The 45018-nt window shown below is 74.7% G+C and carries 44 protein-coding genes, 1 tRNA gene and 1 pseudogene; 25 read left to right on the top strand and 21 right to left on the bottom strand.

Annotated features, from left to right (window positions below; translation table 11 throughout):
* Positions 1–312: 312 nt before the first annotated feature.
* Both IE219_RS31030 and IE219_RS31035 read left to right on the top strand, forming a co-directional pair.
* Complete coding sequence (locus IE219_RS31030) at positions 313–747, top strand: hypothetical protein (RefSeq protein ID WP_189983611.1); 435 nt, start codon at positions 313–315, stop codon at positions 745–747.
* A 350-nt stretch (positions 748–1097) separates the two neighbouring features.
* Positions 1098–1583 carry a zinc-binding dehydrogenase gene (locus IE219_RS31035; protein ID WP_189983613.1) on the top strand — a complete coding sequence of 162 codons (486 nt, stop codon included), beginning with the start codon at positions 1098–1100 and terminating at the stop codon, positions 1581–1583.
* A gap of 36 nt (positions 1584–1619) precedes the next feature.
* Here the strand turns inward: IE219_RS31035 and IE219_RS31040 are convergent, their stop codons facing one another.
* The 5 genes from IE219_RS31040 to IE219_RS31060 form a co-directional block, all read right to left on the bottom strand.
* Entirely contained in the window at positions 1620–2378 is a 759-nt protein-coding gene (locus IE219_RS31040) for a hypothetical protein (protein ID WP_189983615.1), read from the bottom strand.
* Between the two features lie 45 nt (positions 2379–2423).
* A complete protein-coding gene (locus IE219_RS31045; RefSeq protein WP_189983617.1) occupies positions 2424–3068 on the bottom strand; it encodes a response regulator transcription factor in 645 nt (214 codons plus the stop codon).
* Positions 3059–4165 carry a sensor histidine kinase gene (locus IE219_RS31050; RefSeq protein ID WP_229850262.1) on the bottom strand — a complete coding sequence of 369 codons (1107 nt, stop codon included), beginning with the start codon at positions 4163–4165 and terminating at the stop codon, positions 3059–3061. The genes IE219_RS31045 and IE219_RS31050 overlap by 10 nt, the downstream gene beginning before the upstream one ends.
* Positions 4166–4503: 338 nt before the next feature.
* Positions 4504–5184, bottom strand: coding sequence for a DedA family protein (locus IE219_RS31055; protein WP_189983619.1), 681 nt, complete (start codon positions 5182–5184; stop codon positions 4504–4506).
* Positions 5185–5347: 163 nt separating this feature from the next.
* Complete coding sequence (locus IE219_RS31060; RefSeq protein ID WP_189983621.1) at positions 5348–7576, bottom strand: WD40 repeat domain-containing serine/threonine protein kinase; 2229 nt, start codon at positions 7574–7576, stop codon at positions 5348–5350.
* 510 nt (positions 7577–8086) lie between these two features.
* Between IE219_RS31060 and IE219_RS31065 the strand changes: the two genes are divergently transcribed.
* On the top strand, positions 8087–8692 hold the full coding sequence (locus tag IE219_RS31065; RefSeq protein ID WP_189983623.1) for a dihydrofolate reductase family protein: 606 nt from the start codon (positions 8087–8089) through the stop codon (positions 8690–8692).
* Here IE219_RS31065 and IE219_RS31070 read toward each other — a convergent pair.
* A complete protein-coding gene (locus IE219_RS31070) occupies positions 8679–9533 on the bottom strand; it encodes a DUF6461 domain-containing protein (RefSeq protein ID WP_189983625.1) in 855 nt (284 codons plus the stop codon). The genes IE219_RS31065 and IE219_RS31070 overlap by 14 nt on opposite strands.
* Positions 9534–10088: 555 nt before the next feature.
* Here IE219_RS31070 and IE219_RS31075 point away from each other — a divergent pair.
* From IE219_RS31075 to IE219_RS32145, 4 genes are all read left to right on the top strand, one after another.
* Positions 10089–10574, top strand: coding sequence for a hypothetical protein (locus IE219_RS31075; RefSeq protein ID WP_189983627.1), 486 nt, complete (start codon positions 10089–10091; stop codon positions 10572–10574).
* Positions 10575–10752: 178 nt separating this feature from the next.
* The gene (locus IE219_RS31080) at positions 10753–11292 is read left to right on the top strand and encodes a hypothetical protein (RefSeq protein WP_189983629.1); all 540 of its coding nucleotides are present in this window, start codon (positions 10753–10755) and stop codon (positions 11290–11292) included.
* A 71-nt stretch (positions 11293–11363) separates the two neighbouring features.
* Positions 11364–12179, top strand: a complete 816-nt coding sequence (locus IE219_RS31085; RefSeq protein WP_229850248.1) for a phosphotransferase — start codon at positions 11364–11366, stop codon at positions 12177–12179.
* A gap of 40 nt (positions 12180–12219) precedes the next feature.
* Positions 12220–13596 (top strand): hypothetical protein, encoded by a 1377-nt coding sequence (locus IE219_RS32145; RefSeq protein ID WP_229850251.1) that lies wholly within the window; start codon positions 12220–12222, stop codon positions 13594–13596.
* Between the two features lie 112 nt (positions 13597–13708).
* Here the strand turns inward: IE219_RS32145 and IE219_RS31095 are convergent, their stop codons facing one another.
* Positions 13709–14236, bottom strand: a complete 528-nt coding sequence (locus tag IE219_RS31095) for a GNAT family N-acetyltransferase (protein ID WP_189983631.1) — start codon at positions 14234–14236, stop codon at positions 13709–13711.
* Positions 14237–14420: 184 nt separating this feature from the next.
* On the opposite strand from IE219_RS31095, the gene IE219_RS31100 reads away from it, so the two are divergent.
* The 4 genes from IE219_RS31100 (at position 14421) to IE219_RS31115 (ending at position 17478) form a co-directional block, all read left to right on the top strand.
* Positions 14421–14906: a DUF3592 domain-containing protein gene (locus tag IE219_RS31100; protein WP_229850253.1), complete on the top strand. Its 486-nt coding sequence runs from the start codon at positions 14421–14423 to the stop codon at positions 14904–14906.
* Between the two features lie 295 nt (positions 14907–15201).
* Positions 15202–16134 (top strand): DUF11 domain-containing protein, encoded by a 933-nt coding sequence (locus IE219_RS31105; RefSeq protein WP_229850256.1) that lies wholly within the window; start codon positions 15202–15204, stop codon positions 16132–16134.
* 271 nt (positions 16135–16405) lie between these two features.
* On the top strand, positions 16406–16993 hold the full coding sequence (locus IE219_RS31110) for a zinc metalloprotease (protein WP_189983633.1): 588 nt from the start codon (positions 16406–16408) through the stop codon (positions 16991–16993).
* On the top strand, positions 16990–17478 hold the full coding sequence (locus tag IE219_RS31115; protein ID WP_189983635.1) for a hypothetical protein: 489 nt from the start codon (positions 16990–16992) through the stop codon (positions 17476–17478). The genes IE219_RS31110 and IE219_RS31115 overlap by 4 nt, the downstream gene beginning before the upstream one ends.
* Positions 17479–17530: 52 nt before the next feature.
* Here IE219_RS31115 and IE219_RS31120 read toward each other — a convergent pair whose 3' ends face one another.
* Complete coding sequence (locus IE219_RS31120; protein ID WP_189983637.1) at positions 17531–17872, bottom strand: hypothetical protein; 342 nt, start codon at positions 17870–17872, stop codon at positions 17531–17533.
* Positions 17873–18217: 345 nt separating this feature from the next.
* On the opposite strand from IE219_RS31120, the gene IE219_RS31125 reads away from it, so the two are divergent.
* A complete protein-coding gene (locus IE219_RS31125; RefSeq protein WP_189983639.1) occupies positions 18218–18592 on the top strand; it encodes a cupin domain-containing protein in 375 nt (124 codons plus the stop codon).
* Between the two features lie 279 nt (positions 18593–18871).
* On the opposite strand, the pseudogene IE219_RS31130 reads toward IE219_RS31125, so the two are convergent.
* The 3 genes and pseudogenes from IE219_RS31130 to IE219_RS31140 all read right to left on the bottom strand — a co-directional run.
* Positions 18872–19153 (bottom strand): annotated as a pseudogene (locus tag IE219_RS31130) (hypothetical protein); the annotation flags it as partial.
* A gap of 201 nt (positions 19154–19354) precedes the next feature.
* Positions 19355–20443, bottom strand: coding sequence for an NUDIX hydrolase (locus tag IE219_RS31135; RefSeq protein ID WP_189983641.1), 1089 nt, complete (start codon positions 20441–20443; stop codon positions 19355–19357).
* Between the two features lie 291 nt (positions 20444–20734).
* Positions 20735–21361 carry a hypothetical protein gene (locus tag IE219_RS31140; RefSeq protein WP_189983643.1) on the bottom strand — a complete coding sequence of 209 codons (627 nt, stop codon included), beginning with the start codon at positions 21359–21361 and terminating at the stop codon, positions 20735–20737.
* Positions 21362–21609: 248 nt separating this feature from the next.
* Between IE219_RS31140 and IE219_RS31145 the strand changes: the two genes are divergently transcribed.
* The 4 genes from IE219_RS31145 (at position 21610) to IE219_RS31160 (ending at position 24321) form a co-directional block, all read left to right on the top strand.
* Positions 21610–21849, top strand: a complete 240-nt coding sequence (locus IE219_RS31145; RefSeq protein WP_189983644.1) for a hypothetical protein — start codon at positions 21610–21612, stop codon at positions 21847–21849.
* An 83-nt stretch (positions 21850–21932) separates the two neighbouring features.
* A complete protein-coding gene (locus IE219_RS31150) occupies positions 21933–22685 on the top strand; it encodes a phosphotransferase family protein (protein WP_189983646.1) in 753 nt (250 codons plus the stop codon).
* A gap of 176 nt (positions 22686–22861) precedes the next feature.
* Complete coding sequence (locus IE219_RS31155; RefSeq protein WP_189983648.1) at positions 22862–23323, top strand: pyridoxamine 5'-phosphate oxidase family protein; 462 nt, start codon at positions 22862–22864, stop codon at positions 23321–23323.
* Positions 23324–23595: 272 nt separating this feature from the next.
* Positions 23596–24321, top strand: a complete 726-nt coding sequence (locus IE219_RS31160; RefSeq protein ID WP_229850258.1) for a LuxR C-terminal-related transcriptional regulator — start codon at positions 23596–23598, stop codon at positions 24319–24321.
* Between the two features lie 32 nt (positions 24322–24353).
* On the opposite strand, the gene IE219_RS31165 is transcribed toward IE219_RS31160, so the two are convergent.
* Positions 24354–24944 carry an RICIN domain-containing protein gene (locus IE219_RS31165; protein ID WP_189983650.1) on the bottom strand — a complete coding sequence of 197 codons (591 nt, stop codon included), beginning with the start codon at positions 24942–24944 and terminating at the stop codon, positions 24354–24356.
* A gap of 166 nt (positions 24945–25110) precedes the next feature.
* A complete protein-coding gene (locus tag IE219_RS31170; RefSeq protein WP_189983652.1) occupies positions 25111–26310 on the bottom strand; it encodes a helix-turn-helix transcriptional regulator in 1200 nt (399 codons plus the stop codon).
* Positions 26311–26518: 208 nt separating this feature from the next.
* Between IE219_RS31170 and IE219_RS31175 the strand changes: the two genes are divergently transcribed.
* The gene (locus tag IE219_RS31175; RefSeq protein ID WP_189983655.1) at positions 26519–27124 is read left to right on the top strand and encodes a TetR/AcrR family transcriptional regulator; all 606 of its coding nucleotides are present in this window, start codon (positions 26519–26521) and stop codon (positions 27122–27124) included.
* A 110-nt stretch (positions 27125–27234) separates the two neighbouring features.
* On the opposite strand, the gene IE219_RS31180 is transcribed toward IE219_RS31175, so the two are convergent.
* Positions 27235–28851 carry a molybdopterin-dependent oxidoreductase gene (locus IE219_RS31180; RefSeq protein ID WP_189983694.1) on the bottom strand — a complete coding sequence of 539 codons (1617 nt, stop codon included), beginning with the start codon at positions 28849–28851 and terminating at the stop codon, positions 27235–27237.
* A 364-nt stretch (positions 28852–29215) separates the two neighbouring features.
* Between IE219_RS31180 and sigK the strand changes: the two genes are divergently transcribed.
* From sigK to IE219_RS32630, 3 genes are all read left to right on the top strand, one after another.
* Entirely contained in the window at positions 29216–29803 is a 588-nt protein-coding gene (gene sigK / locus IE219_RS31185) for an ECF RNA polymerase sigma factor SigK (protein ID WP_373298923.1), read from the top strand.
* The gene (locus tag IE219_RS31190; protein ID WP_189983659.1) at positions 29800–30552 is read left to right on the top strand and encodes an anti-sigma factor; all 753 of its coding nucleotides are present in this window, start codon (positions 29800–29802) and stop codon (positions 30550–30552) included. Before sigK ends, IE219_RS31190 begins: the two co-directional genes overlap by 4 nt.
* A gap of 154 nt (positions 30553–30706) precedes the next feature.
* Complete coding sequence (locus IE219_RS32630) at positions 30707–30910, top strand: hypothetical protein (RefSeq protein ID WP_189983661.1); 204 nt, start codon at positions 30707–30709, stop codon at positions 30908–30910.
* Positions 30911–31206: 296 nt separating this feature from the next.
* On the opposite strand, the gene IE219_RS31200 is transcribed toward IE219_RS32630, so the two are convergent.
* Complete coding sequence (locus IE219_RS31200; RefSeq protein WP_189983662.1) at positions 31207–31860, bottom strand: fasciclin domain-containing protein; 654 nt, start codon at positions 31858–31860, stop codon at positions 31207–31209.
* A 373-nt stretch (positions 31861–32233) separates the two neighbouring features.
* Here IE219_RS31200 and glsA point away from each other — a divergent pair, with 373 nt between their 5' ends.
* Complete coding sequence (glsA, locus tag IE219_RS31205) at positions 32234–33514, top strand: glutaminase A (RefSeq protein ID WP_189983665.1); 1281 nt, start codon at positions 32234–32236, stop codon at positions 33512–33514.
* Positions 33515–33560: 46 nt separating this feature from the next.
* On the opposite strand, the gene IE219_RS31210 is transcribed toward glsA, so the two are convergent.
* The 3 genes from IE219_RS31210 to IE219_RS31220 form a co-directional block, all read right to left on the bottom strand.
* Positions 33561–33634: transfer RNA gene (locus IE219_RS31210), tRNA-Trp, on the bottom strand.
* 49 nt (positions 33635–33683) lie between these two features.
* Positions 33684–36233, bottom strand: coding sequence for a class IV lanthionine synthetase LanL (gene lanL / locus IE219_RS31215; protein ID WP_189983667.1), 2550 nt, complete (start codon positions 36231–36233; stop codon positions 33684–33686).
* A gap of 2 nt (positions 36234–36235) precedes the next feature.
* Complete coding sequence (locus IE219_RS31220; protein WP_189983668.1) at positions 36236–36427, bottom strand: SflA family class IV lanthipeptide; 192 nt, start codon at positions 36425–36427, stop codon at positions 36236–36238.
* Positions 36428–37039: 612 nt separating this feature from the next.
* Here IE219_RS31220 and IE219_RS31225 point away from each other — a divergent pair.
* Positions 37040–38122 (top strand): Stk1 family PASTA domain-containing Ser/Thr kinase, encoded by a 1083-nt coding sequence (locus IE219_RS31225; protein ID WP_189983670.1) that lies wholly within the window; start codon positions 37040–37042, stop codon positions 38120–38122.
* 21 nt (positions 38123–38143) lie between these two features.
* On the opposite strand, the gene IE219_RS31230 is transcribed toward IE219_RS31225, so the two are convergent.
* Positions 38144–41632 carry an NACHT domain-containing protein gene (locus tag IE219_RS31230; RefSeq protein WP_189983672.1) on the bottom strand — a complete coding sequence of 1163 codons (3489 nt, stop codon included), beginning with the start codon at positions 41630–41632 and terminating at the stop codon, positions 38144–38146.
* 11 nt (positions 41633–41643) lie between these two features.
* Positions 41644–42015 carry a hypothetical protein gene (locus IE219_RS31235; protein ID WP_189983675.1) on the bottom strand — a complete coding sequence of 124 codons (372 nt, stop codon included), beginning with the start codon at positions 42013–42015 and terminating at the stop codon, positions 41644–41646.
* Between the two features lie 195 nt (positions 42016–42210).
* On the opposite strand from IE219_RS31235, the gene IE219_RS31240 reads away from it, so the two are divergent.
* Positions 42211–42828, top strand: coding sequence for a maleylpyruvate isomerase family mycothiol-dependent enzyme (locus IE219_RS31240; protein WP_189983676.1), 618 nt, complete (start codon positions 42211–42213; stop codon positions 42826–42828).
* A gap of 5 nt (positions 42829–42833) precedes the next feature.
* Here IE219_RS31240 and IE219_RS31245 read toward each other — a convergent pair whose 3' ends face one another.
* The gene (locus tag IE219_RS31245) at positions 42834–43445 is read right to left on the bottom strand and encodes a TetR/AcrR family transcriptional regulator (protein ID WP_189983678.1); all 612 of its coding nucleotides are present in this window, start codon (positions 43443–43445) and stop codon (positions 42834–42836) included.
* Between the two features lie 108 nt (positions 43446–43553).
* Here IE219_RS31245 and IE219_RS31250 point away from each other — a divergent pair, with 108 nt between their 5' ends.
* Positions 43554–44744 carry a cytochrome P450 gene (locus tag IE219_RS31250; protein WP_189983680.1) on the top strand — a complete coding sequence of 397 codons (1191 nt, stop codon included), beginning with the start codon at positions 43554–43556 and terminating at the stop codon, positions 44742–44744.
* Between the two features lie 5 nt (positions 44745–44749).
* Positions 44750–44965, top strand: a complete 216-nt coding sequence (locus tag IE219_RS31255) for a ferredoxin (protein WP_189983696.1) — start codon at positions 44750–44752, stop codon at positions 44963–44965.
* Positions 44966–45018: the final 53 nt, after the last annotated feature.

A 45018-nucleotide genomic window follows, 5' to 3' on the forward strand; every position in this document is an offset into this window, starting at 1 on the left:
CGATTCCCCCATGTGGTGTACGAAGTCGTTCGAACGCGAGCGAGCCTATGAGGGTGATCGCGCTGTCGCTGTGCATCCCGCGCACACCTGCTTGACGATCCGCGCGAGGGGCGGGCCGGGGCGCTGGGCGGCAGCTTCTTGTGTGACCACTGGGGTGGAATTCAGGTCATTCGATGGCCGGAACCAGTAGAAAAACACCTTTCCTTCGAAATTCCGTGCTGTTCACCCCAGCGCGCTGCCATGATCCATCCGTAAGCCATGTGACATTTCACATTGCTCTTGGATGAGAGCAATGGAAGAAGGAGGGACCCCATGAAGAGTCTTGCCACTGTCGCGGTCGCCGCTGCGACCCTGGCCACCCTGGCCACCGGCCAGGAAGCCGTCGCCGCGCCGGCCGGTCCGGTCGGCGCCGTCGTCACCTGCGGTACCCCCGGTGCGCCTGGGATCCTGCTGACCAGAGCCTGTGTCGAGGTGACCGGCAACCAGGTCCGCTTCTACGGGGTCGCGGCCACGACCACCTCCGGGTGGCAGCCCCAGCAGGTCGGCTTCACGGTCTCCGGCGCGGTCGTCGGCGGCGCCCCGATCGCACCCATCAACCCGACCGTGCTCGTCCAGGCGGGCGCGACCTCGGTCGGCAGCATCGTCACCACCGCGCCGTGCGGTTCGACGGTCACCGGTGGCTTCTCCGTGAACCAGTGGGGCTGGCCCCCGTCGGCCGCGACCGTCTCGGCCGTGGTGTCCTGCTGACCGGAGGCTCCGCCCGGCTCCCGGGCCCGCGCCGAGAGCGACTCGCGCCGCCCCGGTGACCCACGCGCTCTGAGCCCCTGCGACAGCACCCCGCCCCGGGAACGGCGCCGGAACCTCCGGGCACGGACCGCCCCGGGGGTCGCGGACTCAGAGTGCGTGCGGCGACGGCGGCGTCGCAGCCGTCACCTCGGCCAGCGCCTCGCCGAGGGCCGGGCCCGTCTCGGCGGGCCCGGCTCGGCGGGTGCGAAGGCGAGGGTGTCGGCCGCCCCCTGGCCGTCCACTCCTGCGGTGCCGTCCGGTCGTACCCGCCGAAGAGGCTGTTCTCCAGGTCGGAGAGCAGCCTCTTCGACGTGCTGGCGGGTGCGGGCGGAGGCGATATCGCCGAGACGGGCGCCGCCGGCATCGTGGACGCGGTCGGTGAGGGCGTCGATGCCCTGACGGTGGGTGACCGGGTCGCCGGGCTGTCGCCGGACGGCGCCGCCGCCGAGTACGCGGTCACCTACACGACGGCCCTCGTACGGACCCCGGAGGGCATCGACGCGGCCTTCGACCTCGTCATCGGCGGCGAGTTCGACGTTTTCTCCGCCCTCGTGAAGGAGGGCGGAGCACTCGTGACGCTCCTCGACCCCGAGGTGCCCGCGCGCGGCGGGATCCTCGTCACGGGCACGGAACAGGGGTACGAGGGCGCGCTCCAGCAGGTCCTGGGCGGCGTCGCCTCCGGCGCCGTCGTCGTGCCGATCGAGGACGTCCTGCCGATCGGCCGCATCGCCGAGGCCCGGGACCGCTCCGCGGCCGGCCGCGTGCGCGGCAAGCCGGTGCTGTCCATCGGCGCCTGACGCGGATCCTCCCCGGCTCCTGGTCGGGGCCGCTGCTCAGGGGCGGGAGCAGGAGCGCACCGCGTCGTCCCAGGCGCCGGGGCTGCGGTGGTGGTTCCTGTGGCCCGCGGCGAGGGCGTGGCGGAGTTCGGGGAGGTGCCGGGTGTGCGGGGGGAGGTCCAGTCGGTCGAGGAGGGCCCGTGCGGGGGTCGGGTCGAGGTCGCCGTAGAGGTCGTGGAAGCTCGCCAGGAGGCCGCGGAAGACGGGTTCGTGCAGGTCGGGGAGGCGTACGGCGGTGCGGTACGCCGGTTCCTTCACCGTCCAGTCCACCGGTCCCGAGCATTCCAGGACCCGGCGGGCCCGGCGGATCAGGGCCTCCGAGGGTTCGGCCGCCGTCCGGTCGATGTCGTTGCCGAGGACCTCGGCGAAGGCCGTCGCGGAGGTGGCGCGGTCCTCGAACCAGTCCACCCACAGCGAGTAGGTGACGGTCTCGGCGTCCCGGTCCGCCTCCAGCCGCCGCCGGTAGCCGTCCCACAGCGCGCCGGCCGGCAGGGGGTCCTCCGGGTCCTCGTACGCGAACCGGATCTCGCAGGTGACCCAGTACGTGTCGAGGAGGTCCAGCAGTCCGAAGGCCAGCCGCACCCGGTCGGCCGCGTCCATGTCCTCGGCGAACACGTCGCCGGCCCAGGAGTGCGCCACCTGGCCGGCTGTGAACAGCACGTCCGGTTCCCCGTCGCGCACCCACCCGCCGGCCGTACGGCTGACTCCCTGGTCGGCCAGCCAGCGCCGCGCCGCCTCCTCGTGCCGTGTCTCCATCGGGGAAGTATGACAAGCCTCGCGGGGTCCGTCCGGCGGGGAGGGCTACGACTCCAGGTAGCGGAGCACCGCGAGGATCCGCCGGTTGTAGCCGGTGGTGCGGGGCAGTTCCAGTTTGTCGAAGACGGTGTTGAGGTTCTTCTCCACCGAGCTCAGCGAGAGGTGCAGCTTCTGCGCGATGGCCGCGTTCGTGTGGCCCTGCGCGAGTGCCTCCAGGACCGTGCGTTCCCGGGGCGTGAGGCGCGCCAGCGGGTCGCCGTGGGTGGTCCGGACGACCAGGTGCCGTACGACCTCCGGGTCGATCGCCGCGCCGCCGGCGCCGATCCGCTCCAGGGCGTCCAGGAACTCCTCGACCTGCGCCACCCGGTCCTTCAGGAGGTAGCCGACCCGCTCGGCTCCGGCCGCCAGGAGCTGGGCCGCGTAGGCGCGTTCGATGTGCTGCGACAGGACCAGGACGCCGACTTCGGGCCATCGCTCCCGGATCTCGACGGCCGCCCGCAGTCCCTCGTCCGTGTGGGTGGGGGGCATCCGGATGTCGGCGACGACGACGTCCGGCCGCCGTTCCCCGACCTCCTTGAGGAGGGTCGCCGCGTCGCCGAGCGCGGCCAGGACCTCGTGGCCCTCCTCGGCGAGGAGCCTGACCAGGCCCTCCCGCAGCAGGGTCGAGTCCTCGGCCAGGATTACGCGCATGGGAGCTCCGCGGTGATGGTGGTCGGTCCCCCGTGGGGGCTGTGGACGCGCAGGACGCCGTCGAGGGCGGCCACCCGGCTGCGCAGCCCGGTCAGGCCGCCGCCGGTCGCGTCCGCGCCGCCCGTGCCGTCGTCCTCGACCCGGACGGTGAGCCGTGCCCCGTCGAGGACGACCGTCACCGCGATCGCCGAGGCCGAGGAGTGCTTGGCCGCGTTCGTCACGGACTCCGACACCACGAAGTAGGCGGCCGTCTCGACCGGCCGGGGCAGCGGGGCGCCGACCTCGAAGCGGGTCCGGAGCGGGATGCCGCACCGTTCGGCGACCCCGCCGAGGGCTTCTTGGAGGCCGAGGCCGTCGAGCGCCGACGGGTACACCCGCCAGGCCACCTCGCGGAGTTCGGTCAGTACGGCCCGGGACTCCTCGTGCGCCTGGAGCAGCAGCGCGTCGGTCCGTTCGGGGTCGCGGCCCCGGCGCGCCCGGCCGATCAGCATGGCCAGCGCCACCAGCCGCTGCTGGACCCCGTCGTGCAGATCGCGCTCGATGCGCCGCCGTTCGGCGTCCACGGCCTCGACGACCGCGGCCCGGCTGGCGGCGAGTTCGTCGATGCGGCGCTGGAGCAGCTCCCGCTCGGAGGGGCCGAAGCAGGCGCGGGCGGTACGGGCGTCGAGGGCGGCCAGCGAGTACAGGCCCTGGACGTCGAGGAAGAGCAGGACGCCGCCGAGGAGGACCTGGGTCGGCAGCTCGTCCCAGGGGAGGGTGCCCCGGACGGCGCCGGCGAGCAGGAGGCCGGCCAGGACGGCGCCGAAGGCCAGCAGCCCGAGCACCACGGAGCAGAGCAGCCCCGTGGAGCAGCGGACCGCGAGGTAGCGCAGGAGCCTTGGGTCCGAGGTCCGGTACCGCGCGGGGAAGAGGTCCCCGAAGAAGGCGGAGCGGCGGGCCCGTTCGAGGGCGGCCAGGCGGCGGGCGCCGGTCATCAGGACCTCCCGGGCGCCGGGCCGGGTGCGCGGCGGGAGCAGGAACGGGCCGAGGGCCGTCCCGGCGACGAGGAAGTACAGGGTGCCGGCCAGCGCGGTCGCGCAGCCGAGGAGGACGCCCAGGGCGCGGCGCGGGCGGGGTGGGGGCTGGGGCCGGGACGTCGTACGGGGAGCGCCTGTCTGGTCCCCGGGGCCGTTCTCGCCTGGGTCGTACCCGCCGGGCTCGTTCCCGCCGGGCCCAGCGGGGCTGTTCTCACCGGGGCCGTACCCGTCGGAGCCGTACCCTCCGAGGACGTTCTCGCCGGGGCCGGTCCTGTCGGGCCCGGTCGGTGTCCGGTCGGGCGTCGTACCTGCTGGGTCCCCTCCCACGGAGCCCGAGACTAGTGCGCCCGTACCGCCCGGACAAGATCGTCCGGACGGTGCGGGAAGCGGGGCCGTACCGGCGGGGCGGGGGTCGGGGGTCACGAGGTGCGGCGGTGCTGGGCCCGGCCCCGGCCGCGCAGGCGGACCGTCACGTAGGCCGCGACGGCGACGAGGACGAGCACCAGGACGGCCTTCGACAGGACGCCGACGTAGGTCTCCACGACGTCCCACCGGTCGCCCAGCCAGTAGCCGGCCATCACGAGGACGCCGTTCCAGATGAGGCTGCCGAGCGTGGTGAGCATGACGAAGAGGGGCATCGGCATCCGCTCGACACCGGCGGGCACCGAGATCAGGCTCCGGAAGATCGGCACCATCCGGCCGAGGAAGACGGCCTTGGTGCCGTGCCTGGCGAACCATTCCTCGGTGCGGACCAGGTCCGATGCCTTCACCAGGGGCAGCTTTCCCCAGATCCGGTGCATCCGTTCCCGGCCGAAGACCATGCCGATCCAGTAGAGCGCGACCGCGCCGGTCACCGAGCCGAGCGTCGTCCAGAACAGTGCCGAGGCCAGGCTCAGCACGCCCTGTCCGGCGGCGAAGCCGGTCAGGGGCAGGATGACCTCGCTGGGCAGCGGCGGGAAGAGGTTCTCCAGGGCGATGGCCAGTCCGGCTCCCGGGCCGCCCATCGTGTCGACGAGGCCGGCGGCCCAGCCGGCGAAGCCGTCCGCGGGCTGCTGGGCGAGCGCCAGGTGTGCGGGGTGTGTGAGGTGCGTGGGGTTCATGAGGGGGCTCCGATTCGGAGGGGAGAGGGCGGGGCGGGCGCCCCGTTCTCTTCCTCGAACCTAGGAACCGCCGCTCAGCGCCGGTATGAGGGTTGCCGTCCGCTCCGGTGCGGTTTCCCGTACTCCCGACCCCGCGGAGAACCGCGGAAGCGTGCGGGAGCGCTCAGGGGGCGGACCCCTGCGGACTCTCCCCCGCCGGTTTCCTCCCCGGCGGGTTCTCCCCCTTCGGGATCTCCCACAGCCGCACTCCGCTGTTCGCCTCGGCGTCCCGCGAAGGGCCGTACTGGTCCGGGGAGTCGGAGTCCTCGTCGGGTTCGTCGACGCCTCCGAGGGTGGTGCCCGCGAGGAACCGCCCGTCCGGGCTGAAGGCCAGCTCCTTGATGTCCTCGTCGCCGTAGCCGGTGCTGTCGTCGGCCAGGAGGGCGCTCGGCTTGCGGTCGGCCAGGTTCCAGAGCAGCACCCCGCCGTCGGCGGTGACGGCGAGGCTCCGGCCGTCGGGGCTGAAGGCCAGGTCCCCGACCCTGAGGAGGCGGTCGGCGATCGTGGTCTTGAGGCGGCCGGTGGCCACGTCCCACAGCCGTACGTCGCCGCCCGGCCCGCCGGTCGCGAGGGTCTTGCCGTCGGGGCTGAAGGCGACGGCGTAGGTGACCTCTTCGAGGGCGAGGGTGCGGCGGGCGTCGCCCTGGCCGTAGGGCTCCGGGTCGATCCGGGTCAGGTCCCACAGCTTGGCAGGTTCGTTGTCGGGGTAGCTCCGGAAGTCGGACGGGTCCCCGACGGTGGCGAGGGTCCTGCCGTCGGGACTGAACGCCAGGTCCATCGCCCGCACCTCCTGGCCGAAGTGGGCGCGGGGCTTCTCGCCGCGGCTGCCGACGTCCCACAGGTTGGCCCCGGTGGTGCTGGCGAGCGCGATCCGCTTGCCGTCGGGGCTGAGGGCGATGGTGTAGGCGTGTTGCTCGATGCGGCGGATCTGCCGTCGCCCCGCCACGTCCCAGACGCCGACCAGGTGGTTGTAGGTCCTCGTGGCCAGGGTCTTGCCGTCGGCGCTGAACGTCACGTTGAGGACCCTCATCGGCTCCCCCGCCCAGTTCTTCTCGATGAGCGTGGCGCGCGTCCTGCGCGTGGCGACGTCCCACAGCCTGACCTTGCCGCCCTCGCCGCCGGTGGCGAGGGTCCTGCCGTCGCGGCTGAACGCGATGCCGCTGGTCCCCTGGGCGAAGATCGCGGTCGCCGCGACGACGGGGTACGGCCGCCGGCTCTTCGGGGGCTTCTCCGACGAGGGAAGCAGCACCGCGACGAGGACGGCGACCAGCACGACGACGCCGACGGCGCCGACGGCCCCGAGCAGGGCGACGGACGGCGGGACGGGCGGGGGGACGGTGTCGGCGGCGGTGCCGGTGGCATCCGGCGCGGGCGTACGTACTGGTGCGGGGGCGGCGTGCGGTGCGGGGGTACGGCTCTGCGCGGGGGCGGCGGCGTCCGGTGCGGGGGTACGGGTCTGCGCGGGGGCGGTGGGCGCGTCGGGACCGGTCGCCGGGGGCGCGGACAGGACGGTGGGCGTACGGCCGTCGCCGGTGTTCCCGGTCTCCGCCCCGCCGCAGAGCCGGACGACCTCGGCGGGTGTCGGGCGCCGTGCCGGGTCCTTCTCCAGGCAGCGGGCCACGACGCGGCGCACGGGTTCGGGGCAGCCGTCGAGGTCGGGTTCCGCTTCGAGGATGCGGTACGCCACTCCGTGTCCGCTGCCGCCGCCGAAGGCGAGCCGTCCGCTGGCGGCGAAGTGGGCGACGAGGCCGAGCGCGAAGACGTCACCGGCTTCGGTGACCTCCTGCCCCCGGATGTACTCGGGTGCCATGTAGGCCGGTGTCCCGGCGCGCATGCCCGTGGCGGTGACGGCGGTGACGTCCGCGGCGCGGGCGATGCCGAAATCGATGACCTTGGGGCCGTCGGCGGTGAGGACGATGTTGGAGGGTTTCAGGTCGCGGTGGACGACTCCGGCGGCGTGGATGGTCTCCAGCGCTTCGGCGACCCGGGCCGTCAGCGCGAGGACCTCGTCGGCGGGTAGTGGGCCCCGTTCGCCGACGGCCTGCTGGAGCGAGGGCCCGGGGGCGTAGGCGGTGGCGAGCCAGGGCTCGTCGGCGTCCAGGTCGGCCGCGACCACGGGCACGGTGTAGAGCCCTTGTACGCGCCGGGCCGCCGCGACCTCCAGCGCGAAGCGCCTGCGGAACTCCGGGTCCGCGGCGTACGCGCGGTGGACGACCTTGACGGCCACGGCGCTGCCGGCGGGTGTACGCCCCAGGTACACGCGGCCCATCCCGCCCTCGCCCAGCAGTCCTTCCAGCCGGTACGGCCCGATCTCCGCCGGTGTCCCACCGGCCCGGCCCACCACACCCGTCATCGCGCGAGCCCTTCGCCGGACGCGGTGCAGCGGATCATGACTCTCCAGGGCTCGGCTCGGCGACGGCCCGCGACTGTCGAGGCGTGCGGGCCCGGCCCGGATCATTCCACAACACAACTCACGCTCCAGGAAGGTGACTTGCCCTGCCGGGTGCCGGACTTTCACACCGTGCCGCGCCGTCACCGGATGCCCGAGCGACGGTCCGGCGGTTCCACACCCTTCTGAACAGCCGCGCGTCACGAGAACCCCTCGTACGGAACGCGCCGGTGAGGCGATCCCGGCCGAGGCCCGCCGCCTCGCCGACTGCCCGAGTTCCGGGGCAAGCGCCGCGACTGGTCGGGGGTATGGCGGGGCGTGCGCCGGGTTCCGGCGGCGGCGTATGGCAGTCGGGCCCGTTGCCACCCGTTCGCGCGCGGCGTCCCGGGGGTTTCTCGTCTTTTCGCGGCGCGGCCGATGAGTTCGCGGCTCCTGGCCGGTCCAAGCTGGTGAGACCTCAGGAAGGACATCGCCATGTCGGAGCTTCTCGTCGACTTCATCACCACCCTCGACGGCTACGCGTCAGGAGAGGGGTGGCCGGGGTTCTGGGGCCTGGAGGGCCCGGAGTACCTCGCCTGGCTCGGCGAGCAGCCCGAGGCCACCTACCTGATGGGGGCGAACACCTACCGTCTGATGTCGGGCTTCGCCGAGGGGAAGGTCCCGGGCGGCCAGGACGAGTTCAGGCCCGAGGAGGAGGCGTCCGTCGACGAGCTCACGCGAGCCTCCAAGATCGTGTTCTCCTCCTCGCTCGACGCGCCGCCGACCTGGGCGAACTGCACGCTCGTCCGCGACGACGCCGTCGAGGCGGTCCGCGCCATGAAGGCGGGCGGCTCGGGGCTCCTCAGCACGATCGGCAGCCTCAGCCTGTGCCGGTCCCTGCTGAGCGCCGGGCTCGTCGACCGCTTCCGGGTCGTGATGTTCCCCGTGATCACCGGGGCCACGGGGGAGGAACGCGTCTACGACGGCTATCCGGACATCGCCCTCGACATGATCGATCACCGCACCTTCGACGGCCGCATCCAACTGGTCGAGTACGCGCCCCGCGTGCTCCGGCACCCTCCGCTCGTCACCCCTTCCTGACCTCGCCCGGCCCGTCCTGCGGGCGGTCCGTGGCCTGCGGAGCGTCGTAGGCGATCACGACCGGCGCGTTCGCCTCCGCCCGTGCGCGGTCGGAGGCCGCCGCGATCTCCTCGTAGGTCCACTCCCTGTAGAAGCGCTCCCCGTGGGCGTCCGTGATGTCGATGATCACGCCGGTCCACTCCTCGGCGGGCCGCTCGGGGACGATTCCCAGTGCGTACGTGGCGTCCTGGAGGAAGGGTTCGGTGACGCGTACCCCGGTGAGTCTCTCGGTCAGGGCGAGGACCGCCGCCTTCCCGTCGACGTCCGGGGCGCTCTCGTCGTGCTCCCCCTCGGGGGTCAGCGGGAAGCCGACGTCCCGCAGCAGGGGGACCAGTTCGTCCGGGGTGCTGCCGTAGCGCGCCGAAGCGGCTTCGAACATCGTGCGCAGTGCTCCGTCCTCGAACCAGTGGAAGAGGTGGATGGGCTTGCCGCCGTTGCTCGAATGGACCACGATCCGGCCGCCCTTCGACAGCTCCTCCACGGCCGCGTCCCCGATGCCCAGACCGCCGTCGAAGCCGAGGACGAGCGTCCAGTCGCCGCCCTCGCCCGGCGTGCCGAAGACGCCCGCGACGTAGGACTCGTCCCAGGAGTCCCAGCCCGCTTCGTCCCGGTGGTCGCTGTCCGCCTCGATCAGCCCCTCCGTCCCCTCACCGGTGCCGCACGGCTCCGCCTCCATCGCGCGCAGCACCTCGTGCGGGCTCCGTCCCCGTATCAGCGTCAGGGTGTATCCGCTCTCCAAGGCATGGCGGAAGAGCGGCGAGGTGCGGATCCAGGCGTAGTCGTGCGCGGTCACGAGGTTCATACGAGGCAGTGTCCCCGACGCCTCTGACAAGCACCGTGTCCACCTCGCGTCCCTCGCCGGGTTCCGCCTCTCCCCCACCGTGGTCGCCCTCCTCCTCGAAGTCCTGCCGGAGGAGACCGCGCTGCGCGGACGCACCTGGGCCTCCCCCGCCACGGTCTCGGTCCTGGGCGCCGCGGCGGTCTTCCTCCTGGTGCCGGGGGCCGCGTCGGTGGTCCACGCCGGGGCGGCACGGCTGATCGGCGGCGAACCCGGCCCGGTGGGGCCGACTCCGGGCGGGGAGGAGCCTGTCGGCCACCTCGTCCTGCCTGCCCTGGTCGGCCTGGTGCTCCTCGCCGCGAGGACCGCGTCGACCGGGCGCGCCGCTGTGGACCGCGATCGGGGCCCGCCTGGCCTTCCTCACGGTCGACCGCGTCATGCTGGAGGGCGACCGGCGCGGCACCGGCCGGCCCCCGGCACGCCTCTGCTCGTCCCCACGTACGTGCTGGTCGCGACCGCCGGGTTCGTGGCGTACCACCGCGTCGCGCGACCGGCGCCCGTACGAAAGGAAACGGATCCATGACCGCGGTGATCACGATGCTGGAAGAGCTCCGAGCCCTCGCCCCGCTGACCGCCGTGGAGGTGGCCGCCCGGTTCTCGGCCCGGGGGTGGGTGCCCGCGGGCAGGCTCCGCGACGGTGTGGAGACGTCGTGGGACAAGAACGGCATCGGGGCCTGGATCCAGCCGTCCGGCAGCGGAGCGGTCGGCGTCTCGTTCGCCGTCTGGATCCGTGACGTCGACACGTCGGGCTACTTCGACGACCTGGAGGCCGTCTACGAGCAGGGGGCACGGGCCCTGGCCGATGCCCTTCCCGCCATCAAGGGGTCCTCTCTGGCCGGTCATCTTGCCGATTCCCCCCAGAGGGCGGAGGACGAGGACGAGTTCATCGCGGTGAAGCGGTGGACGCTGGGCGGTCTCGCGCTCACCGCCGGTGTGGTCCAGCACGACACGGACCTTCCCGTCATGGTCGTCATCGGCCTGGAGTCCTCCCCCGGCCCCGGCTGACGGGCGAGGGCCGGGGCGAGGGGAAATCGGGTTGTCGTTCCCGTGCGGCGGGCCGGACGATCGTGTCCTGTGACGACTGCTGAGGAGAAGTCGCGGTCCGGCGCCTTCAGGCCGGTCGCGTGGGTGACCGGTGTCGGCCGGGGCCGCCTGAATCCTCCGCCTGAAGGGGATGGAGAACGTGAACCGACCGCTGCTGTTCCTCGACGTGGACGGGCCGCTCAACCCCTACGCGGCTCAGCCGGAGAGGCGTCCCGCCGGGTACACCACGATCAGGGTCCCCCGGCCCGCCGCCCCTGAGGACGACACGGGTTTCCCGTCCCGGCGGCGCCCCCTGCGGGTCTGGCTCGACCCGGAGCACGGGCGCGTCCTGCTCGGGCTCGGTTTCGAACTGTGCTGGGCCACCACGTGGAGGGACGACGCCAACCGGTGGATCGCCCCGGTCCTCGGCCTCCCGGAGCTGCCCTTCGTCGACTTCGGCGAGGACCTGTTCCGGGAGCGCCCCGACGGAGTCCACCGGAAGACCGGTCCGCTGGTGGACCACGCCGACGGGCGCCCCTTCGCCTGGGTGGACGACGAGCAGGGCGAACCGGACCGGGCGTACGTGTCCGCCCATCATCGGGGGGCCGCGCTTCTCCATCACGTCAGTCCGCGGATCGGTCTGCGGGAGGACGACTTCCGGGCGCTCACCGCGTTCGCCCGCGCCCTGGGCACCCCGTGAAGGGAGGACCGGGCATCCCGGGAGCGGAAAAATCGGCGTTCCGCGGTGGTCCGCGTGGCTAGCCTGGCCCCGTGGAAGATCGGGAAGTGTTCGTCGGCGGTGTGAACCGGGTCGTCCGGGAAGGCGGTCTGGTGCGGCGGCCGGCCGGTGCCTGGAGCCCCGCCGTGCAGCGCCTGCTCGCGCACCTGCGTGACGCGGGGTTCTCCGGCGCGCCGCGCCCGTACGGGCTCAGTGACGACGGTGCCGAGGAACTCGTCGAGTTCCTCCCCGGGGAGGTGGGGCACGACTTCGCCGCGCCCGACGTGCGGAGCGACGCTTCGCTGGTGGCGGCGGGGCGGCTGCTGCGCGGTCTGCACGACGCGTCGGCCGGCTTCGTACCGGAGCGGGGCGACGTCTGGCAGTTCCCCGTACGCGAGCCGGCGGAGGTGATCTGCCACGGTGACGCGGCGACGTACAACACGGTCTTCCGGGACCGGCTGCCCGTCGCCTTCATCGACTTCGACACGGCCCACCCGGGTCCCCGGCTGTGGGACGCCGCCTACACCGCCTACCGGTTCGTGCCGCTGTACGCCCCCGACGAGGTGGAGCACACCCTGCCGGTCCCGGAGGCGGCGCGGCGGCTCGCCCTGTTCGCCGACGCCTACGGCCTGTCCCGGGAAGAGCGGTCCCGGCTGCCCGCCACGGCGGCGGCGCGGCTGCGAGCACTCGTCGCCTGGATGCGCGAGCACGCGGCGGCGGGGCATCCGGCGTTCGGGCAACATGTCGCGGAAGGCCACGACCTCCGCTATCTGACGGATGCCACGTGGATCGAGGACACCTTCACGACCGCCGGACCTCGCGGGCGGGAAGCCTCGGAAAGTTCGGAAAGTTCGGGAGGGGCCGGGTAACAGAGGAACCCGCGCACAAAGGTCCCGCTAGCGTGGGCACATGACGAGCCTCGATCACCCCCGGCTCTCGGGGCTGGGCCGGAACCCGTCGGCTCCCGAGGACCTCCTCGTCCGCCTGGCCGCGCACCGGGCCGGACGGCACGGAATGTCGCGACGTCGCGGACGGCTGTCGGACGCCGTCGTCGAGGCGCTGCTCGCGCACGGCGGCGGCAGGACCGCGGTGGGCCTGCACGGGGACCGGATCTCCCCGGAGATGCGGCGGCGGATCGCCGAGCACCCCGATCCGGCGATCCGCGACGCGTACGCGGACTTCATCCGCGACATGGTGCGGCGCGCCGTAGCCGTCGGCATCCGCGACCTGGAGGAGGTCCACGGCCTGCCCCGGGAGGCACTCGCCAGCGCGCCGGACCCTGACCTGCGCCTCGCGGACGCGCAGGGCTGGCACGACCGGCCGCTCGCCGTGCAGGTGGCGCTGCTCGCCGACACCGACGCCCGGGTTCGCGCGGCCGCCACCCGGCACCGTGATCCGGGTGTCCCGCCCGCGTGGCGGGACCGGTGCCTGGCCGACCCCGCCACGCGGGCCAACACAGCGCGTCACGCTCCCCTCACCCGGGAGTGGTTCGAGCGGCTCGTCCGGAGCGGGGAGGAAGAGGTCCATCAGGCCGTCGCCGACAACCCGCACCTGTCGGCGGAGATGGTCGCCCGGCTGCTGGACTCCACCGACCCGTACGTACGGATCTCGATGGCCCGGAGCCGTCATGTGGACGCCGGGACCCGGGACCGGCTGTACGCCCTCGTGGAAGCCGAGCGGGCGGCCGGAAGCATCACGGCTGAGGTGGCTCTGACCTGGCACGGAACCGAACCGGACTGGCTGTGTGACGTGCCCCTCGCCGAGCGGCTGGCCTACCTGGACTGCCCGCACACGGTGTTCCGGCGTGTCCTGGCCTCCTGCCCCGACCTGCCCGCGGAGGCGTGGCGCCGCCTGGACGACGACCCGGAGCTTTCGGTCCGCCGCACGGCCGCCCGCCGCCCCGACGCGCCGCCAGAGGTTCTGGAGCGGCTGGTGCGGGCCCACGGCGACGTGCGCCACGTCCGGCCGCGCCACGTCCGGCCGCGCCTCGTCGACCACCCGAACTTCCCCCGCGCCGCCCTGCGCACGTTCACCGACGCGCCGGACCCGCAGGTGCGCTTCCTCGCCCTGGAGGACCCGGAACTCCCCCTGCCGTGCCTCCGGCGCCTCGCCACCGCCGCCGAACCCTTTCTGCGCGGCGGGGTCGCCCGGCATCCCGCCGCCACGGAGCCCCTGCTGGACGAGCTGCTCTCCGACCCGGATCCCGACGTCGCGGACCACGCCGCCGCCCACCCCGCGCTGCGACCGGCCCGGATGCGCCGCATCCTCGCCGAGGCCGGGTTGTGAGCCCGCCGCCTGTCGTGGAGGTGCCCTGGGGCCTCCGGCGGCGACGATGGAGGGCACCTGCCCGCGCCCGGGGAGGGCGGGCGGCGGGACCGCAACCCCGTTGCCGTGACGGTCAGTCGCGGTCGATGTCGGGTACGGCCTCGCGGGCCATGCGCAGGTTCGGGAGCTTTCCGCGCCAGAGTTCTCGCTCGCCCGTGCTCTCGAAGCCGTACCGCCGGTAGAAGCGGATCGCGCTCTCGTTGTAGTCGGTGACCCACAGGGAGATGCGTGCGGTGCCGGCCCAGGTGAGGAACTCGGTCATCATCCGACCGCCGATCCCCCGGCCCTGGGCGTGGTCCAGCAGGTACATCGGCCCGAGGGCGACCGTCGGGCCGCGCCGTCCGCAGAGAAGGCCGACAGGCTCCGTCCCGGACCGGACGACACGGCAGAACAGCAGGTCAGGGCGCCGGTTCGCCTCCTCGATGAACTCCCGCCACCGGATGGCGCCCTCCGCCGTGGCCGCCGAGCCGCGCTGCTCGTGGATCCACTCCTCGTCGATCCCCGCCTCCGGGGAGGGGTACGTCTGCAGCCACGCCCTCAGCAGCAGCGGCCCCAGCCACGCGGAGTCCCCCGGACGGGCCGCTTCGATCGTGTAGGCCATGCCGATGATCCTCGCCGATCGGCCGCCCCTTCGGTCCGTCGTGCCCGTTCCCGCGTTCTTGCGGGCCGCAGGCAACGAACCGGCCTGTCCGGATGCCAGTGGCCCCACATGACGGTGGCCCGGCCCGGGGCTACGGTGTCGGCCATGGCTCCGGGGCGGCGCGGGGCGGGGCGGGAGGCGGGGCGTGGAAGGCACGGGAGAGATCGGGGCTTCGGGGCCGGGCGGGCGGAAGGCCACGAAGGCGCAGCTCCCGCCGCTCGCGGCCTTCGTGCTGTCGATGGTGCTCGCACTGCTGCTGGGCGCGCTGTCGCTCCTGGTGATGCTGCCCGCGAAGCGGCACATGGAGTCGCTGGCGGAGGGGCGGCGGGCCGAGGCGACGCTGGTGCGGGCCGGGTCCTGCATGGCGGGCCGCTGCCGGGTCGAGTTCGAGGCGGACGGCCGTACGGTGGTGGCGTCCCTGCCCGTGGGAAGCGGCGGGGCCAAGGACCCCGTGGGCGCCCGGATCGCCGTCCGGTACGCGGCGGACGACCCGCTGACGGCGGCCCGCGAGGACGACACCGGTGGCGGCGGCGCCGCGGTGCTGGCCGCGCTGTCGGGCGGAGCCGCCCTGCTCTTCCTCGGCCTGTCGGGGGCGATGGCGGTCGTACGGGCACGGCAACGGCGGCCGTGAGGGGAGGGGCGCGCCGGTGCCGCGTGCCCGGCGCTCGACGTTCCCGCGGTCCGAACGCCGCCCGCCTGCTGACGCGCGGGCCGTCGCCCGTCGGCGGAAGCCCTGTCGGCGGGCGCGTGCGCGGTGTCCGGAAAAGGTCGGAGCACGGGTGTTCCCACGGGGGTACGGGCATGTTCGCGCACCGGTCACGCCATATCCCTGAGGAGTCGGCCCGCAGGCCCTTGTCTCCTCAGGGTCTCCTCGGGCCGGCGGGGGCACACATCGCCCCCAGCCCCCGAAGCTCAGGAAGGATCCCATGCGCGTCCTCGGCATACGACCGCGTCCGACCGACGGCGGCGGAACCCCCGGCACGACCGGGTCCCGCGCCACCGCCACCCGTCCGGCCCGGCTCCTCACCGCTCTGATCACGGCCGTGACGGCGGCCGTGGCCCTCGTGCTCGCCGGTTCCGCCCCCGCGTGGGCGTACTACCCGGTGCTGTCGGTCTCGCTGACGCCGAGCACGGTCGCCTCCGGAAACACCGTCACCATCCATGTGACCAGCGTCTCCGACGCGACCTACACCCATGCCCGCATCGGGCTGTACGCGGGCAACGGGGTGCAGTTGGACGCGATCACGTCGGTCGTTTCCTGTTCCACCAGTTGTTCGGAGGCGGTCGGGCTCGGCTACTTCGCCCAAGTGGGCGACCTGGCCCCCGGCGACCCCATCGACATCTCGGTCACCCTGAAGGTCGACCCGGGCGTGCCGCCGCAGAGCTTCCCCGTACGCCACCAGTTCCTGACCTCAGGACAGGGCAACGCGGGCACCGTGAACGGCCCCGTCCTGACCGTCACCGCCCCGCCCGCCGACCTCGCCGTCGGTCTGGAGGCCCGGCCCAGGCTCGCCGTCCTGGCGCCCTCCGTGGCGTACACCCTGACCGCGACGAACAACGGCCCCGGCGCGGTCTCCTCGGCCACCCTGACCGCCGAGCTCCCGGCGGGCGCGCAGGCGACCGACCTGTCACCGGACTGCACCGTCGCGGCGTCCGCCGTCACCTGTGCCTACGGCGCGATCGCTCCGGGCGCCACCGTCTCCAGGACCTTCCACGTCCCCGTCTCGCTCCTGCACATCGGCCCGGTCACCGTCACCGCCGCGCGCACCGCCGGTTCCCCCGACGATCCCGACGCCGGCAACGACACCGCCGCCGTCACCTGTACGACCCTCTCCATCGCCCTCGTCATCTGTCCCTAGGCCGTGTCCGGCGGATCTTCGTGGATCAGCCCGCGGCGTCTGGTGCGTTCTCTCGGCGTGCGCCCGGGTCGCCCTCGTACTGGACNCGATCCGGGCGTGCGGCGAGAGGACGTGCCAGGCGTCGCGGGCCCGCGAAGATCCGCCGGACACGGCCTAGCCCCGTCGTCCCGCCGCTCCTTCCTTCCGCCCGGGGCGGGGCGCGCGGTGGCGAGCATCTGCCACGAAGAGAGAGGTGCCCTCCCCCATGACCGCGGAGCACTATCGTCCGCTCGTGCAGACGAACACCTTGGCCCTCGCGGCCGCGGCGGCCGCCGTCGTGCTGCTGGCCGTTCCGGCTCCGGCGCACGCGGCGCCGGGTGCGGCCCGGCCGTACAAGTGCCTCGACGGGATGGTCGATTCGCGCGGCCGTTCCTCCGTGGACGGTTCCGTGATCGCCTGGGACGACGAGTCGGTGTTCGACGACGCGCGCAGACACGCGGTCAAGGTGTGGACGGCGGGCACGCTCAAACGGGTGAAGATCAAGCCGGACGACGCGACGACCTACGCCGATCTGGAGTGGCGGGACGCCGACAGTACGGCGGGGACGTGGCGCGATGTGTACGGCATGTGGTCCGGGCGGCCCGGCGCGGACCTCCTGCTGCTGAACCGGGCGTATCTCGGCGCCGGGAAGCGCAAGGGTTCGGACGAGCACCGCCGGAGGGTGGCCGCGCACGAGCTGGGCCACGCGCTGGGCTTCTGCCACAAGGCGTACGACGAGGGCCGGTCCCTGCTCTGGTACGACTACGGCCGGCTCGAGGAGCAGAGGCTGAACGGTCCGACCGCGAAGGACATCGACGCCTATCACGCGCTGTGGGGATGAGCATGTTCGAGAAGAAGGCGGCCGTGCTGGTCGGTGTGGTGACGGCCGGGGTGCTGGCGGCGGGAAGCTGGGCCGGTCACCAGGGGCGGACGAGTCCGCGGGAGACCGAGGTGCTGCGCGACTACGACGCGACCAGCGTGGCGTCCACCGCGCCCCACACGCAGGACGTGTTCGTGGGGCGGGTGGTGGCGTTCGAGGAGCGGCGCGAGATCGAGGGGTGGACGCAGGACGTCTACCGGGTCGAGGTCGGCTCCGTCCTGCGCGGGGACGTGGCGGGCACGGTCCGGGTGACGTACGGCCTGGACGAGGGTACGGCGCCCCGGCTCACGGACGGCCTCTCGTACCTCTTCGCCACCAACGCCTGGACGGACCCGGTCGACGACGGCCACGCCCAGCTCTACCAGGGCGCGCTGAAGCCGGTGGACGACGCGCTGATGGCCACCTGGAAGGCAGCGGCGGCGCTTCCCGTGGCACCGGCCCGGTGAGGGCGGAGGCGGTGCTCCGCCGTTCACCGGGCCGGGGCCCGTGGTGGGCGGTTCAGGACCGTTCCGTACGCTCCAGGTGCTCGGCCACGCGGCGCACGGCGCTCCCGCTCGCGTAGGCTCCGGCGCCCAGGGCCGCGAGGGGGACGGAGCCGCCGAAGAGGGCGGTCACGAGGGGCCAGTCCAGCTCCTCGACGCACTCTCTGTCGTGGACGTACTCGCTGGCGATCGGCGCGGGGCATTCGTTGTCGTCCCCGTACGGCATGGCGAGGAGAACGGCGGCTCCAACCCAGAGAAGCCCCGCGACGGCGAGCAGACCTAGCCCCAGCCCCTGAGAACGAACGGCCTTGGCGAGCAGCGGGAACTCGGCATTGATGATGGCGTCATCGCTTGGCATGACCACAACCTATCGAACGCCTCCGGTACGACGGCACGCAGGTCGCGGCGCGGGGAAGCGGTGCGGGCGGTGTGCGGTACGTCCACCAGGGCGGGGATGCGATCCATGTCCCCGTAGCACGTGCATCTGCGACCAGTTCACCATCCGGGTATTGAAGCGCCTCATGACAGCCGGACCGGATGCGTTCCGTCCGCCGTGTCGAGAGGCAGGAACTCGCTTGTGGCGTGGTGCCCCGCCTGGACGGTGTCCGAGACTGCCTTGGGAGGACGTCGGAAGGCGGCGGTGTGGAGGCGTACCCCATCGGCTCAGAACGGGTTCTTCGCGCGGCTGGTACTTTCCCGGGCCATGGACGACAGCGTGTATGTGGGCAACGCGGGCGCGGATGCGGCCCTCGACCGGGGGTGGCTGATGGGCCACTTCAAGGACGCCTCCGATCCCCGTCACAGCGAGGCCGTGGAGATCAAGTGGGGTGTCCACCCCGCGGGGGACGAGCGGGTCGAGTGGGTGCGGGGCGAGGACCGTACGGCCTTGCTGGTCCTCATCAGCGGATGCTTTCTGGTGGAACTTCCCGGGCGTACCGTCCGCCTGGAGCACCAGGGGGATTACGTGGTGTGGGGGCAGGGCGTCGACCACTCCTGGTTCGCGGAGGAGGAGTCCGTGGTCCTGACGGTCCGCTGGCCTTCCGTGCCCGGGTACGCGGTGGAGGGGACGGAGGCGTAAGGCCGCTTCCGTCCGCGGAGCACGTACGGCTCCGGTCCGAGCCGGCTTCCCCCTGCGCCCGTGCGGGAAGGGCACCTGTTCCTCCCACTGCTGAACCGGACAGCGGGCATGGCCGGAGGGCGCGATCGGGGCTACGGCCACGACGCGTACCGCTGCCGCCTCGTCCGCGCGCTCGACGTGAACCCGCTGATCGGCGAAGGCGGCACCCGCCTCGAACCGGACTCGCCGTCGCCCGCGCCCAAGCGGAGCGAGCGGCTGTCCAAGAGCAGTGCACCCGGCCTATCGGACGGGTCCGCGCTCGTCGACGACCAGGGTCGGTTCCGACAGGAAGACATCCTGGCCGACGGGGCCATAAGCGATGTTGAACGTGTCGAGCCAGTACGACCAACCGCGGAGTCCCAGGGCGCTGGTGAAGCGGTAGTTCAACTGCCGGCGGACCCACTGCCCGGGGAGGAGTCGGACCGCCGGAGGCCTGCGCGGCCGAGGGGGCAACCCGAAGAGCGGCTCCACGCGGGCGTGCACTCGAAGTCGGCCATGTTCGTCCCGCAGACTGACGCCGATCTCGGCGAAGGGGCGGTCGCCGAGTATCCGGTCGATGGAGAACGGCTTGGTCATGGCCATGGCGTCGATCTTCGCACCGTCCGCGAGGGCGTCGGACGTTCCCGGACCGCTCCGGTGGGGCCGCCCGGTTCGACGCGGCCTCTCGTCGGCGGGGCGTCCGTACGTCGCCCCTTCCGGGTTCCCGGCGGGCGGGGCGGGCGGTCACCAAGTGTGCGGGCCGTCGAGTTCGGTGAGGGGGCGGGGGGTGGCTCTGGGGAGGGCCAGGCGGGTGCGGGCCTCGTGGACGGAGGCGAGTTGGTCGGCCGCGGCCAGGCCCCAGTCGAACAGGGCCAGGGCCTGTTCGGGGGTGGCGAGGACGCGTACGTACGTGTGGCCGGTGGCCGGGTCGACGGGCGGTGCGCCGACGGCGGCCAGGGCGGCGGCGTAGCGGGTGCGGGCGACGGGCTCGGCGGGGTCGGACAGGTATCCGAGGTGGAGGAGGTCGCGCAGTTCCGCCGCCGCCTCTTCACGGGTTTCGCGACGGACGGTGGCCTCCGGGTCGCCGTCGTCCTCGGGTTCGGGGGTGCCGCCGGGCAGGCAGGCCGCTCCGGTGCCGGGGTCAAGGAGAAGCAGGATCCGGCCGTCGGGGGCGAAGGCCCAGCACCACGCCTGCCGGAGCGCGAGGCCGTCGGGGACGGGGCCCGGGTGGAAGGGGAAGTGGTGCCGCGCCCTGGGCGTGCTCAGGACGGCCGTCCGGTCCAGCACGCTCGGTGTGAGGGGGAATCCGTCCTCCAGGAGGACGGGACCGGCGTGGTCGATGCGCGCGCGGAGGGCGGCCAGGGCGCGGCGGGCGTCGTCCGGGGACATGAGGGCGGCCAGGTCGGCGGGTTCGACGAATTCGATCGCCTGGATCTCGTCCGGCGGGAGCCGGACGCCGGCGATCCGCTCCTCGGTCCAGACGCCTCCGTCGAAGACGTGCAGGATCTCCCCCGGGAAGCGCATCTCCTCGGCCCTGGGGGCGCCGGCGGCGGTGACCCAGTCGACCGCGAGGCCGCGGGTGAGGGTGGTGGTGACGCCGAGTTCCTCCGCCACCTCCCGCACGGCGGCCCGGGCGGCGGTCTCGCCCCGGTCGACGGCCCCGCCCGGCAGCAGCCGGAACGGCCGGTAGCCGACCTTCTGGACCAGGACCCTCCCCCGTTCGTCCGTGATCAGCACGGAGGCGCCGGCCCACACCGCCGCCGAGGTGCGCAGCGCGCCGTACTCCTCGTCGGTCAGGTCCGGGGTGGGCGGCTGGTCGTCGGCTGTCGTCATCGTCGTTTCTTTCCTTGCGGCGGGGTCCGTTCCGGGTGCGGACCCGGGTCCGGACGAAGTGCTTGAACCGCACGATAACGATCCGGGGGTGGTCGGGGACGGTCCCGGGAAACCGGGCAGGGACGCCGGTCGGCGGTCACTCTCGCTCGGCTTCGCTTCTGTGTGCGGTGCGCGGCGGGTGGCGTCTATGCGCTACCGAGGTCGTCGGTCCGACGGCCCTCATCGGCGTGTCGGTGAACGGCTCCGGGACCGAAGCGGCCCGCCGGCCCCGGGCGCACTGACGCGGCCGGTTCAGCCGGTCGGGTTCTCGGTGGGCAGGGCGTGTGCGAGGAGGAACTCGGTCGCTCCCGCGATGGCCTCCGCGTAGCTGCCGTGGACGGGCTCGGATTCGCTCTCCTGCCGGTCCGCGGCGGTGGCCGTGTACCACCAGGCTTCGGATTCGGCGTCGTGGTGCACGACGGCGGTGCCGCCGGCGTAGTTCAGCGGGATCGATTCGGCGGCGGTCTTCCTGACCACGGCGTGCGGCCATTTGACGCGGGCGGACTGGCGCTTGATGCCGCCCCAGGCGGCACCGAGCTGGGCGTAGTTCGCCCCGCCGCGCCCGGCGACGGTGGCGGCGGACTCCGCGAGCCGGTCGACGGCCAGTTTGGCCTCGTAGAGGGCGCGCAGCAGCGCCAGTTGCACGTCGGGCGCCGCCATGAGCACGGGGTCGGGGGTCTTGTCCGCGGCGCGGTAGGCCAGCAGGCGGGTCGAGATCCGCTCCGCCAGCGCGCGGACCGCGTCGTGGACCTGCTCGTCCATGGTGAACGCGTCGCGCTGGGTGGGCTCGTTCCAGGGGGGCTCCACCAGGTTCGAGACGGCGGTCCAGAAGTCGTCGTCGGTCTTGTCGGGTGTGGGGATTCCAGTCGGATCACTCATGTGACAAGTTTAGCTGTCGTGATGCCATTGCGACAGTTTTTACTGTCGGGAGCGAGGGGAGGGCCCCGCATATCCGGAATCGCCTTGCGCCCCTGGAGTGACGAGGTGTCATATTCACCCGTTTTGCTCCGACCGGAGGAAAGCGGATGGACGTCCCTGGTGGCCGGGTTCACCGGGGCGCGTCGGGGAGCCGCACCTGATCGTCACGCTCGCCGGGCCGCCCGCCGGGCGGGGCCGCGCTCCGAGGCGTGCGCCTCCTGGAGAGCCTCGCGCCCGAGGAGGCCCGCGCCCTTCGGGTCACGCTGTGCGGCTACGACCACCGCGAGGCCGGACAGGCGCTCCTCGCCGCCATCGCGCTCTGCCGCCGCTGGTCTGCCGCCGCCGAGGCGCCCGTCGAGCGTCGACGCCACGCCGAGGAACTCGCCGTGCGGTACCTCCTCGACGTCGTCGAGGGGAGCATCGGGAGGAGTACCGGGGCAGACGGCTGACGGGAGGACGGTGGGGCGCGCGCGTCGCGCGTGCGCGGTAAGTCCGGTGACGTGGATGTACGGCTCCGGGACAATGACCGTCCATGGATGAGGTCGAGGTCGTCGTCGCCCATGCCGAGCGTGCGACCCTGCGCGTCGGCGGGGTGTTCCTGAAGGTGGACGCCGATCGGGCCCGTACCGACACCGAGGTCGGGGCGATGGCCCTCGCACCGGTCCCGACCCCGCAGGTCCTGTGGCGCAGACCGCCCGTGCTCGCGCTCGCCGCCCTCCCCGGCGCCCCACTCGGACGTCTCGGCCGGGCGCCGACCGCGTCACCGGCGGCGTGGGCCGCGGCGGGCGCCGTCGTCCGCGAACTCCACGACGCGCCACCGCCTCCCTGGCCCGGCCGGGCGGGCCGGAGCCCCGCCGCGCTCGCTTCGGAACTCGACGCCGAGTGCGAGACGCTCGTGACGAGAGGGCTGCTGCCCGCCGGACTCGTCGCCCGTAACCACGAGATCGCCCGGGCCGCGCTCCGGCCGTGGGCCCCGGCCTTCACCCACGGCGACCTGCAGATCGCACACGTCTTCACCGACGACGACCAGGTCACCGGCATCATCGACTGGTCCGAAGCCGGCCGGGGCGACCCCCTCTACGACCTCGCCACCCTCACGCTCGGACACGAGCGGCACCTCGACGACCTGCTCACCGGCTACGGCACCGATGCCGGCGTCGATCCCGACGTGATCCGCGGATGGTGGTCACTGCGGAGCCTGCTGGCCGTCCGCTGGCTGACCGAGCACGGCTTCGACCCCTTCGCGCCGGGCTGCGAGGTCGACATACTGAGATCCCGGATGTGAAGCCGCGCGAACCCACCGCCACCCGGCCGACGAGCCGATCGACATCGCCCTCCTCCTTGTGAACCACTCCCTCCGCCCAGCGTCCGCTTCGGGCGGGGCCGGGGCGCGGTGTAGGGCCCGGGCCTAGGTCCCGCGCCCCATGTGGGGTGGGGGGCCGGTGGTTAGGGTCGGGGACCATGCGAAGTGCGGAGGTTCATCGTCGTTCTGCTGCGGAGCGCAGGCGGGACGTGCTGGAGCGGCTCGGGGCGGAGCGGGACGTGTGGGTGTCGACGTCCCATCCCGATCACGGCCCGCATCAGGTGCCGTTGTGGTTCCTGTGGGACGGTCGGGCGGTGTGGATGTGCACCGGGGCGGGTTCCGCGACGGCGCGCAACGTGCGCGCGGAACCGCGGGTGCGGCTGGCCCTCCCGGACGCCTTCGACGTGGTGCTGGTGCAGGGGGAGGCCCGGTGCCATGCCGCGCGGGAGGCGCCGGAGGAGGCAGCGGCCGCGTTCATGGAGAAGTTCGGCTGGGACCCGCGGACGGAGGAGGCCCCCTTCGTGTATCTGCGCGTGGTGCCGCGCACCGTGCGCGCCTGGCGCGGGGAGGCGGAGCAGCGCGGGCGGGTCGTGATGCGCGAGGGGGTGTGGGTGGAGTAGGGCGGTGCCGGACCCCTGGTCGCCGGTTCGCCGCGTACCGCCCCAGGTTTCTGGGGTACGGCGGGGCCGGTTCCGCTGGGAGCCTCCGTGGAGGGCCGGGGCGGGTGGGAAACCGAACGGCCCCGGGGAAAGGGGGCGTGGTGGACGGCGCGGTCGTGGGAGACGTGGGGGACTCGGGATGTGTGAGGGGTCTGGGGGGCGTAGGGGATGTGAGGGACCTGGGGGTCGTAGGAGATCCGGGGGTCGTAGGGGACCTGGAGGATTTGGGGGGCGTGGGGGGTCTGGGGGTCCTGGAGGACCGGGGGGACCTGGGGGACGTCACCGTCGTGGTCGTGGACGGGGATCCGGTCTTCCGGATGGGGATGGCGGTGCTGCTCGGCTCGGTGGCCGGGGTGGCGGTGGTGGCCGAGGCCGCGACCGCCGACGAGGCCGTCGTCGCGGTCGAGCGGTTCCGGCCCCGGGTGGTGGTGACGGATCTGTGCCCCGGGCCGGGGGAAGGGGCCGGGAGTGATGCCGTACGGCGGCTGCTGCGGTCGCGGCCGCAGCCTGCCGTCCTGGTCGTGACCGTGGCCGACGACGACGAACTCGTCCTCGCCTCGCTGCGGTCCGGCGCGCGCGGCTATCTCCTCAAGGGGGCCGGTCCGGTCGTGGTGGAGCGGGCGGTACGGGCGGTCGCCGACGGCGAGATCCTGCTGGGCCCCGGGGTCGGCGAGCGCGTCGCCGCCCTGCTGGCCGCGCCGGCTTCGGGCCGTACCGCCCCGGCTCTGCGGGGGCTGACGCCCCGGGAGCACGAGGTGCTGGACCTGGTGGCCCGGGGCCTCGGCAACGAGGCGATCGCGCGGCGGCTGGCGGTGCGCGCGAAGACCGTGCGGAACCACGTCTCCGCCGTTCTCACCAAGCTGCACACCGCCAGCCGCGCGGAGGCGATCGTCCGGGCCCGGGAGGCGGGGCTGGGCGGGGGCCACCGGGACACCGCCGCCCCTCCCCCACAGACGTGACCCTCCGCCCGGCCCGGCCCGTTCCCGGTGTGTCAGGCGATGCGCCAGTGCTGGTTGATCTGGCCCGTGCCGAGGCAGTCCCAGAGCTGCACCCGGCCGGGGTTCTGGTCGATCGTCTGGAAGTGGCCGTCCAGGCAGCGGCTGTTCGTCTCGACGGTCACCGAGAAGGTGTCCGGCAGGTTGGTGATCGGGCGCATCCGCCAGTGCTGGTTGGTCTGGGCGGTGCCCGCGCAGGTCCACACCTGCATGCGGGTGCCGTTGCCGCCGATCGACGCCCAGTCGGCGTCCAGGCAGAGCCCGCTCGGTGCGCTGCGCAGCTCGTAGTAGCCGCCCGCCGGGGTGTAGACCCAGGCGATGTCCCACTTCTGGCGGGGGTCGTTGGCGTCGCAGTTCGCGAGCTGGACGTCGAAGCCGGCCACGTCGCCCTTGGCGCGCAGGCAGCGGTCGTTGTACCGGTTCTTGATGGTGACGGTCCCCGCGGCGGCGAGTGCCTCGCCCGCCGCGGCCCGCTCCTGGACCGCCGGGCCGGCCGGGGCGGGTCCCGCCTGGGCCTGGGCGGCGGGGACCAGCAGGGCGGCGGGGACCAGGGCGGCCGACAGGGCGGCGAACAGGGCTTTCCTCATCGTGCGTACCTCTTCTCACGTGCGCGGACGGTGGTGGACGGTCGCCGTTCGACGGCGACGGCGGCCATCCTGTGCCGCCCGGCGTCCCGGGCACACGGGGCGGGCGTCCCGGCCGACCGGGCGGTTCCCCGGCCGGTTCCCCGGCCGGATCACCGGTGCCGGTGCGTCAGTGGCCGTCCGCCGCGGCGTCGTTCCGCAGGCGGGGCGCGACGTGCCGGGCGAAGAGGGTGGCCACCAGGTCGCGGCGGCTCCGTACCCCCGTCTTGTCGAAGACCGAGGTCAGGTGTTCCTGGACGGTGTACGGGGAGAGGCGGGTAAGGCGGCCGATCTCCGCCGTGGAGTGGCCGCGCAGCACCAGGCCGGTGATCTCTGCCTCCCGGGGCGTGAGGCCGTGGGCCGCCGTGATGAGCGCGATGTGCTCCCCCGGGCCGGCCGCCTCGACGGCGACCGCGACGCGGGCGGGACCGGGGCCGTCCAGCCGCCAGGCGTGCAGCCGGACCCTGCCCCGGGTCCGGGTGTGCGCCCACGAGGCCAGGGACCCGGAGGAGCCGGGGCCCGGGGCGCCGGGGCGGACCGCCGCCGCGACGCCGTACAGGGCGGGCGGCAGTCCGCTCTCCGTGCGGCGGCGGCACGGGGACGCGTACGTCCCCCGGCCTTCGGCACCGGACCGGGGCGGGGCGGGTTCGCCGGGGGCGAGGAGTTCGTCCAGCCAGAGCCCGGCGGTGGGGCTGAGCTGGACCGGCGCGTACGCCTCGTCCAGGAGGACGAGGGCGGGGACCGGGGTGTCCGTGCCGGTCACGTCCCCGGTCGCGGGCGCCCCGGCGCGGCGGGTCAGGTGGAGGCGGCGCAGGCTCTCCCCCAGCGGGCGGGCGATCGCCCGCGCCACGGCGTCCGCCTCCGGGCCATACGGCGGGGTGTCGGGGCCGGTGCCGAGGATCAGGGCGCCCCAGACCCCGTACCGGTCGCGCAGCAGGATCCGCACCTCGTCCGTGAGCCCCAGGGGCCGGATGATGTCGCGGTAGCGGGGGCTGCGGTCCCGCACCCCGCCGACGGCCTCGCCGAGGACGCCCACCGGACCGGGGCCCCGGGCGAGCTGCGGCAGCCCGTTGACGTCGCCCTCGCGGTACTCGATGTCGAGCATGCGGGGCAGGTAGCGGACCGGGACGGCCTGCCGGTAGTGGCCGCCGGTGTTCATCAGGGTGACCGGGTCGACGGTGATCCCGGCCCACACCTCGGAGCCGAGCACGGGGCGGACGGCGCGCATCACCCCGTCGAAGAAGTCGTCCACCCCGCTCGCCGCGCCGGCCGCGCGCACCGCGGCGTCCCGGATCCGGCCGACACGCCCCGCTCCCTCGTACCGCGTCATGACCGCAGGGTAGGGCGGGCGCGGGCCCGGCGACGAGACGTTCGGCAGCGCGCCGCCCCGGCACTCCCCGGGTGCGCCCCGGGGATACCTGGGCGAGGGTGCGCGGGCGGGGTCCGGCGGTCTTCCCCCGCTCCGGGACCCTACAATGTACGCATTGTGCACATGGGGGCGCCGGTACGGGCTCCGCGGACGCGAGGGAGCACGATCCATGCCGCAGCCGGGCCCGTACCACCACGGGGACCTCCGGGCCGCCTGCCTGCGGGCCGCCCGGGATCTCCTGGAGGAGGACGGCAGCGCCGCCCTCTCCCTGCGCGCGGTCGCCCGCCGGGCCGGTGTGTCGCCGACGGCGCCGTACCGCCACTACGCGGACCGCGACGCGCTCGTCTCCGCGGTCGCCGCCGAGGGCTACCGCGAGCTCGCCGAGTCCCTCGCCGCCGCGCACCCCGCGCCCTCGGCCCCCGGGGAGCTGGCGTCGGTCGCGGTGGCCTACGTGCGGTTCGCGCTCGACCACCCCGCGCTGTTCCGGGCGATGTTCGCCGAGCCGTGCGACCCGGCGGACGAGGCGCGGGTCGCGGCGACCGCCGTCATCACCGCGTACCTGCGGGGCATCGTCCGCGACGTCTTCCCCGGCGCGGCCCCGCCGGACCGGGCGGACGCGCTGGCGACCGCCGTCTGGGCCCTGGTCCACGGGCTGGCGTTCCTGCACCTCGACGGCAAGCTGGACGGCTCCTCCCCCGAGGCCGTCGCCGGGCAGGTCCGCGCCTCGGTGCACGCGGTCCTCGCCCTGCCGGACACCGCCGGCGCGGGGGCGTAGAGGGGGAGGAAGCCCGGTCGGGCCGTCCGCTCCCCGTCACGAAGGCCGCGGCGGCCGCGCAGGCCGCACCGGAGGTCCCGGCCCGGACGGCCCTCCGGTGGGGAGGCGGTTCAGGTGACGGTGACGAAGACGCTGTGGTGGCCGGTGGCTCCGTCGGGGATCGTGCCGGTCCGGCGTTCCGGCTGGACCCGCCCGGTGGCGTCGGTGGCGCGGACGGTGAGGGTGTGGCCGCCGGGCGTCGCGGGCCAGCGGTAGGACCACTGCCGCCAGGTGTCGACGGTGTCCTGCGCGGCGAGGTCGGCGTCCTGCCAGGGGCCGTCGTCGACGCGGACCTCGACCCGGGTGACGCCCCGGCGCTGGGCCCACGCGACGCCCGCGACCATGACCGTCCCCGCAGGCATCCGGGCGAAGGGCCGGGGGGTGTCGATGCGGGACTGGGTCTTCACCGGGGCGCGCCGCGCCCACTTCCGCCTCACCCAGTACGCGCTGTAGGCGTCGAACGTGGTCAGCTCGATCGACTCGATCCACTTGCAGGCCGACACGTAGCCGTACAGGCCGGGGACGAGCATGCGGACCGGGAAGCCGTGCGCGAAGGGGAGCGGTTCGCCGTTCATGCCGACCGCGAGCATCGCGTCCCGGCCGTCCATCACGTCCTCGACCGGGGAGCCGAGCGTCATGCCGTCGACGGACCGGGCCACGAGCTGGTCGGCGGGGCCGCCCTCCGACGGCGGCCGGACCCCGCACTCGGCCAGCAGCGCGGCCAGCGGGACGCCGAGCCAGCGGGCGTTGCCCAGGTAGGGGCCGCCCACCTCGTTGGACACGCAGGTGAGCGTGATGTCGCGTTCGATCAGGGGGCGGGCGAGCAGTTCGCCGAGGGTGAGGACCCGGGGCCTCGGCACGCCCTTGCCGTGGATCCGCAGGCGCCAGGCGTCCGCCTCGACCTTCGGTACGACGAGGGCGGTGTCGACCCGGTAGAAGTCGCGGTTCGGCGTCGTGAACGGGCTGATGCCCGGTACGGCGAGCCGGGCGCCGCGCGGCACGGCGGGGGCGGGGGACGCGGGCGGCGGCAGGACGAGAGCGGCGCGGGACGCCTCCGCGTCCCGTCCCCGGCGGCCGGACAGCACCCTGCCCAGGGCGCCCGCCCCGGTCGCGGCGAGGAGGGTGAGCGCGGTCGCGGCGAGAAAGCCGCGCCTGCCCCGCGCGGGCGTGCCCGGACGGCCCCGCCCGAGGGCGCTCGGGCCCGGTGCGAGTGCGGCCGGACGGTCCTGCCCGGGTGCGGCCGGCGCCGGGCCGTCCTCCACCGGAGCTGCGCCGGCCGCCCGTACGGCTCTGCCCGCGAGGACGTACAGGACCGCCGCGCCCGCCGTCGCCCCGGCCAGGGAGGGCAGCGCGTCGCCGGGGCCCGTGGAGTCGGGCCTGCTCAGGGCCGCGGCGGCGCCGATCAGCCCGAACGCCAGGACGCCGAGCGCGCCCGCGCGCCGGTGCCTCAGGGCCGTGACCCCGAGGGCCGCCGCGAGGAGGGCCAGCAGGACGAGGATGCCGACGGCGAGGGCCGTCTTGTCGTTCTCGCCGAAGGCGCGGATCGCGAAGTCCTTCACCGGCGCCGGTGTGCGGTCGACGACCGCGCCGCCGACGGCCGTGACCGGCCCCGCGGCGGGGTTCACCAGGGCCGCGACCAGTTCGGCCGTGGCCAGGGCGGCCCATCCGGCCGTCAGACCGGCGACCATGCCGAGGAGGAGGGGGAAAGGGCGGGGGCGGGGGCCGCGGGTGTTCCTGAGACTGCTCACGACCGGTTCTTCGGCACCGGCCGCCCGACGGACCGGTCACCCCACCCGAACGGGTGAAGGAGGAGCGGCTGCGGCGTCCGTCCCGCCCCGTCCTTCCTCCTCCCGCCCCGTTCCGCCCCGTTCCGTGACGGCATCGTGACCGGTCCGGGCCATCCGCCGGGGCGCCCGCGCCGAAGAACCCGCGGAAGCAGTCCGCCGGCTCCGCGCCGCCCCTCCCGTGAAGGACCCGCATGCGATGGCCATCCCCGCCCAGGAGCTCCGCCCCCGGGGCCTCTCCCCCGCCCGGCCGGCCGGAGGCCGCCCGGTGACCCGGCCCCTGTCCTTCGGCGCCCCCGGGCCGCGTGCCCGGGAGGATCTCGCGGAGGTGATGAGCAGGGTCGCCCGGGGCGACCAGCAGGCGTTCGCCACCCTCTACGACGCCGTCGCGCCCCTGGTCTTCGGCATCGTGCTCCGGGTGGTGCGCGACCGCGCCCAGTCCGAGGAGGTCACCCAGGAGGTCATGATCGACCTGTGGCGGCAGGCCGCCCGCTTCCGGCCCGAGGCGGGAAGCGTCACCGCCTGGGCGGCGACCATCGCGCACCGGCGGGCGGTGGACCGCGTCCGGTCGGCCCAGGCCGCGTCCGACCGGGAGCACGCCCGGGCGACCCGCGAACACACCACGGCCTTCGACGAGGTGGCCGAGCAGGTCGAGACCCGGCTGGAGAGCGAACAGGTGCGCCGCTGCCTGCGCGCGCTGACCGAGCTCCAGCGCCAGGCCGTGACCCTCGCCTACTACCGGGGGCTCACCTACCGCGAGGTCGCCCAGACCCTGGGGGCGCCGCTCCCCACCGTCAAGACGCGCCTGCGCGACGGGCTGATCCGGCTCCGCGACTGCATGGGGGTGGGCTCGTGAGGCAGCACCGCCCCGACCTCCACTCCCTCGCGGCCGCGTACGCGCTCCACGCCCTCGACCCCGAGGAGCGGGAGGACTTCGCCGCCCACCTCGCGCACTGCGAGGAGTGCCGGGGGGACGTGGCCGGATTCGAGGAGACCGCCGCCCGGCTCGCGGCCGCCGCCGGGCAGCACCCCCCGGAGGAGCTCAAACGCCGGACGCTGGACGCCGTCGAGGGCGTACGCCAGCTTCCGCCGCGGGTCCCGGCGACCGGGCGGGTGCCGCGCCTCGTGCGGACACTGCGGCGCAGGGCGGTGCCGCTCGGCCTCGCCGCCGGTCTGGCCGCCGCAACCGTGCTCGGCGGCCTCGCCGTCCGGCAGCACCAGGAGAACGAAGACGTCCGGCTGCGGGCCCGGCAGGCCGAACAGCGGCTCGAAGCCGTCGGCGCCGTGCTCGCCGCGCCCGACGCCCGGACCGCGCACGGGCGCACCGCCGACGGGGCCCTGGCGACGGTCGTCACCTCGGAGCACCGGAACCAGGCCGTGTTCGCCGCCGAGGGGCTGCCCGCACCGGCCCGGGGCCACACCTACCAACTGTGGCTCGACCTGGGGGGCACGATGCGGCCGGCCGGGTTCCTGCACGCCGACGGCGCGGTCCTCCTGGACGGCGCCCCGGCCGGCGCGACGGCGGTGGGCCTCACCGTCGAACCGGCCGGCGGCTCCGCGCGGCCCACCACGCGCCCGCTGCTCCTGCTCGCCCTCCCCTTCTGACCCGCCCCGCGCCCCGTCCTCCTTCCGGGGGCCGGGGCGCGTCCGGCGGACTCCCCGGGCGGAAACACGAAAGACCGGTCCCCTCGCGTCCGGCGCCTTCGACGCGCGGCGCGGCCGGGACGCCGTACCAGGAGATCCCCGGAAAGAGGACGGCATGACGAGGGCGACGGAGAAGTGGACCGGGGGGAGGCGGACGGACGGCGGGCCGTACGACGCCGTGGTCGTCGGGGCCGGGGCCGCCGGGCTCGCCCGCGCCGCCGACCTGAGCGCGGCGGGGCTGCCGCCGGGCGTGCTGCCGGACCGGCGCCCCCGTCGCCACCCTGTCGGCCCGGGGCGTGCTCCTCGCGGACGGCGGTGAGGAGCGGGCCCGTACGGTCGTGGTCGCCACCGGGCAGCGGGCGGCGGAGCTGCTGCCAGGGCTCCGCGTCCCGGGCGGACGAACCGTCACCACGCTGTACCACGCGGCGGTCCGGCCACCCCTGGAGGAGCCGGTGCTGGTCGTCGACTCCCGCCGCAGGTTCCTCGACGCCTGTGTTCCAACGTCCGGGCGGGCGCGGTCTGAGGCCCCTCTCCTTCCCCGGAATGCGGTACGGCGAGGCCCCGCGCCCTTCCTCGGGGAGGGCGCGGGGCCGGTCGTGTCCGGGCCGGGTGGGCCTACTGGGGCATGAGGACGGTGTCGATGATGTAGACGTGGGCGTTGGCGGTCCTCACGTTGCCGCAGACGACCTTGGCGGTGTCGTTGACGGTGTAGTTCTCGCCGGACCCCTTGGTGGTGATCATGCCCTTCTGGAGGGTCTCGAAGGAGCCGTTCTCCAGTTGCTTCGGGGTCAGCTTCTGTCCGACCACGTGGTAGGTGAGGATCTTGGTGAGCGTCGCCTTGTCGGCGAGGACCTTGTCGAGGTCGGCCTTCGGGATCTTCGCGAAGGCGTCGTTCGTCGGCGCGAAGACGGTGATGTCCTTCGCGTTGTTGAGGGTGTCGACGAGTCCGGCCCGCTGCACGGCCGCGACCAGGGTGGACAGGGCGGGGTTGTGGGAGGCGGCGGTCGCCACCGGGTCCTTGGCCATGCCGTCGAAGGAGCCCGCTCCTTCCTTCGGGACGCCCGCGCAGGCGGGGCCGAAGGGGGCGTCCGCAGTCATCGCGCCCTCGGCGGGCGTCGCGTCGGCCCGTGCGGGGTCGGCCGCCGCGCTGGTGGAGGCGGCCCCGGTGCCGCTGTCGGAGCCGGAGTCCGAGCAGGCGGCCAGCGCGAAGGGGAGGGTGGTCGCGGCGGCCAGGGCGATGGCGCCGCGGCGGATGCGCAGGGTGTTCATGTCGGTTGCTCCTCGGGGTTTCTCCGCTCGGTTCCGCGGGGACCCGGAGGAAGCCGGCCGGTGGTTCCGGCCGGTGGCGTCGCCGCGGAAGGTGTTCACGCCCTTGATTCGGCGCGCACGGCCCGACGGATGGCCCCTTCACTCGGACGAGTGACGTCTCCGTCCCGGCCGGCCGGTTGTCGCGGTGCTGCGGGAGGTGGGACCGGTCGACACCGTCCGCACCGGGACGGCGGTCCTGCACAGCCGCACGCCCCTCGGCCGCTCCCTGCCCGCCGGGACGGACGCGCGAGGGGCGTGTCATTGAGGGGGCCGCCGCCGGATCCGGGGCACCCTGGGGCTCGTTCCCCCTCCTCCCGAGCGAAGGCCCGATGCGATGGATCCGGTGACGGAGTCCCTGAACGAGGTGCACCGACGGCTCAGCGGCCTGCGCGAGGGTCAGGTCGCCGACTACATCCCCCAGTTGGCGACGGCCGATCCGGACGACTTCGGCCTCGCGCTCGTCAGCATGGCCGGGCACGCCTACCGGGCGGGGAAGGCGGACGTCCCGTTCAGCATCCAGTCGGTGTCGAAGCCCTTCGTCTACGCCCTCGCCCTGAGCGACCTGGGCTTCGAGGAGGTGCGCCGCCGGGTCGGGGTGGAGCCGAGCGGGAACCCCTTCAACGCCATCAGCCTGGAGCCGGACACCGGGCGGCCCGCCAATCCGATGATCAACGCCGGGGCGATCGCGACCACCGCGCTGGTGCGCGCGGACGGTCCGGCCGAACGCTTCCACCGCATCCTCGCCTGTCTGTCGGCGTTCGCCGGGCGGCCCCTCGACGTCGACGAGGAGGTCTACGCCAGCGAGGCCGCCACCGGTGACCGGAACCGCGCCCTGGCCTATCTGATGCATTCGGCCGGTTCGCTGCGCGCCGGGCCCGAGGAGACCGTGGACACGTACTTCCGGCAGTGCTCCGTCCGGGTCACCGCCGGCGACCTGGCCGTGATGGCGGCGACCCTCGCCAACGGGGGCCGCAATCCGGTCACCGGGGTCCAGGTCGTCGCCGAGCCCGATGTCGTCCGCACCCTGGCCGTGATGGCGACCTGCGGCATGTACGACGGGGCGGGCGAATGGCTCCTGGACGTCGGGCTGCCCGCCAAGAGCGGGGTGTCCGGCGGTCTCATCGCCGCCAGTCCGGCCCGGTTCGGCGTCGCCGTCTACAGTCCGCCGCTGGACGCGTCGGGCAATCCGGTGCGGGCCGTGGCGGCGCTCGGGGAGATGTCGAAGCGTTTCGGCCTCCACATCATGCACGGGCCGGGGCTGCACGCCGCGACGGTGACCGGGGCCCAGCGCTTCGCGTACGGCGGTCTGGAGGTCGGGGTGGTGACGGCCCAGGGGGCGCTGGAGTTCACCGAGTTCGAGGCGCTGGCGCACGCCGTGCGGGAGGTCACCCCGAGCGCTCCGGGCCGGCTGATCCTTGATCTGACGGCGGTCACCTCGGTGATGCCCGGCCCGGCGGCCGGGATGGCCATGATCCTCGACGACCTCGCGGCACGGGGGCACCGTACCGCCGTCGCCGCGCAGGAGACGTTCGTCGAGGTGACCGAGAACAGGCCCCGGACCTGGGAGCTTTTCCGCACCCGCGAGGAGGCCCTGGACTGGTGCCGGAAGGGGTGACTCCGCCCGCCGCTCCGGGAACGGCGCGGCGGGCGGAATCGTCCGGCAGGGGTGACAGGAGTCGAACCTGCGACATTCGGTTTTGGAGACCGACGCTCTGACCAGCTGAGCTACACCCCTCGGTGGGACGGATCTTCTCATCCCGGTGGAGCGCGGCGCCACCCGGTATTCAGGAGGCGGTGCCGAGGCGCGGGCCGCCCCGGTCGCGCAGGCGCCGGAAGAAGGCGAGGACGCCGGCGGAGCCGCCGGCCCAGGTGGCGCTCGGGCGGGCGAGGCCGGTGTCCGGGAGGACGGGCCGGGCCGGGGTGCCGCCGCTGCGGTTCAGGACGAGCCGGGCGACGGTCTCGGCCCCGTCCCGGAACTCCTCCTCGCCGGTCGCCTCCGCGACGTCCACCAGCAGGTCGCCCACCCCGGCCAGGCCGCAGCACTGGGTGACCAGCGGCATCCGGGGCGCCAGGGCGGCGCAGGCGCGCGCGGCCCGCCGGGCGAGGTCGAGATGGCGGGGGTTCCCGAGCTCCCCGGCGGCCTGGAGGTGTACGGCTCCGATGCCGGCCAGGCCCCGGCACCACGAGCCGTAGCGGCGGGTCGCCCCGGGCGCGGCGGCGGCCGCGAGGACGTCCGGCGTGACGGCGGCCAGGCGTGCGGCGGCCCGCTCGGAGCGGGCGACCGCGTCCGGGTCGCCGGTCCGCGCGCCGTACGCGAGGAGGAAGGAGACGACGCCCGCCTCTCCGTGCGCGAGTCCCTCGCGGAGCGCGGCGCTGCCGGGCGTGTCCGGGCCTGCCGGGGTGAGCCGGGCTGCGCCCGAGGCCAGCATCCGGGCGCAGCCGGCGGCGACGGCGAGGTGCCGTCCGGCGGCGCCCGGGTCGCCGGTCCGGAGGGCGTACCGGGAGAGCAGCAGGCAGCCGAGGCCGATGCCGGCGGCGCCCGCGATCAGGTCCGCCTCGGGCGGGCCGCCGTCCGGGGCGCGCTCCGGCAGCCCGGGCTCCGGTCCTTCGCGAAGCCGCGTCTCGACGCCCGCCTCCGCGAGGAAGAGCGCGACGCCGGTGCGGCCGGTGTAGAAGCCGGGCGGCAGGTCGCGGGACTGGTCCGCCGTCCAGCGGGCCAGCGCGGTGACGGCCTCGCGCACGTGCGGCCGGTGGGTGTGGTGGAGGAGTTCCAGGCCGAGGCCCGAGCTGCCGCCGTAGACGTCGAGCGAGGTGGGGACGTGGAGCCGGGCGGCCCGTACCGGGTCCGTGATCGCCTCGGCCTCGACGGCGCAGTAGGCGGCCGTGTGCGCGATGACCTCGTCCAGCAGGTCGTCGTCGATCCGGAGGGGCCCGGTCCGGCGGGCCGGACCGCGCGCGGGGGCGGGCTCGGGCGTGCCGGTGCGCAGGCGGTCGGCGGTGGCGGTCCGGACGGCCGGGTCGAAACCGAGGAGGCCGGTGATCGCCGCCCGGACGTTCCGGTGGGCGTCCCCGGGCAGGGCGTCCGCCAGGCAGGCCAGGGTCCGGTCACGGTTGGTGGCGCGGTCGGCGTCGACGATCACGGGGTCGAGGCCGGTCGCGGCGAAGAAGAGGGTGGCGCCGAGGGCGTAGTGGTCGTCGGCGGGGGCGGCCGGGCCGGTCGCGGGCAGGACCGGTGCGGTGTAGCCGGGGGTGGCGCCGCCCGGCCCGGTGCCGTGCCGCTCGCTCGTCCCGAAGTCGACGAGGTGGACGGCGCGGTCGGGGCCGTCGAGCACGACGTTGTCGGGTTTGAGGTCGCGGACGACCACGCCCCGCGCGTGGACCGCGTCGAGGATCGCCAGGAGCCGGGCGGCGAGCCCGGACAGGGAGCGCTCGGGGCGGGTGCCGTCGTCGCGGTAGGGGCCGTCGCGCAGGACCTCGCGGCGCAGGTCGCGGTCGCCGCAGCTGGTCGTCACCAGGTACTCGTCGGTTTGGTGGGCGAAGTAGTCCAGGGCGCGGGGCACGCCGGGGACGCCGTCGAGGGCGGTGAGGACGGCGTGTTCGTTGCGCAGGTGGTGGCGGGCGTCGGCGCCGGACGCCTCCTCGCCGACGTAGGCCCGTGCCTGTTTGACGATCACGGGCCGGCCGAGGTCGCGGTCGAAGGCGCGGTAGACGTTGCCCCGGGGCGTGCGGGCGATGCCGGCGGTGACGGCGTAGCGGCCGCCGCCGAGCGCGGGCGCGGCCGGTGCCCCGGCGGGGGCGGGGCCGGTCGCGAAGGGGTCCTCGGCCCAGGGCGGGCAGCGGTAGCGGCCGGTGGCCAGGCCGTCGAAGATCCGGCCGTCCGGGCCGGTCATGACCGATTCGAGCCGTCCGCTCCGGCCGGTCCGGTAGTCGCCGGTGAAGGGGCCGTAGCGGTAGTAGACCGGGGCCCTGGGGTCGACCCGCCGGTCGCTGACGACCTGCGGCCCCTCCCGGTCGCGCAGGGCGGCGGCGAGTTCCCGGGCGAGGGCGGCCACGGTCCCGGCGAGGGGGTAGACGGTGATCGCCTTGCCGACGGCCCCGGCGCTCGCCGCGCCGGAGTTGAGGCGGCGCAGCGTCTCCGGGTCGCGGGCGAACTTCGCGTGGCAGACGTGCCGGGACAGCACCGGCAGGACGAGCCGGGTCACGGCGTCGAGTTCGCCGGGGCGCGTCGAGACGTGCAGTTTCCAGCCGTGTTCCATCGCCGGCATCCGGGGGTCGTTGAGGTACGCCCACGTGTCGTCGGACCAACTGTCGCGGCCGGCGATGGAGACGGCCACCGCTAGGAGTTGAAGTCGCAGGCGAAGCGGGTGGTGGCGGTCACCCAGGGGTCGGAGAGACACGCGGTGTACTCGCGGTCGCCCCGGTCGTCGTCCTCGAACGCGATCGCCGCGTCGTCGATCTCCAGGGGACCCGCGTCGCGGACGTCGAGGGATCCTTCGGCTTCCAGAAGTTCCGGCACGGCTACGGGCATGTGACGCCTCCAGGGTCGGTCGTGCGCTGAGGAGCGGGAAAGGCACGGCGCGGGCCGGTGGACCCGTCGGGCCGTGAACTCGCTGGACAAAAGTAGGGAGGGGCGCATCCCGTGACAAGGCGTCGGTTCAGCCATGCTCCGGGGCCCGGCGCGGGGCCCGCGATTCCCCCTTCGGAGACGACGGTACGGCCCTGGGGACTGCGGGAGTGCCAGGTGGGACCGTGTCCGGCTGGCCGCCGCCGGGAAGTTCGCCGCCCGTCCCGGCGCGTGGGGCGGGCGCGTCAAGGGGGCCGTTCGCGCCGTTCGCCGCCCGACAACCGGACAGCCCGACCGCCCACCGCCCGCCCTTCGCCGCCCGACTGCTGTTCGCCGTTCGCCACCCGACAGCCCGACCGCCCGCCGCCCGGCATTCCCCGCCCAGTCGGCGGTCCGCCATGACCCGCCCCGCCACCGGCCGTTCCACGCCTGCCGACCGCCATCCGACCGGCCCGCCGTTCGCCGCGCTTTCGCAGGTCAGTACGATCCTGCCGGAATGATCGGCTCCGTACGGTCGCGTCCTCGTGGGCCGCGACGGGGCCACCCCTTCGTCGTCGAAAGGGCGGCAGCGCCTCCATGTCCGGCCCCAGCACCCCCGTCCCTCCCCCGCCGTCCGCGGGCCCCGGCTCTCCGGCCCCGTGGTGGCGTACGAGCCCCGCCCGGCTCGGGGCCGTCGCCGCGGTGCCGCTGCTCGGGGCCCTGGACGAGCGGGTGGGCTTCGTGATGCTCCTGGTCGCGCTCGTGCTGCTGTGGCGCGGCGACGCGTGGCCGACGCGCGGCAAGGTGCTCGGCACGGTCGCGGCGACGGCGCTGCTCGGCGGGGTGCTGCCGGCCCAGCCCCGGTCCGGCGCGGACCCGGCCGCGTCCTCGGAGGGGACGGCGCGGCCGACCGTCTCGGCGCCCGCGTTCGGCGCGACCGTGCCCGCCACCGCGCCGGCGACTCCGGCCGTGCCGGTGGAGAGGATGACCGACTTCGTCGGGAAGCGGCTGGACCTCGCCTTCTCCCGCTCCCGCAAGCGCGGGCACGAGGTCCGGTACCACGACGCCTCCGCCGAGGCCCGGGAGGTGTCGGCCCGCTCCCTGTGGACGGTCTGCTTCCAGACCCCGGCGCCCGGCACCGTCATGACCGGGAACGGCGTGGTGGAGTTCGGCGCGGTCCGCACCGGGGAGCCCTGCCCGGCCCGGGAGGGCGGGGCGGTGCCGTGGCCGAGGATGCCCGATCTGGTGGGGAAGACCTGGCCCGCCGCCCGTACGGCCGCTCTCGCCCTCGGGGTGCCGGAATGGCGGGTGCGCGCGGAGGCGGCCTATCTGAACGACCGGCTGCCCGACGAGGGCGCGTACGACGACTGGCGGGTCTGCCGGCAGGACCCGGGCGAGGGCGCCGAGGTGCGCGAGGACGACGGGGTGACGCTGTCCCTGTCCTCGCCCGAGAACGGCTGCCCCGACCCCGACCGGGGCCACGCGGTGCGCCTCCCGGACCGGGACGGTGACGGCGACCCCGACTACCGCGACCCCTACCCGCGCGACCGGAACCGCGACACGGCCTTCCCCGACGGCCGTCCTCACTACGGTAGTTCGGGCGGCGGCTCGGGCGGTTCCTCGGGCGGCGACTCGGACCGCGGCGGCTGGAGCCCGTGCCGGCACACCCGGTGGTGCTGACGGCCCGTCCCCCGCGCCCCCTCAGCGGTTCGCGGAGGCACCGCCGGTCTGGGTGAACAGGTCGTTCACGATCTTCTCGGCCGTCGCCGTGTCCGCCTCCGGGACCTCGGCGCGCACCCAGAGCAGTTGGGGGCGCAGGGGCCTCCCCTCGGCGTCCCGCCAGCCCCAGTGGCGCACCATGTCGATCCGTCGGCGGCCCGTCCGGTCGACGAGGGTCGAGGCGATGGACGTGGAAGGGTCGACCGCCCGCCACGCGATCGCCCCGCTGTCGGGGAGCGCGCGCACGAAGGCGTCGGTCTCCTTCTGGTCGCAGGAGTCCCCGCAGGCGTGGAAGCGCAGGGAGAGCCGGAGACCGGGCAGGAGGCCGGCCTTCACCGGGCCCGGCCGGGCCGTGCAGGTGTACGCGACCGGGTCGTCGTCCTCGGCCCGCGCGCAGTCCAGGTGCTTCGGTGCGCGGAAGACGACCGGCGCCTGCCAGAGGTTCCACAGGTAGGAGCGGTCGTCGTCGCGCCAGGTCGCTCCGCGCACCGACTGCGCCGGGCGGCGGGAGTAGAAGGCGAACCGGTTGTCCTTCGGCGGGACGGCCGTCCGGGGCGGCAGGTCCGCCACGGAGCGCGCGCCCAAGGCGCCTTCGCCGGTACGGGCCGTGCCGCCCGGGAGTCCGGCCCGGCGGACGGCCTCCTCGGCGAGGAGCCGCGCGACCCCGGCCGCCCGCTCCGGGGAGGCGAACTCCTCCTCGTACGAGATCCGCAGGAAGACGTTCTCGAAGCGCACGCCGACCTCGCCGGAGCCGCGCGGTGACGCCTCCTCCTCGGTGGTCCGGTACGACCCTGGCCGCGCCGCCACGTACGCCTCGTCGCCGAGGCCGGGAAGCGCCCGGTGGAAGCCACCCGCCCCGGCGGTTCCCTTCGCCCAGGACTCCGCCCAGAGCCGCGTCGTCCGGTACTCCTTCCAGGCCAGGTCGGGGCCCGTCGCCGAGGCTCCCTCCCGGGTGAAGAGCCAGGCGCCGACGGCGATCCTCACGTCGCGGGCGAAGGGCGCCTGCTCGCCCGCACCGCACGTCCCCCCTTCCTCTCCGGCGAGGACCGCCGGGTCCTCCATCAGCCGGTCGAGGTCCTCCGCGTCGAGCAGCGCGCACGGTTCGGGCAGCGCGCGGACCGGGCCCGGCAGCGGCGCCGCGGTGAAGACCCCGGAGCCGAAGGCGAGCGCCGCGAGGACGGAGACCGTCGCCAGCAGCCCGCCGAGGGCGCGGCGCGGGCGCGACCGGGTGCGGACCGGGGGCGCGCCGCCCGTGTCCCGGGCCAGCCGGTCGCGCAGCTCGATGTGCCGGAAGCGGTAGACGCCGCCGGACTGGCGCAGCACGCCCCGGGCGTGGGCGTCCGCCAGGAACGGCATGAGCCGCCGGGGCAGTCGGCCGGTCGCCCAGAGGTACAGGCGCGCCACCGTGAACCCGCCCCACGCGGACGCCCCGGCGGCATACAGGGCCCAGGCGACCGGCAGCCCGACGGCGAGGCGCAGCCAGTCCTGGCCGGAGACGGTATCCGCGCCGCCGCCCAGCTGCCAGAAGGCGAGCAGCCCGATCGGGAGCACCAGGACGGCCAGCGGCGTCTCGTCCGTCCCCTTCGTGACCGGGGCCGCCCAGCCCAGGAGGAGAACGCCGCGCCGGTCGGCGCGCAGCAGTCCGGCCGGGCTGTCGGCGCTCGCCGTGTCGGAGCGGGGCCAGACGGCGGCGACGAGGCGCGCGCCGCCCGTCCACACCGCGATCGCGGTCGGCACCGCCATCAGCCGTTCGAAGCCGCCGGAGGGCAGCAGGACGGCCCAGCCCGCCACCAGGCCGAGGGCCACGAGCCCCGCCTTCCAGCGGGCCGGGCAGCCCTCGGGGAGGACGTCGGCGACGGCGGGCCGGGCCGGGCGGCGCGGCGGGAAGGCCCACGCGCCCCGGCGCACGGCCGCGGCGGCCGTCAGGACCAGCCCGCACAGGAGCGCGAAGGCGCCCGGCAGGCCCAGCGGCAGGCCCGTCCACCGGTCCCACCAGGTCTCCCCGAAGCCGGTCGCCGCGACGAGCCAGGCCGTCAGGGCGAAGGCCGGGACCAGGGCGAGGACCCGGACGGGCCCCGGCACCGTCTCCTCCAGCCGCCACCAGGCGAGGTCCTGCTCGTTCTCCTCCCTCATCCGGGAGGCGAGGAACCCGGCCCAGGCGCGCGCCCGCTCCGGCGCCCATCCGCCGTGCGCGGCCCGGACGTCGTGCGAGGCGCTGTAGACGACATCGAGGAAGGCGTCGTACAGGTGCCGTTCGACCTCCCGCACGCTGTCGAACCGGGCCGGTTCGAGGAGTTCGCGGGGGTCGGGGGCGCCGTGGCCGTACGCGACCCGGGCCAGGCTCGCCATCAGCGGCACGCCGAGCACCTCGCGCAACCGCTCCTCCGGAGTACCACGCCCGCCCTCTCCGGCCTCGCCCTCGCCCTCTCCGGCCTCGTCGAGCCGGTCGAGGACGGGGGTCCACCGGCTAGGGCTCCCGGCCGGGGCGAGGTAGGCCCGCAGCGCGTCACCGCTCAGCGGGCTGAGCCGGATCTCCGTGCGCGCGAACATCCCTTCCTCCGGGGCGTGTTCGCGGTAGGCGGGCTCGCGGCTCGCCAGCACGAACGGGCGGCCGCCCCGCATCGTCGCGACGAGCTGGCGGAAGGCGTCGGCGCGCCGGTGCACGGGCAGTTCGTCGAACCCGTCGAAGAGGGGCAGGACCCGGCCGGTCAGCAGCAGGTGGAGGGCGACGTCGGTCGGCGGGGCGCCCTCGGCCGGCACGAAGGCGCCCGGGTACTCCTCGGCGAGCCGTTCGGCCGTCCACCTCAGGAGGCCGTGGTCCGGGTCCCAGGAGGACAGCGACACGACGGCGGGCACCGGCTCCCGGGAGCCGGGGACGCGGGCCTTCAGGAGGGCGTGCCCGAGGCGTAGCAGGAGGACGGACTTGCCCGCCCCGGCACCGCCGAGGACGACGAGGCGCCGGGAGGGCGTGGCGGCCAGGAGCCCGGCGACGGCCTCGCCGTCTCCCCCGGTGCCGGCGGGCGGGCCCGCCGGGCCGGTCGTCCAGTGCACGGCGAGCGGACGCGGGTCGTGGACCCTGGTCAGGATCTCGTCCTGGCCGTAGCGGAAGGCGAGCCCCTCCGCGAGGGCGTCGGCCGCGCGGGCGAGGTTCTTCTCGGAGCGCCAGGCGGCGCGTCGGCGCCGGGCCACCACCCGGTTCAGCCTGGCGACTGCCTCGGCCAGCAGCGCGCCGCCGATCAGGAGCCATCCCCAGGCCACCGGGCCGAAATCGATCCGCTGCGGCAGGGGCAGGCCGGGGCGGGTGACGAGGAGCAGCAGTCCGGCGAGCCCGGCGGCGAGCCGTCCGACCGGGCCGAAGCGAAGCCCGTGGGGCCCGTGGATCTCCACGGTCCCGATGTCGCGCGCGAAGACGACGTTGTGCTGGGTGCCGCCCGAGATCTCCTGGCGGGTGCCGCCGCCCTCCGGTCTCACCGCCGCGCCCCTCAGCTCAGGTTGACGGGTCCGTGGACGTCCCGGGTGAAGACGACGTTGTGCTGGGTGCCGCCGGATATCTCCTGGTGGGTGCCGCCGTCCCGCTCCCCGCCCTGTACGCGCTCCGCCTCCCGGTGCCAGAGCTCCAGGGCCCGGGCGAAGGCCGGGTCCTGGCCGGCGCGCAGGGCGAGGGCGGCGGCCAGTTCGCGGGCCCGCGCGTCGTCGCCGGAGTCTTCGTCGAGCGCGGCCAGTTCTCCCGCCCCGACGGCCTCCGCGTCCTGCCTCCGGACGAGGGCGCGGAGGCGTTCCCACAGGCTCTGGCCCGCCGCCCCCGCGGTGCCGCTCGCCAGCGCCATGAGCAGTTCCGCCGCCACCGGTTCCACGCGTGCTCCCCTCGTCACGGTCCCCCGACCGGACCATCCCACCGGAGACGTACCCGCTCTGTCCACCGAAAACGAGCCCGGGGACGGCCCGCTCCGGCGAAACCTCGGGCCACCCCCGTACGGCCGCTCCTCCGATGAGTTCGCGGCGGCGGCGGAGTCTCTTCTTCCAGCACACCCGCGACAGGGAGGAACATCATGGGAGAACACGTCTGGGCGCTGGTCCACACCGAGCGCGCCGCGCTGATCCGGGACCTGGCCCGGCTCGACGGGGAGCAGTGGCGGACGCCGTCCCTCTGCGCGGGGTGGACGGTGCACGACGTGGCCGCCCACCTGGTCGACAGCGCGAGGACGACCCGGCTCGGCTTCCTGGCCGGTCTGGTCCGGGCGCGCTTCGACTTCGACCGGCAGAACACCGCCGGGGTGGAGCGCGAGCGCGGGGCGACCCCGGACGAGACCCTGCGCCGTCTGGAGCAGGTCGCGGACCGCACCTCGGCGCCGCCCGGGGCCCTGGACAGCCGTCTGGTGGAGGAGGTCGTCCACGGCGAGGACATCCGCAGGCCGCTGGGACTGACCCGGGCCTATCCGAAGGAGGCGGTCGTCCGGGCGCTACGGCTCCAGGCCCGCACCCCCGCCGCGTTCGGCGGCGCCCGGGAACTGCTGGCGCGGGTGCGGCTCGACGCGACGGACACCGCGCTGACCCTGGGCGCCGGGCCGTCGGTGGCGGGCCCCGCGCTCTCCCTGCTGCTGGCCGTCAGCGGGCGCCGGGCCGCCCGGTCCGACCTGGCGGGCCCCGGCCTGGACGCCCTGCCGTGAACGGGTCACTTCTCCGGCGCGTGCCAGAGGGTGTCGAGGGAGCCGAGGACGAGCCGGCACACCGCTTCGGGGTCGGCGCTCGCGAGGGGTTCTCGGGCCACGACCGTGCGCAGGATGCCGATGCCGAGCAGCCAGGCCATCGCGAGGTCGGCGCGGAGCGCGGCGTCCTCGGCGCAGGACAGGGACGCCAGGACGCTCTGGTACTTCTCCCCCAGTTCGCGCAGGGCTCCGGCGTTCTCCTCGCCCCGGCTGTGGGAGCGGAGGTAGACCTCCAGGGACCGGTCGCCGTTGCCGTCCGCATCGCGCGTGAGCATCGAGCGGAGGGCCGTCTCGAAGAGTTCCTCGGGGGGCGTGGCCCGGACCCGTTCGAGCCCGTCCTCGGCGACGGCCTCGGCCAGGAGTCCCTGTTTGGAGCCGAAGTAGCGGAACAGCAGGGCCTGGTTGACCCCGGCCCGCTCGGCTATGCCGCGCACCGTGGCGCCCTCGTAGCCGCGCTCGGCGAACAGGTCGCGGGCCGCGTCGAGGAGCCGACGGCGCGTGGCCGCCGCGTCACGGCGCCGCTCGGCGGGCGCCTCGCCGGGGGTCCCCGTGCCGGGGTCGCTGACGGATCGGTCCATGGCTGTCCTCTCAGACGGCCCGTCAGGATAACGGCTTTAAACGGTCGTTGACCGCCCCGGCCACCGGTCCTAGCGTTGTAAGCACGTGCTTACAACTAGGAGGACCTAGTGACGACAGCCGATGCCGCACCGCTCGCGTACCCCTTCAACACCGCCGACGGGCTGGCGCTCGCCGAGGAGTACGAGCGGGTGCGCGACCAGCCCGGTCTGTTACGCGTGCGCCTTCCCTTCGGCGAGCCCGCCTGGCTCGCCACCCGGTACGCCGATGCCCGGCTCGTCCTGGGCGACCAGCGCTTCAGCCGGGCCGCGGGGATCGGCCGGGACGAGCCCCGCCAGTCGGAGGGCAGCCGCGACAGCGGCATCCTGAGCATGGACCCGCCGGACCACACCCGGCTGCGGTCCCTGGTGGCGAAGGCGTTCACCGTCCGCCAGGTGGAGAAGCTGCGCCCGCGCGTACGGGAGCTGACGGCGGAGCTCCTCGACGAGCTGGAGGCGGCGGGCCCGCCGGCCGATCTGGTGGACCGGTACGCGCTGCCGATCCCGGTCGCGGTGATCTGCCAGATGCTGGGCGTACCGACGGAGGACCGGCCGCGCTTCCGGGTGTGGAGCGACGCCGCCCTGTCGACGAGTTCCCTGACGGCCGCCGAGTTCGACGCGAACCGCGAGGAGCTGCGCGCCTACATGGCCGGGCTGATCGCGGAGCACCGCGAGGAGCCCAGGGACGACCTGATGACGGCCCTCATCGAGGCGCGCGACGGCCGGGACCGGCTGTCGGAGCTGGAGCTGATCGACCTGTGCGTCGGCATCCTGGTCGCCGGCCACGAGACGACCGCGTCGCAGATCCCGAACTTCACCCTCACCCTCCTCGACCATCCCGACCAGCTCGCGGCGCTCCGCGAGAACCCGGAACTGATCAATCCGGCCGTCGAGGAGCTGCTGCGCTTCGTCCCCCTGGGGAGCGGCGCGAGCCAGGCCCGGTACGCCACGGAGGACGTCGAGGTCGGCGGCACGCTGGTACGGGCCGGGGAGCCGGTCCTCGTCGCGATGGGCGCCGCGAACCGCGACGCGCTGCGGTTCGACGGCGCCGGTCGGCTCGACCTCGCCCGCGAGGGCAACCAGCACCTCGGTTTCGGCCACGGCGTCCACCACTGCCTGGGCGCGCCCCTGGCCCGGCTCGAACTCCAGGAGGCCCTGCTCGCCCTGATCACCCGCTTCCCCGGACTGCACCTGGCGGGCGACATCACCTGGAAGTCCGAGATGCTGGTACGCGGCCCGCGCGTCATGCCGATCGGCTGGTGACCGCGATGTCCTGGACGGTCCGCGTCGACCCCGGCCTCTGCATGGGATCCGGCATGTGCGCCGCGATCGCCCCCGAGGCCCTCGCCTTGGACGGGGAGCACGCCCGCCCCCTCTCCGAGACCACCGCCCCCGACGACCGGATCCTGGAGGCCGCCGAGATCTGCCCGGCCCAGGCCCTCACGGTCCACGCTGGCACCGAGGTCATCGCTCCCCGACCATAAAAAGACTCCCGGAACGCAGGAAAGCCCCGCACCAGTGGTGCGGGGCTTTCCCG

The organism is Streptomyces termitum, from assembly GCF_014650175.1.
In the GTDB taxonomy this organism is placed as follows: Bacteria; Actinomycetota; Actinomycetes; order Streptomycetales; family Streptomycetaceae; genus Streptomyces; species Streptomyces termitum.

Coding starts and splice junctions, on each gene's coding strand:
- IE219_RS31115 (WP_189983635.1), top strand. CDS start 16,990: ATGAGCATGTTCGAGAAGAAGGCGGCCGTGCTGGTCGGTGTGGTGACG.
- IE219_RS31240 (WP_189983676.1), top strand. CDS start 42,211: ATGGGAGAACACGTCTGGGCGCTGGTCCACACCGAGCGCGCCGCGCTG.
- IE219_RS31135 (WP_189983641.1), bottom strand. CDS start 20,443: ATGACGACAGCCGACGACCAGCCGCCCACCCCGGACCTGACCGACGAG.
- IE219_RS32630 (WP_189983661.1), top strand. CDS start 30,707: ATGACGAGGGCGACGGAGAAGTGGACCGGGGGGAGGCGGACGGACGGC.
- IE219_RS31180 (WP_189983694.1), bottom strand. CDS start 28,851: ATGGTCGCCGGTCTGACGGCCGGATGGGCCGCCCTGGCCACGGCCGAA.
- IE219_RS31095 (WP_189983631.1), bottom strand. CDS start 14,236: ATGGCCTACACGATCGAAGCGGCCCGTCCGGGGGACTCCGCGTGGCTG.
- IE219_RS31055 (WP_189983619.1), bottom strand. CDS start 5,184: ATGAACCCCACGCACCTCACACACCCCGCACACCTGGCGCTCGCCCAG.
- IE219_RS31220 (WP_189983668.1), bottom strand. CDS start 36,427: ATGCCCGTAGCCGTGCCGGAACTTCTGGAAGCCGAAGGATCCCTCGAC.
- IE219_RS31125 (WP_189983639.1), top strand. CDS start 18,218: ATGGACGACAGCGTGTATGTGGGCAACGCGGGCGCGGATGCGGCCCTC.
- IE219_RS31065 (WP_189983623.1), top strand. CDS start 8,087: ATGTCGGAGCTTCTCGTCGACTTCATCACCACCCTCGACGGCTACGCG.
- IE219_RS31170 (WP_189983652.1), bottom strand. CDS start 26,310: ATGACGCGGTACGAGGGAGCGGGGCGTGTCGGCCGGATCCGGGACGCC.
- IE219_RS31200 (WP_189983662.1), bottom strand. CDS start 31,860: ATGAACACCCTGCGCATCCGCCGCGGCGCCATCGCCCTGGCCGCCGCG.
- glsA (WP_189983665.1), top strand. CDS start 32,234: ATGGATCCGGTGACGGAGTCCCTGAACGAGGTGCACCGACGGCTCAGC.
- IE219_RS31060 (WP_189983621.1), bottom strand. CDS start 7,576: ATGACGGGTGTGGTGGGCCGGGCCGGTGGGACACCGGCGGAGATCGGG.
- IE219_RS31245 (WP_189983678.1), bottom strand. CDS start 43,445: ATGGACCGATCCGTCAGCGACCCCGGCACGGGGACCCCCGGCGAGGCG.
- IE219_RS32145 (WP_229850251.1), top strand. CDS start 12,220: ATGACGAGCCTCGATCACCCCCGGCTCTCGGGGCTGGGCCGGAACCCG.
- IE219_RS31255 (WP_189983696.1), top strand. CDS start 44,750: ATGTCCTGGACGGTCCGCGTCGACCCCGGCCTCTGCATGGGATCCGGC.
- IE219_RS31105 (WP_229850256.1), top strand. CDS start 15,202: ATGCGCGTCCTCGGCATACGACCGCGTCCGACCGACGGCGGCGGAACC.
- IE219_RS31165 (WP_189983650.1), bottom strand. CDS start 24,944: ATGAGGAAAGCCCTGTTCGCCGCCCTGTCGGCCGCCCTGGTCCCCGCC.
- IE219_RS31040 (WP_189983615.1), bottom strand. CDS start 2,378: ATGGAGACACGGCACGAGGAGGCGGCGCGGCGCTGGCTGGCCGACCAG.
- IE219_RS31140 (WP_189983643.1), bottom strand. CDS start 21,361: ATGAGTGATCCGACTGGAATCCCCACACCCGACAAGACCGACGACGAC.
- IE219_RS31225 (WP_189983670.1), top strand. CDS start 37,040: ATGTCCGGCCCCAGCACCCCCGTCCCTCCCCCGCCGTCCGCGGGCCCC.
- IE219_RS31075 (WP_189983627.1), top strand. CDS start 10,089: ATGACCGCGGTGATCACGATGCTGGAAGAGCTCCGAGCCCTCGCCCCG.
- IE219_RS31120 (WP_189983637.1), bottom strand. CDS start 17,872: ATGCCAAGCGATGACGCCATCATCAATGCCGAGTTCCCGCTGCTCGCC.
- IE219_RS31175 (WP_189983655.1), top strand. CDS start 26,519: ATGCCGCAGCCGGGCCCGTACCACCACGGGGACCTCCGGGCCGCCTGC.
- IE219_RS31155 (WP_189983648.1), top strand. CDS start 22,862: ATGCGAAGTGCGGAGGTTCATCGTCGTTCTGCTGCGGAGCGCAGGCGG.
- IE219_RS31045 (WP_189983617.1), bottom strand. CDS start 3,068: ATGCGCGTAATCCTGGCCGAGGACTCGACCCTGCTGCGGGAGGGCCTG.
- IE219_RS31070 (WP_189983625.1), bottom strand. CDS start 9,533: ATGAACCTCGTGACCGCGCACGACTACGCCTGGATCCGCACCTCGCCG.
- IE219_RS31030 (WP_189983611.1), top strand. CDS start 313: ATGAAGAGTCTTGCCACTGTCGCGGTCGCCGCTGCGACCCTGGCCACC.
- IE219_RS31150 (WP_189983646.1), top strand. CDS start 21,933: ATGGATGAGGTCGAGGTCGTCGTCGCCCATGCCGAGCGTGCGACCCTG.